We start from the raw sequence: 57,671 nt of genomic DNA, 5'->3' as shown, positions 1-57,671 counted from the left end.
GGCCCGGCGGGCGATTGATTCAGGGCGCTTTCGTGATGAGATTGTGCCGGTAACCACCGAGCTGAACGGGGCGCCGCGCACCGTTGACACCGATGAGCAGCCGCGGGTCGATGCCAGCGCCGAAGGGCTGGCCAGCCTGCTACCCACCTTCGATCGGCTGGGTTCAGTGACCGCGGGCAACGCTTCCAGCATCAATGACGGCGCGGCGGCGGTAATGATGATGAGCGAATCGAAAGCGCAGGAGCTCGGTCTGCCGATCCTGGCGCGGATCCGCGCTTTTGCCAGCGTCGGCGTCGATCCGGCCCTGATGGGGATCGCGCCGGTACACGCGACGCGCCGCTGTCTGGAAAGAGCGGGCTGGCGGCTGGATGAGGTCGATCTTATCGAGGCCAATGAGGCATTTGCCGCCCAGGCGATTTCTGTCGGCAGAGTGCTGGAATGGGATGAGCGGCGGGTCAATGTTAACGGCGGGGCGATTGCGCTGGGCCACCCCATTGGGGCATCAGGCTGTCGAATTCTGGTTTCTCTGGTGCACGAGATGATTAAACGCGATGCCCGTAAAGGGTTGGCAACGCTTTGTATCGGCGGCGGTCAGGGTGTTGCGCTGGCGGTAGAACGCGCATAGTCCCGCTTTACTTTACCTGCTTCTCAAGCCTCCTTACGGAGGCTTTTTTATTGGATTTTCTTCCCGCAGATCCCGGGAAAATTCAGCGAAAAGGGGGCGATAAAGCCCTTTTTTGTTGAGCTTTGTCACGTCCTGCTGTGCCATGTTTTTTGAAACAAATAATTACGATCTTGATCACTAAAACATACGTCCTTAAAAAATAAAATGCAGTTTCATAAAATAGAAACATAATTTTAATTTTGAGGGGTACCCTATGTTTGCAAGATCTCTGGCCCTTGCTACTCTCTGCGCCGCAGCGTTTTCCGCTTCCGCTGTCACGGTTGATTTGCGTCATGAATTCATTGATGGAGGTAAGACAGATAAAACCAATGCCGACCGTGTCTCGGTCTCCCATCGCTTTGCCAACGGATTCGGCTTCTCCGTAGAGGCAAAGTGGAAGTCAGGCGGCGATAATACCTCCCAACCGTATTCAGATTTTGTCGGCAACGGCCACGAAGAGACCATTAGCTGGCAGTGGAAGGCGAATCAGAATTTCTCCGTGACGCCGGGGTTTAATATTGAGAGCAACGATAGCCGCTCAATTTACAAACCCAATCTGCGCGTGCAATACAGCTTCGATAATGGTTTCTACGTGGCCGCCCGCTATCGCTACGACTATACCCGCTACCCGGCGAGCGCCGGCAAAGAAGACGATAAAGTGAACCGCGGCGATGCGTGGGCCGGTTTTGTGATGGGCAACTGGCGTACCGAGCTGAACTATGTTTATGCCCGCAGCTCCGAGGGAGTAAACCGCAACGACAACAAGCCTTACTCCCAGGAGTACAACGTGAAGCTGGCCTATAAGCTCGACAAAAACTGGGCGCCGTATGGTGAAGTGGGCAACGTGGGCGTGAATGACCGCAGCGATCGCCAGACCCGTTTCCGCGTCGGGGTTGCTTACAGCTTCTGATAAAACCCTCTTCCGTCATGACCCCGGAGCCGTCAGCCGGGGTTTTCTGTTTCTGTCGTCCGGATGCGGTTCCCGTTAGCGCTGATTGTGGCGCAAGCAGACTTGGCCGCTCGCGCAGTCGAAAGGGGCTGCGGAAGGTTTCACCAGCACGGGTTCAACAGAAGGTGAGGAGAAACGGCCTGTGCCTGCCTCAACGACTCCGCCGGGCGGTAATGAAACAAAAAAGCCCTCCGCGAAGGAGGGCAAGGCCAGTTACAGAAACACACTCAAAAACAATACGGATATTACGCCTGCAGCATCTCCGGATGCGCCGGCAGTTTCGCGATGTAGATAGCCGGTTTCCCGTCTTTGTCCGAGCTGAACAAAATCGCCCGATCGTCGGGGGTAAACGAAGGATGCGGATGGGTGACCTGACGGCTATTGGCGACCGTCGCCCAGGAGGTATCATGCCGGGCAACGCGGAAGTAAGCCTGTTTCGCGACATCAAAGACGTAGAGATAAGGATCGTTATCAATGGTGTAACCGCTGGTATCTTTCACATCTACCGGCGTACCAGAGCCATCCCCAACCAACAGCGTGCCGTCGAAGTTGCTCATCAGATGCGAGCAGGCGGGCATCTGCATCAGCGCGGTATTGATGCCGGTATCCGGATCGAAGCGATAAATCGTCCGTCCCTGCTGACCTTTCAGATAAGAGACATAAATCAGCGCGGAACCGTTCGGGACCCAGAATTCGTGCGTACAGCTTTCGCCCTCGGCATGCTCTTTGACTTTCCGCACGTGACTGCCGTCTTCGTTGACCATCCACATCCGGGCATCGACCAGATCGTGCGGCCCTTCATGGCAGAAGGCGACGGTGTTGTCGTCGAACGGACGGTAGATGGGATGACCCAGCCATTTTTTCTCTTCATGAATAACGCGGCTCTCCCCGCTTTGCAGGTCGACGCGCAGCAGACGGCAGTGCGGACCTTTATGGAAGAAGTCGTGGAAAATCTGCCAGTCGTTGAGCGGTGTCCAGTCGCTTTTCGCAATCTCAATGCCGACCAGTTTGCTGCAGTCGCTGTTGGCGACCCAGGTACCGTATCCGACCCACTCATCCGGGACGCGGTAGACCTGACGCTCCTGGAGGGTTGAAAGATTGACTTCCAGCAGCGTGCGGTCATTTTTAACGTAATAGAGCGCGGAATCATCCGGTGAGAGAAAGCCGCCGAAGGTATTATCGCCGGCGCCTTCGGTCAGCTGAACGGCCTCGGCTGTCGCGATATTTAGCAGATAGTAGTTCCAGTGGCCGTCAAATTCACCGGCGAACAGCAGGTGGCTGCCATCATTAAAAAAACACTTCTGATAGAAATAGTTACGATGACAGGTTACTTCCGGAGGGGTTAAGCGGGTGATCTCCGCGCCGGTATCCGGATCGCGACTGACTTCATAATTCAATTTTACCCGCATGCCTTTAGCCATGATGTACTCCTTTTCCTTCCCGCGATGTCGCCTGTCTGCAGGGGACGTGTAGCCAGGTGAGGTTGATTTAAAAGATGGGTGTTAATTTATCAAAACATTGTTTCATTATTTGTGATGGTGAGCGCAATTCACTATAAAATGTTGCGCTGGATCGCGGTTTTTCTGCTCTTTCAGCTGGCGTCTCGGGGCGATCTTTGTTTTCATGCCCGCTTTTTACGTTTTACTGTCATTTTTCAAAGTTGAATTAACTCATTGTATTTTATTGTTTTTATATCTTTTTTTTGCATCGCTTCGTGATCGGTTCTGCATTTCTGATAAATAGAACGCGAAAATATGAAACATCGTTTTAATAAAAATTGAAAACAGATTTCCTCAGGGGTAAGATGTCGACACTAGTAAAACGAAACTGTGTTTTATTTTTAAGGTGGGTAATACCCAGAGCGTTTTCCCTGGCGTAAGCAACCGTGAGGGATGCGGATCGGACAAATAGAACCTTGCCTGTGTTGTACGGGCTCTGAAAGACTAAGGAACAAAGTATGATACTCGATGCATTCTCTTTACAGGGTAAAGTGGCTGTTGTCACCGGCTGTGATACCGGGCTGGGTCAGGGTATGGCGCTCGGTCTGGCCGAAGCGGGCTGCGATATTGTCGGCATTAATATTGTTGAGCCGGTGGAAACGATTGAGCGTGTTACCGCGCTGGGACGTCGTTTCCTGAGCCTGACCGCCGATTTGCGCCAGATTGACGGTATTCCTCAACTGCTTGAGCGTGCGGTTGCCGAATTCGGTCATATCGATATTCTGGTCAACAACGCCGGTTTGATTCGTCGTCAGGATGCCCTTGAATTCAGCGAGAAAGACTGGGATGACGTGATGGATCTGAACATCAAGACCGTGTTCTTTATGTCCCAGGCGGCGGCGAAGCATTTTATTGCCCAGGGTAACGGCGGCAAGATTATCAACATCGCGTCGATGCTCTCTTTCCAGGGCGGTATTCGCGTACCGTCCTACACCGCATCAAAAAGTGGTGTGATGGGGGTGACCCGTCTGCTGGCGAACGAGTGGGCGAAGTACAACATCAACGTCAACGCGATTGCGCCGGGCTATATGGCGACCAACAACACCCAGCAGCTGCGTTCCGATGAACAGCGCAGCGCGGAAATTCTTGACCGCATTCCTGCCGGACGCTGGGGCTTACCGGACGATCTGAAAGGGCCGGTGGTCTTCCTCTCCTCCAGCGCATCGGATTACATTAACGGCTACACCGTGGCGGTCGATGGCGGCTGGCTGGCGCGCTAAGCTCGCGCGGCGACAGGCGATAAACCCTGCTTTGATGGCAGGGTTTTTTTTTGCCTGGCGGTAGACCATGTCACTTCACCATCCGGCAATCGGCGCAACAGTGATGAAAGATGAACATTAATTATCCATATTGATATGGCGCTGAATTTGAAGATCGTCCATATCATTTCGTCGCGATTTCCCGCTGTTAGCCAATGGATAAAAGGAATGAATAAAAGGAGATTGATGAAACGGCAATAATAGAAAGTTGAATGTCCATCACAAAACAAGTCCTGCCAGCAATTTAATCCATATCTTTGACGTCTCCTCCCTGACACTTTATCGCGCCGATCGCGTACTTTCACTGCACGTTTTACTTTGCTCAGGCAGGAAAAAAATGACCTCAATCAGTGACGGCACGACGGTCCTGGCGCGTAGCCAGCGTGATACCCGACGCATGAACCAGTTTGTCTCTATTGCCGCTGCGGTGGCTGGATTGCTTTTTGGCCTCGATATTGGGGTGATTGCCGGGGCGCTGCCCTTTATTACCGACCACTTTGTCTTATCCAGCCGGCTGCAGGAGTGGGTGGTCAGCAGCATGATGCTAGGGGCGGCGGTTGGCGCGCTGTTCAACGGCTGGCTCTCCTTCCGACTGGGACGTAAATACAGTCTGATGGTGGGGGCGGTATTGTTTGTGGCCGGGTCGGTCGGATCGGCGTTTGCCGCGAGCGTCGAAATGCTGCTGGCGGCAAGGATTATTCTCGGTATCGCCGTGGGGATCGCCTCGTATACCGCGCCGCTGTATCTTTCTGAAATGGCGAGTGAAAACGTGCGCGGCAAGATGATCAGTATGTATCAGCTGATGGTGACGCTGGGGATCGTCATGGCGTTCCTGTCCGATACCGCGTTCAGCTACAGCGGCAACTGGCGGGCGATGCTGGGCGTGCTGGCGCTGCCGGCGCTTCTGCTGATCGTTCTGGTGATTTTCCTGCCAAACAGCCCGCGCTGGCTGGCTGAAAAGGGGCGCCACGTTGAAGCGGAAGAGGTGCTGCGTATGCTGCGCGATACCTCGGAAAAAGCCCGTGATGAGCTCAATGAAATCCGCGAAAGCCTGAAGCTTAAGCAAGGCGGCTGGGCGCTGTTTAAGATCAATCGTAACGTCCGCCGCGCGGTATTCCTTGGCATGCTGTTGCAGGCGATGCAGCAATTTACCGGGATGAATATCATCATGTACTACGCGCCGCGTATTTTTAAAATGGCCGGCTTCACCACCACCGAGCAGCAGATGATTGCCACGCTGGTGGTCGGCCTGACCTTTATGTTTGCGACCTTTATCGCGGTCTTTACCGTCGATAAAGCGGGGCGTAAACCGGCGCTGAAAATCGGCTTTAGCGTGATGGCTATCGGAACGCTGGTGCTGGGCTACTGCCTGATGCAGTTTGATAACGGCACCGCCTCCAGCGGCCTGTCCTGGCTTTCCGTCGGCATGACCATGATGTGCATTGCAGGCTATGCGATGAGCGCCGCGCCGGTGGTGTGGATCCTGTGTTCGGAAATTCAGCCGCTGAAATGCCGCGACTTTGGCATCACCTGTTCAACCACCACCAACTGGGTGTCAAACATGATTATCGGCGCCACCTTCCTGACGCTGCTGGATACGATTGGCGCGGCGGGGACTTTCTGGCTCTATACCGCGCTGAACGTGGCGTTTATCGGCGTGACGTTCTGGCTGATTCCGGAAACCAAAAACGTCACGCTCGAACACATCGAGCGCCGACTGATGTCCGGCGAAAAGCTGCGCAATATCGGTAATTAATCATAGGGATGCCCTTGGCAGCCACGGACTGGCTACGCGTACCGTTTCCCGATGGCTATCGCCGTGAATAATATGCAGGGCGCTCAGGCGCCCGATATCATAGTGCGGCAGCTGCACCGTCGACAGCGGCGGTAAAAACAGATCGCCAATGCCGACCATATTATCGTAGCCCACCACCGCAACGTCCTGCGGAATCCGCAATCCCTGCGCCAGCAGCGTCTGATAGACCATAAAGGCGATACGATCGTTGCCGCAGATAACCGAATCGAACGACGGTTTTCCCTGACGGAGATGGGCCTGCACCACGGCGGGAATATCATGGTAGTGCTTATCGCCGTAGGCCATATAGCTGTGCACCAACGTATCCGGGTCGATATCGGCTTCGCGGCAGGCGCGCTCCAGCCCCTGGCGGCGGCGCACGGTGGCGAGATGGTTGGCCGGGAGATGCAAACAGAGCGGGTTACGATAGCCTGCGGCGAGCAGCGCTTTGACCGCAGCGTACTGACCCTGCTCATCATCAGGAATATAGCTGGCGACCGGGTCGTTAAGACTTTCGCAGTTGGCAAGGACGCAGGGTAGCGTCAGCAGCTTGGCGGGAACGGGTACCTGGCGCAGCCCCATGGTGGTGTAGATGATACCGTCAGGACGGTGGGAAAGCAGCAGGTCGACGATGGTTTCCGGGCTATCATCGGAAAACATATTCACCACGAAGCTGTTCCAGCCGTGCGCGCGGGCGGTCTCTTCAATAGACAACGCGATCTCAACCGAAAACGGCGTGGTGACGGTATCCAGCGCCAGTACGCCAATGGTATTCGGCGTGGCGCGCGCGCCGCGTATTTTCTTGGCAGACAGGTCAGGGACGTAGTTGGTCTGCTCAATCGCAGACTGAACGCGAGCCAGCGTTTCGGGTTTCAGACGTTCCGGGTTGTTCAGCGCCCGTGAAACCGTCATCAGAGATACGTTTGCCAGTTTTGCCACATCTTTCAAAGATGCCATATTTCACACTCCACCGTTGCCGCCATGCAACAGGCTATACAACTAAGTTGCTGATGTAAAAGGATCATACGATATTCTATCGTATGCCGTGTTGTCTCAGTGGGTCGGATTATTTGATCGCGATCTCACCCTCGTTATGTTAACGTTAACTTTTGTGATTAACATCATGTATCTCGGCAAAACGGCATGATTTATGTTTTTTGTTAACGTTACCATTGCGTGCATTACCCCTACACGAGAATGTCATGATGAAAGCCCATCACTCTCACAGCTATCCGTTACTCAGCGCCTTACTGTTTTTCTTTTTTGTCACCTGGTCCTCTTCCGGCTCATTGCTCTCTATCTGGTTGCACCAGGAAGTCGGGCTCAAGGCGGGGGATACCGGGATCATCTACGCCGTGCTTTCCGTATCAGCGCTGTTTGCCCAGGTGTGCTACGGCTTTATTCAGGACAAGCTTGGGCTGCGTAAAAACCTGCTCTGGTATATCACCGTGCTACTGATTCTCTCCGGGCCGGCCTACCTGCTGTTTGGCTATTTGCTGAAAATAAACGTACTGCTCGGCAGTATCTTTGGCGGGATCTATATCGGCTTAACCTTTAACGGCGGCATCGGAGTACTCGAATCCTATACCGAACGCGTCGCGCGCCAGAGCCAGTTTGAGTTTGGTCGGGCGCGTATGTGGGGATCGCTGGGTTGGGCGGTGGCGACCTTTTTTGCCGGACTGCTGTTTAACATCAATCCGAAACTTAACTTTGCGGTCGCCAGCTGTTCCGGCCTGGTGTTCTTTGTTCTGCTGGCGCGACTGCGGGTCTCCTCCGCACCGCAGGCTATGCAGGAGGCCATCTCCGGCGGCAAAGTGACGCTGGAGGATGCGCTGCGTCTGCTGACCCTGCCGCGCTTCTGGGCGCTGGTCTTTTTTGTCGTCGGGACCTGCATTTACGGCGTCTACGACCAACAGTTCCCGGTCTACTTTTCCTCGCAGTTCGCCACCCTGCAGGAAGGGAACGCGATGTACGGCTACCTGAATTCTTTCCAGGTGTTCCTCGAAGCGGCCGGGATGTTCTGCGCGCCGTGGCTGGTTAACCGTATTGGCGCGAAAAACGGCCTGATTTTCGCCGGGATGGTCATGGCATTACGTATGGTGGCCTCCGGGCTGGTGGAAGGGCCGCTGCTGATTTCCATCACCAAACTGCTCCATGCGGTGGAGCTGCCGGTACTGCTGGTCGCCATCTTTAAATACAACAGCCTGAACTTTGATAAACGTCTCTCTTCCACGCTGTACCTGGTGGGCTTTGCCTGCACCAGCTCGGTGATTGCCACGGTGCTGTCGCCGCTGGCGGGCTACAGCTACGAGAAATACGGCTTCGCCCAGTCCTATCTGATTATGGGACTGCTGGTGTTCTGCACCACCTTTATCTCCATTTTCTTGTTGCGATCCAGTCGCTCATCTTCGGATCCGATGATGTCGCAACCCTCCGCTATCTGAATGAAAAGAGTGAAGAATATGATGTACACCGTTGCTAACGCTGAACAGGAACTGCAGGCGAAACGCGAGACGTTAAACCTGCGCTGGTACCCACGCTACCATCTCGCCGCTCGTGCGGGCTGGATCAACGATCCCAATGGTCTGGTCTGGTTTGACGGCTGGTATCACGCCTTTTATCAGCACCATCCTTACTCCACGCAGTGGGGGCCGATGCACTGGGGTCATGCGCGCAGCAAGGATTTAGTCCATTGGGAACACCTGCCGGTGGCGCTGGCGCCGGAAGGGCCGGAGGATAAAGATGGCTGCTTCTCCGGCTCGGCCGTGGTGGACGGCGATACGCTGGCACTGATCTATACCGGGCATAAATTCCACGGCGATCCCAGCGACGAAGAGAACCTCTATCAGGTGCAGTGTCTGGCCACCAGTCGCGACGGCATTCATTTTGAACGCCAGGGCATGGTGCTGGATACCCCGCCGGGCCTGCACCACTTCCGCGACCCGAAAGTGTGGCGCGAAGGGGATAGCTGGTACATGATCGTCGGTGCCCGCGTCGGTGATACCGGCCAGGTGCGGTTGTATCGATCCGCCGATCTGCGCCAGTGGCATGACGAAGGGATCCTTGATGAAGCCGAAGATAAGATGGGCTACATGTGGGAATGCCCCGACTTCTTCACGCTCGGCGGCAAGCGAGTACTGATGTTTTCACCGCAGGGGATGGCGGCACAGGGCTATCAGAACCGCAATTTATTCCAGAGCGGCTATCTGCTCGGCGACTGGCAGCCCGGGCAGCCGTTTGTCCGGGAAGGTGAATTTGTTGAGATGGACCATGGCCATGATTTTTATGCCCCGCAGAGTTTCCTGACGCCCGACGGTCGCCGCATCGTTATCGGCTGGCTGGACATGTGGGAGTCACCGCTGCCGGAACAGCAGGACGGCTGGGCTGGCATGCTCTCTCTGCCGCGTGAGCTGACGCTGAGCGCCGATAATCGTCTGCAGATGCGTCCGGCGAAAGAGGTGGAGTGCCTGCGCAGAGCCTGGTTCCCGTGGCCGGTCAGCACGCTGAAAAACCAACGGTCGCTGATGGCGGAAAACGGTGAGGCGATGGAGGTGATCCTGCACTGGGACTGCGCAGGCAGTACGGCAGAACAGTATGGACTGAGCTTCGGCGAGGGGCTGCGGGTCTACGTTGATGCGCAGATGCAACGCCTGGTGCTGGAGCGGAACTACCCGCAGTACGGTCTGTGCGGCACGCGCAGCGTACCGTTGCACGAGGGGGCCGATCTGAAACTGCGGGTATTCTTCGATAGCTCTTCCGTTGAAGTGTTTGTTAATGACGGAGAGGCCTGTCTTAGTAGCCGTATATATCCGGATGCCGCTCGCCGTGAATTATCTTTATTTGCCTGGAACGGTTTGGCGTCTTTAACTGAAGCAGGAGCCTGGCAGCTGGAATAAATTTTATTGCATGGTCGTTAATAACCCGTCTTCGACGATGGGCGGGTTATTATTGTCATTATCGTCGTGCTTTGCCCATAAATAAAAATACCCGTCATACTTCAAGTTACATGTGCGTTGGCTTTCCTCGCGCCCCCGTCACTTACGCGAGTAAGCGCCAGGGGACTCACTGCGTCGCCGCCTGCCTGTCACTTGAATTATTGAGGGTAAAAAACTTCATTTTAATAAAGGGTTTTCCGATGAATAAAATCTGGGTCGGGTGTGTTCTGACGTCTTTATTTACCCCTCTGGCTAATGCACAGGCGCCGTTATCCCTTGAGGAGCGGCTGGCGCAAATGGAGCAACGACTAAAGGCGACCGAACAGCGGGCGGCCAGCGCGGAGGCGGAAATCCGGGCGCTGAAAGGCCAGGAAACGCCAGCGACGGTGGTCAGCGCCGCACCGGCTAAACCGACTTTACAGCTTAATGATTATGGCGAATTAAAATTCTATGGCGACGTTGAGTTTAATATGGACGGTGCCAGCCGTACCGGTAGCCTGACGTCGGTGAAAACCAGCGCGAATAAAAACTGGGCGCCGGGAGATAAAGAACGCTGGGATATTAACGGGCGCATTCTTCTGGGCTTTGATGGATTACGCAAGGGGGCTAACGGAAAATATGCCGGGTTCAGCGTGCAGCCGCTGGCGGATATGAATGGAAAAATGAATCTCGATGATGCGGCCTTTTTCTTTGGACAGGAGCATGACTGGAAAATTAAAATCGGCCGCTTTGAGGCCTACGATATGTTCCCGCTGAATCAGGATACCTTTATTGAATATTCCGGTAATACGGCCAACGATCTGTATAGCGACGGCTACGGCTATATCTATATGATGAAAGAGGGACGCGGGCGCAGCAGCAGCGGCGGCAGCTTCCTGCTCAGTAAAAATATCGATAACTGGTATTTTGAGGTGAATACGCTGGTGGAGGACGGCAGCTCGCTGTTTGTCGATCGGAACTATCACGGCAACGCGCTGGATAACCGTAAAAACGTGGTGTACGTGCGTCCGGTCGCGGCCTGGCAGTCCGGCGCCTGGTCGGTGGCGGCGGCAATGGAGAGCAACCTCGTTAATAACGCTTACGGCTATGAAAAAACGGGGGGAGGCTGGGTCGACCAGTCAAATCGTACCGGTTACGGGATGACCATGAGCTGGAACACGCTGAAAACCGATGCCGAAAATGGGGCCGCGGTGAATCTGAGTACCGCCTATCTTGATGCGGCGGATGAGAAAGATTTCAGCGCCGGTATCAACGCATTATGGCATCGTGTAGAGCTGGGCTATATCTATGCGCATAACAAAATCGACAAGTTCAATATGTCCGGCGTGAGCGCGGAGTGCGATGGCGACTGCGCGATTCTGACGCCGGGTCGCTATGATATCCACACCATTCATACGTCATGGCAACTGCCGAATATTATGGATATGCCGAACTTTAATATTTATCTCGGCGCGTATGCGTCATGGCTGGATTCATCGGCGGCGAAAAGCGGCAATACCGATGAACGCTACGGCGCGCGGGTACGGTTTAAATATTTCTTCTGACAGGTTTCCCCGGGGGGGCTCAAACGCCTTCCCCGGGGCTACCGGACCGCAGACGGCTGTGAACCTGGCGCCCGGCCAGGCACCGCGCGAGCCGGGGGAGGTTGCCGAATGACTACACCTCCGCCAGATACAGCGCCGGCATCCCTTCTTTATCGGAGGTAAACAGCACCCAGCGATCATCCGGCGAAAATGACGGATGCGGGTGGGTGACCTGACGATCGCCGTCGAGCACTTTCCAGCTGGAGTCGTGGCGACAAATGGCCCGCTGCGTACCGGACTGCACGTCAAATACCCAGATAAACGGATCGTTCAGCTGAATATCGCCGGTATGATGCGGTGCGCCATCGCCGACGACCAGCGAACCATCGTAGTTACTCATCAGGTGCGAGCAGGGAGGAATGGTCAGCAGCTGACGATTATCCAGGGTGGTGGGGTCGGCACGGTAGAGATAGCGATGCGGATCGTTTTCCCGGTGGGCGACGTAATAGAGCGCAGAGCCATCCGGCACCCAGAACTCATGGGTGAAACTCTCTCCCGGCTGGTGCTGGCGAACGTTGCGCATATTGCTGCCGTCAGCGTTGATAAGCCACATCCTGGCGTCGATAGCATCACGCGGTCCTTCGTGGCAGAACGCGATGGTCTGGTCATCAAACGGCCGGTAAATCGGATGGCCCAGCCAGCGTTTCTCCTGCAGGACAACGCGGCGCTCGCCGCTATGCAGGTCGATATTGATCAGGCGGCATTCGGGTTGGGTAAAATAAAAGGCGCGGAATTTACTCCAGTCGGTCAGTGGCCGCCAGTCGCTTTTTTTTATCTCGATGCCGACCAGTTTGCTGCAATCGCTGTTTGCCACCCAGGTACCATAGGCGACCCAGTCGTCATCCACTGTGTAAACCACCTGCTCTTCCCGCGTCGCCAGATCCACGCGGCGCAGCTGCCGATTGTTTTTCACATACCACAGCGTGCGGTCGTCGTCGGATAGAAAACCGCCGAAGGTATTATCGCCCGGCCCGTCGGTCAGCTGTATGGCCTGCTGCGCGGCCAGATCGAGTAAATAGTAGTTCCAGTGGCCCTCGAATCCGCCGCCGAAAATAAGTTTGCTGCCATCCCGGGTAAAGCACTTTTGATAGAAGTAGTTACGGTGGCAGATAACGTGCGGGGGCGTCATCCGGATCACCTGGCGGCCGGTTACGCTGTCTTCCGTGGTACGGAAATTCAGCGGGATGATTTTGCCTTTCATGACTCGCTCCTGACGAAAAAATGCCCCGCAGCCGAGGCTGCAGGGCAGAGAGAATGATCGACCGTTAGCGCATGGCGCGTTTCAGAATACGATCGGACTGGCGCTGGAAGTCGGCGGCCGTCTCTTCTACGCTTTTCTGTCCGTAGTCGATGTACTGCAGCGACGTGCCAAACTGGGCAACAATCTGCGGGTCATCAAAGTAAGGCGATACCGAGAGTTTTGTCGGCAGCGACTGCGCCAGCTTCAGCCCGGATACGGCCGGATCGTCGGTTTTGATCGTGCCGTCTTCGGTCAGGTATTTCACCGCCACTTTGCTTAACGGCACGCCGCGCTCAAGGCCCAGCGTATCCACGCCCTCTTTGCTGTTCAGCAGGAAGTTAATCACTTTCGCCGCCGCTTCCGGATTTTTCGTCGATTTGCCGATGGAGAGCATCTGCGCCGGTTTAAAGAACAGGCCGGCATCGGTGGCGCCCGGTAGCATCGGGTAGTCGCCCAGCGCCAGCTTCGCCGGCGGCTTCAGGTTGTCGGAGTATTTGTTGATGGTGGAGTTCCACATATATGTCCCCGCCCATTCGCCCTGAATCCACGGCTTCATCTCATACATGTTGCTCTTGCCGAACGAGGCATAGTATTTGGTGTCCGGCATCACGTGGCTGTCGATGAGCTTTTTGTACATCTGGAAGAATTCGACCCACTGTTCTTTGCTGTAGGAGAATTTCTTCGTTTTCTCGTCGATAGCCGGCTGGTTGTACTTCTGAATCATGTAAGAGTTCAGCAGCGCCAGGGTGTCCTGATGCTCCAGCACCACCGGGTAATACTGCTTACCCAGCTTGCTCTCAAAGGTTTTGCCCGCCGCCATCAGCTCATCCCAGGTTTTCGGGAAGGTGACGCCGGCTTTTTTCCAGGTTTCGTCGTTAAAGTAGAACACCCTGGCGGTAACGGAAATCGGGATACCGTTGAGTTTGCCATTGACCGTGGTGGACTGCAGCTCTTTGGCATCGAACTGGCTGAGGTCGATGACATCCTTCATTTTGTTCAGATCGTAGAAACCCTCACCGTTCTTCGAGAAGATCGGCAGCCAGTTCCAGTTTGTCTGCATCACGTCCGGCTCGGTTCCCCCGGCGATTTGGGTGGTCAGGCGCGAAAGATGGCCGTCCCAGCCGGTATATTCGGCTTTAACGTTGATGTCCGGATTCTGTTTATGAAACTCCTCCAGCGCTTTCAGGGTGACCTGATGGCGGCCGTTGCCGCCCCACCATGACATACGCAGATCGACATCCTTTGCCAGAGACGGTAACGCGGTAAGGCCCAGAGTGGCGGAGATTGCGGCGCTTAAAAGCACTTTTTTCATTTTAATACTCCAGTGATTACAGAGAGATATTCTGTTCGGTGGCGGCATCAAAGAGATGGCACTTATTCATGTCGAATTTGAACCACACCTTGCGATGCAACCCTTTTTCAATCATCGGCTTCGCTTCGTCAGAAGGGACGCGGGCGGTCAGTTCATAGTCGGCGACTTTCAGGTAGACGAAAAACTCGTGCCCCATGTTCTCGACCCGCACCATTTCGCCCGAGCAGCCGCCTTCGGCGAACGGTTCATCGGCGATGGCGACAAACTCCGGGCGGACGCCGTAGAACAGCGGCTGGTTTTTATGGCTGGCGACTTTATCCTGCAGGGCTGCGCTTAACGGCAGCAGCTCATCGCCGATAGTCAGGTGCAGGCGCCCGGCCTGTTCAACCAGTTTGCTGGGGCGAATATTCATCTCCGGGGCGCCGATAAAGCCGGCCACGAACATGTTTTTCGGTTTGTGATACAGGTTGTCCGGAGTATCGACCTGCATGATATGCCCGAGCTTCATGACGCAGATCCGATCGCCCATGGTCATCGCTTCGGTCTGGTCGTGGGTGACGTACACGGTGGTCGCCGGCTTGCCGGATTTCTTCAGCTGCTTGTGCAGATCGGAAATGCGGATACGCATCGAGGCGCGCAGCTTGGCATCAAGGTTAGAGAGCGGTTCATCAAACAGGAACACATCCGGTTTTTTGACAATCGCGCGGCCAACCGCCACGCGCTGGGCCTGACCGCCGGAAAGCTGGCGCGGCAGACGGTCGAGCAGCTCTTCCAGCTCGAGGATTTTGGCCGCTTCGTTAACCTGGGCATCAATCTGATCTTTCGGCAGCTTGCTCAGCTTGAGACCAAAAGCCAGATTCTCACGCACCGTCATGTGTGGGTAGAGCGCATAGTTCTGGAACACCATCGCAATACCGCGTGATTTTGGCGCGAGGTTGTTGACGATCTTCTCGCCGATACGCACTTCGCCGCCGCTGATGGTTTCCAGTCCCGCCAGCATACGCAGGGTGGTGGATTTCGCACAGCCGGATGGCCCGACGATCACCATAAACTCCCCGTCCGCGATTTTCAGGTCGATAGCATGTACCGCTTTGAAGCCGTTGGAGTAAACTTTTTCCAGTTTGTTGAAAATAACTTCAGCCATGATATTTCCCTCTTAACCTTTGATTCCGCTGCTGGTAACGCCCTGTACGAAGTAGCGTTGTGCCAGGAAGAACACGATGATGGATGGCAGAATGGAGATACTCGCCATTGCCAGAATTTCGTTCCACGGAGCGCCTTCCGTGACGTCGATGGACATTTTCAGCGCCAGTGCGATCGGATATTTATCCACGCTGTAGACGTAAATCAGCGGGCCGATAAAGTCGTTCATTGACCACATAAACTGGAACAGCGCCACCGAGATAATCGCCGGTTTCAGGATCGGCACCACCACGTACCACAGCACCTGAATAGAGTTACAGCCGTCGATCTGCGCCGCCTCTTCCATATCGCGCGGTACGCCGCGCAGGAACTGGATCAGCATGAAGACGAAGAATCCCTGGGTGGCGAAAGCCAGCGGCAGATACAGCGGCAGATAGCTGTTCAGCATGCCCATTTCACGGAACATCAGGTACTGCGGGATAAGCAGGACGGTGCTCGGCAGCAGCATGGTGGTGATGAGCGTGGCGAACCAGAATTTCTTCCACGGGATTTCGAAGCGGGCAAAGCCGTAGGCCACGATAGTGGAGGAGATAATGGTCAGCAGGACTTTCGGGATCACATACTTAAAGGTGTTCAGCATGTAGTGCCCGAAGTTGTACTCGGTGCCGGTTTTCCAGCCGTTAATAAAGCCGTCCCAGGTCGCGTGGGCCGGCCACAGGCTCAGGGTGGTGAAAATCTCATGGTTCGGTTTGAACGACGCCGAGAACATCCACACCAGCGGGTAAAGCATCAGCAGGCCGACGAACAGCAGGATGACATAACGGATTGTCCGGCTGACTTTTTCGCGGCGCAGGGTGCGGGCAACTTCGCGCTCCGCAATTTCCATTGCCGGGGTGATTTGTTGAATATCAGCCATTTTTGCCTCCTTTATCGGCGGAGTAGAACACCCAATATTTCGATGACTTAAAGGCGATGGCGGCAAAGACCGCAACCACCAGGAACAGCACCCACGCCAGCGCCGCGCCGTACCCCATATCGAAGTACTTAAAGGCGGTGTCGTAGATATAGAGCGAGAACAGATAGGTGGAGTAGGTTGGGCCGCCGCCGGTGATGACGTACGGACCGGTAAACTCCTGGAACGCCTGGGTGGTCTGCATAATAAAGTTGAAGAAGATGACCGGCGTAATCAGCGGCACGGTGACCTTCATAAACATCTGCCACTTCGAGGCGCCGTCGATCATCGCCGCTTCATACTGTGACTGCGGGACGTTTTGCAACGCGGCGAGGAAGATGACCATCGCCGAACCAAACTGCCAGACGCGCAGCAGAGTGACGGACATCAGCGCCAGCGACGGCTCGCCGAGCCAGTTCACCGGGTCGAATCCCAGCACGCCGATAAAGCTGTTCAGCAGGCCGTCGATAGCAAACAGCGCGCGCCACAGGACGGCAATCGCGACCGAGCTACCGAGAATCGACGGAATGTAATAAGCGGTGCGGAAAAAGCCGATACCGCGCAGCTTAAAGTTGAGGACAAATGCAATACCCAGTGCGAAAGCCAGTTTTAACGGAATCGTTAAAAAGACGTAGGCAAAGGTCACGCCCATGGATTTCCAGAAGAGGCCATCTTCGGTCAACATGTAGCGATAGTTTTCAATGCCGTTAAACACCGGCGGGCTCATCAAATCGTACTCAGTGAAACTGAGAAAGAAAGATGAAACAAAGGGAAAAGCGGTAAAGACTATCAGCCCGATGATATAGGGCGATATCCATGCCAATCCCAACATCTTGTTTTCATTCATACATACCTACCTGGCTTACGAGTTTGTAAAACGGATTCGGTGTCGTGGTTTTCTGCGCCCGGTCGCGGCCAGAAAGTGAATCGGTATCGGGTGTATCAGCTGGCGTTGGCTTCCTTTTTTAACTTTGTGTTTGTTATGGGCTTTTGCTCGCAGCGTCCCTGCTGAGCCTGAATGTTTCGGTTTTTACTTGCCCGGTGATTCAGTTTTATAAAACGCCGTTTTAATTTTATTTTATTGCGATTTATTACAGAGTCATTCGATTCATAGCGGAAGTGTGATCGAAGTCGAAACGATGTTTCAAAAAATGAGATGGCGAGCGTTCTCCAGAGCTGACAGGTGTCTGGAGATAGTGCCGAAGAAGGGATCTTGTGCAGGGATGAGCAAGATAAGTGGCAGGCTAATCATTTTGCTGTTACATATTTTTTAACAAATTATTCTGGCGGAAAGGAAGGGTGGGGAAAGGGGGCATCACGAATATGCCCCTGGGAAGCGTGGTTTACAGGAAATCCTCACGAACGGGAGTAAAGGTATCCAGCAGGGTGCCAGGCTTCAGACAGATGCAGCCGTGCATAATATGCGGTTTTTTGTAGAGCGTATCTCCGGCGCGCACCACGCGTTTCTCTTCTCCGATGGTGAACTCAAATTCGCCGGATAGCACATAGGTCAACTGTTCGTGAGGGTGATTATGCATTGGACCGATGGCTCCGGCGTCGAAATTGACCTCTACGGCCATCATGTTGCCACCGTGCGCAAGAATACGACGGGTCACGCCATTGCCCAGATCTTCAAGGGTGGTCTCGTTATGAAAAATAAACATCCGGCAGTCCTGTAGTTAAGTGAAACAATGTTTCATTTAATTTATCGCAGAATCGTCGGGAAAGAAACGATCGACAAGAGAAGTGGAAAGTTGATCACAAGTTTGTTTCACTGGAGCAAAGCATAACCAGGAGCGGATGATGAAAACGATTGGCCTGTTGGGCGGCATGAGCTGGGAATCCACCATTCCCTATTACCGTTTGATCAACGAAGGTATCAAAGCACATTTAGGCGGCCTGCATTCGGCGAGTCTGCTGCTGCACAGCGTCGATTTCCATGAGATCGAAGCCTGCCAGTCCGCAGGAGACTGGGATCGCGCCGGCGAGATGCTGGCGCAGGCGGCAGTTGGCCTGCAGCAGGCGGGGGCGGAAGGGATTGTTCTGTGTACCAACACGATGCATAAAGTGGCGCAGGCCATCGAAACGCGCTGTGAGGTGCCGTTCCTGCATATCGCCGATGCCACCGGGCGGGCGATTACCGCCAAAGGCCAAAAGCGGGTTGCCCTGCTTGGAACGCGCTATACCATGGAGCAGGATTTTTATCGTGGGCGCCTGCAGGCGCAGTTTGCTATTGAGACGCTGATTCCGGAAGCTGACGATCGCGAACGCATTAACCGGATTATTTTTGATGAGCTGTGCCTGGGCGCGTTTAATGACGACTCCCGCGATTATTACCTGCAGGTGATTGACGCGCTGGCGGAGCAGGGCGCAGAAGGGGTCATTTTCGGCTGTACCGAGATTGGCCTGCTGGTGCCGGTGGAGAGCAGCCCGCTGCCGGTGTTCGATACCGCCGCGATTCACGCCGCGGACGCGGTGACGTTTATGCTCTCTTAAGCATCGCGTCCAGCGGACCCTGAATCCGCGGCAGGCTCCCCTGCAGGTGCTGAATAAATGTCTCGACCAGCGCCGAGCCCGGGCGGTGCAGCGGGCGGATCAGGCTGACGGTGAACGGTACGTCGACGCTAAAGCGGCGCACCGCCACGCCGCTTTCGCCATAGTCGAGGGCGGTCAGCGGGTTGACGACTGAGATCCCGACGCCTGCCCGCACCATCGCACAAACAGAGGCCGCGCTGTGGGTCTCCACCACCATCCGGCGCTTCACCTGATGCTCGGCAAACAGGGCATCAAGCAGCTGACGATAGCTGTCGGTGCGCGACAGGCTGATATAGTTTTCACCGTGGAAATCGGCCGGAGTCAGCTCCTGCTTGCTGGCAAGCGGGTGGCTCTGCGGCAGCACGCAGACCTCGTTGAGCGTTAACAGCGGCGTGCGTTCGGTCCCGGCGGGCGTGTGCAGGGTTTCCGTCAGGCCGAGATCGTGACGTTGGGCGGAGAGCCACTCCTCCAGCAGGGGGGACTCTTGCGGCACAATCTGCAGGCTGACCTCGGGATAGCGCGCCAGAAAGGGCTGCAGCAGCAGCGGCAAAAACGACTGAGAAAACACCGGCAGGCAGGCGACAGACAGTTCGCCCTGACGGAACTCTCGCAGGCTCTCGGCGGCGCTGACGATACGGTCCAGTCCGTACCAGGAGCGCTGAACCTCTTCAAACAGCCGCAACCCCTGCACCGTCGGCTGCAAACGCCCGCGGGTGCGTTCAAACAGCTTCAGCCCGATCACCTTTTCAAAGCGCGCCAGCTCGCGACTGACGGTCGGCTGAGAGGTATTCAGCAGACGCGCCGCCTCGGTGAGGTTGCCGGTGGTCATCACCGCATGGAAGATTTCAATATGGCGTAAATTGACGGCAGGCATGGCGGCTCTCGGCGGATGGACGGTATCCATATCATTTTTGCATAGAGTTACGATAAAACGATATTTTTTATTCTCTTCAGGCTATGGCGTAATCATAAAAAAACGCGCACAACACAATAACGCCGGAGTTCACTATGCCACGCTCGCTTTACGCTACCGATACCGACCTGACTGCCGAGAACCTGCTCCGTCTGCCTGCCGAGTTTGGCTGCCCGGTGTGGGTCTATGACGCGCAGATTATCCGCCGCCAGATAGCCCAGCTCAGCCAGTTCGACGTGGTGCGTTTTGCCCAGAAGGCCTGCTCCAATATCCATATTTTGCGTCTGATGCGTGAGCAGGGCGTTAAGGTGGACTCCGTCTCCCTCGGGGAGATTGAACGTGCGCTGGCGGCGGGGTATGACCCGCAGCAGCACCCGGAAGATATCGTTTTTACCGCCGACCTGATTGACGAGGCGACGCCGGAGCGCGTCAAGGCCCTGCAGATTCCGGTTAATGCCGGTTCAGTCGATATGCTGAGCCAGCTGGGGGAAGTCTCTCCAGGCCATCGCGTCTGGCTGCGCGTCAACCCGGGATTTGGTCACGGCCACAGCCAAAAAACCAACACCGGCGGCGAAAACAGCAAACACGGGATCTGGTACAGCCATCTGCCGGCGGCGCTGGAAGTGATGCGTCGCTATCAGCTCCAGCTGGTGGGGATCCACATGCATATTGGCTCCGGGGTTGATTATGGCCACCTGGAACAGGTTTGCGGCGCGATGGTGCGTCAGGTGGTTGAGTTTGGGCAGGATCTGCAGGCGATCTCCGCCGGCGGCGGACTGTCGATCCCTTATCACGAAGGTGAAGAGGCGATCGATACCGATCACTACTACGGCTTGTGGAACGCCGCGCGCGAGCAGATCGCCCGACATCTCGGCCATCCGGTGAAGCTGGAAATCGAACCGGGTCGCTTCCTGATGGCCGAATCCGGGGTGCTGGTCTCTCAGGTACGTAGCGTCAAAGAGATGGGAAGCCGCCACTTTGTCCTGATTGATGCCGGTTTTAACGATCTGATGCGTCCGTCAATGTACGGCAGCTATCACCATATTACCGCTCTGGCGGCGGATGGCCGCAACCTGAGCGCCGCACCGCTTATCGACACCGTCGTGGCCGGGCCGCTGTGCGAATCGGGCGACGTCTTTACTCAGCAGGAAGGGGGCAAGGTGGAGACGCGTTTGCTGCCTGAAGTCGCGCCGGGAGATTATCTGGTGCTGCATGATACGGGGGCTTATGGCGCGTCAATGTCCTCAAACTACAATAGCCGTCCGCTGCTGCCGGAAGTGCTGTTCGACAACGGCAGCGCACGGCTGATCCGTCGTCGGCAGACGATTCAGGAGCTGCTGGCCTTAGAGCTGTTCTAAAAATATGGCCCCGTCGTTACCGACTCACGCAATACCAGCGTACCGGTGAACGGCGGGATCGTTTCGATCGGCTGGTCGTTGGCGAGCTTGATCGCCTGATCGATCGCGGTGGTGATCATATTATCGATCGGCAGATAGACCGTCGACAGGCCGGGTTCCAGCCATTTTGCGCTCGGGGCATCGTCGAAGCCGAACAGCGAAACGTCCTGCGGGATCCGCAGCCCCGCCTGATGCAGCGCTTTTGAGGCGCCCAGCGCCATATCATCGTTACATGAAAACAGCGCGCTGAACGTTGTTTTCTCATCAAGCAGCTCGCGGCACAGCTCATAGCCGCGGGTCATCGTCGAATCACCGTATTTAACTTTCGCCGGATCCCACGCGATACCATGCTTTTTCAGGGCCTTGCGGTATCCCTGCAGACGGGCTTTGCCCGTGGGGGTATGCATCGGCACGGTCATGCAGGCGATATCCCGGTGCCCTTGCGTAATCAGATAATTGACCGCCTGAAAGGCCGCATCTTCCTGCTCGAAGAACACGCAGCGTTCCCGCGCCAGGCTGACGTCGCGGTTAATCACCACCAGCGGCATATCGATGGATTCGATCAGCGACATGATCTTCTTTTCGCTCATGTGGCGGGTATAGAGAATGATTGCGTCGCACTGGCGGTCGGCGAGCATCTGCACCGCTTCTTCTTCGCGTTCCGGAGCATCGTGGCCGTCGGTGACGATTAGCTGTTTTCCCCAGGCTTCCGTCTGGCGTGAAGCCTGTTGTAGCAGGCGGCCAAAATAGAAACCATCGAAGGTAGAAACCACCAGTCCGATACTGTTGCTGGTGCGGTTCGCCAACGAACGGGCGAGAAAGTTTGGCCGGTATCCCAGCTCTTCCATCGCTTTGAATACCTGTTGGCGGGTGCTCTCTTTTACCTGACCTGTGCCGTTCAACACGCGGGAAACCGTCGCTTTAGAGACGCCTGCGCGAATTGAGACATCCAGCATTGTAGCCATTCATCGATTCCTGATTTCACGTGATAAGCCGCAGTTTATCACAGACATTCAGAGGGATATGCGCTCAACCGGGCGCAAAGAACTATCGCGATCACGCTTTTTGCAGGAAGTGTCCGCAAAATGGCGCTTCCACGCGTTGAGGTCCTCGCCACCGGTCGCTGCGGGCGCGGTATACTGGCAGCCAGAGGATTTTTCAGCAGGGGATCGGTTATGCATATTCAGCCCTTATACGCCGCGCCGCAGCACGCCGAACAGGTGGCGATGTGGCTCTGGCAGGCCTTTGGCGGCGAAACGCTGCCGCTGCCTTTTTTTGCGACTCTCGTTGCCCACAGCCAGACGCCGGAGGCGCTGCCGCTCACCTTTATCGCCGTCGAGGGGGAGACGCTTGTAGGGACGGTGGGGCTGTGGCGCTGCGACTTAATCAGCCGTCAGGATCTGTTCCCGTGGATGGCGGCGCTGTACGTCGCCCCGGATGCGCGCGGACGGGGAATCGCGGGACAGCTGCAACAGCATGTGATCGACTATGCCCGCCGGCTTGGGCACCCGCAGCTGTATCTCTACTCCGCCTGCCGCGATTTTTATGAGCGTTTTGGCTGGCAGTATATTGGTGAAGGGCTGGATTACCCGGCCACCGCCGTCAGCCTGTATCGTTACGACTTATCGCTTTCCGATGGCGCCATTACCGAGTGACGGCGAACCAGCGTCGGGCTGAATAAATGGGTGATTTCAGGCGCCGGGCGCTGATCCGCCAGCGCCAGCGCCAGTTCGGCGGCCTGGGTTGCCATGGTGACGATGGGATAACGCACCGTCGTCAGGCGCGGGCGAACGTAGCGAGAGATCAGCACATCATCGAAGCCAATCAGCGAAATCTCGCGCGGGACGTCGATACCATTATCATTCAGCACCCCCATCGCACCGGCGGCCATCGAGTCGTTATAGCAGGCGACAGCGGTAAAATTCCTGCCGCGTCCCAGGAGTTCGGTGATGGCCTGTTCGCCGCCGCTTTCATCAGGTTCGGCAAAGGTCACCAGCCGATCGTTACAGGGCAGACCGCTCTCCGTTAACGCTGCGTAATAGCCTTGCAGGCGATCTTCAGCATCAGAAATCGCGTGGTTGGAACAGAGGTAGCCGATACGGGTATGCCCCTGTTGGATCAGATGACGGGTCGCCAGCCAGGCGCCGTAGCGGTCGTCCAGGGCGACACAACGCTGTTCAAAACCCGCCAGAATACGGTTGATCAGCACCATGCCGGGGATCTGTTTCATCAACCCGGCGAGCTCGTCGTCAGGGATCATTTTCGCGTGCACCACCAGCGCAGCGCAGCGATGGCGGATAAGCTGCTCAATTGCCTGGCGCTCTTTTTTAATGCTGTGATACCCGTTGCCGATCAGCAAAAAGTTACCGGTGTTGTAGGCCACCTGCTCGACGGCTTTGACCATAGCGCCGAAGAAAGGATCGGACACGTCGCCCACCACCAGACCGACGGTTTCCGTCGACTGCTGCGCCAGCGCGCGCGCATTTGCATTGGGATGATAATTGAGCGTTTCCATCGCCGCAGTCACCGACTGGCGCGAGGTTTCACTGGCTTTGGGGGAGTTGTTGATCACGCGGGATACGGTAGCGACGGACACTCCAGCGAGTCGGGCTACATCCTTAATTGTCGCCATACCAGACCTTTTATAGGGTAAGCGTTTACATACCGGTTATGTTACGGGAAAGTGCGGCAGATTCAAGGCTGGAGGCGCCTGGCTTCGCGCAAATGTGATGCAGATTTGCCTTCATGGTGAAAAAGTTACACCGCGACAAGCGCAGGGACGCAGACGAATGAAACGGCGGCGGGAACATTCACACCTTTGCTTACACTTTGCGATTAGCTGTTGCGAATGTTCGCTGGTTTATCCGTTCATTGCATTGATATTCTGGCTATCCCAGAGGTATTGATAGGTGGAGCTAACGTTACGTTGGCCACTCTAATTACACCAGCCTGCGCAGATGCGCAGGTTTTTTTTTGCCCGCAGGCGGAAGATGTCGCGTTCCGCTCCCGTGAAACGCTCTCGCCCCCGCAGCAGATCCCCCTCTTCCTGTCCACCGCTCGCCGCTGTTACAGATAGCGAAAATGGCAATAACTGGTTGCACTTAGGTTTATTCCCTTGCGTTTTATCGCTGGTGCGGCAGGGGCAAAAAACCTGACAATCAGGGTCCCAGAGGTATTGATAGGTGAGTTTTTAAGTACGCGTTTCGTACTGATTATCTTGCACCGGCCTGCGCAGATGCGCAGGTTTTTTTTCTGCCAAACATTCTTCCTCGCACTGCTTTCAACCGCCTTCTCGTGTAACCTGCAATGACTTAATAACCGGTCACATGGAGTTGTTATGCTGTTGGCATTTTTCAGGCTATTGTTCAAAGGGTTGTATCGGGTCAGAGTGACCGGCGACACGCAGTCCTTGCAACAACAAAAGGTGTTGATCACCCCGAATCACGTCTCTTTCCTCGATGGGATCTTGCTAGCCTTATTCCTGCCCGTCCGACCGGTCTTTGCGGTGTACAGTTCTATCAGCCAGCGCTGGTTTATGCGCGTGCTGACGCCGCTGATCGATTTTGTCCCGCTCGACCCGACGAAACCGATGTCGATAAAACACCTGGTGCGGTTGATTGAACAGGGGCGTCCGGTGGTTATTTTCCCGGAAGGGCGTATCTCGGTCAGCGGTTCGCTGATGAAAATCTATGACGGGGCGGCGTTTGTGGCTGCAAAGTCGCAGGCCACCATTATCCCACTACGTATCGAAGGCGCGGAGCTGACCCCGTTTAGTCGTCTCAAGGGGCTGGTCAAACGTCGTCTGTTCCCTCGGATCCAGCTGCATTTGCTGCCGCCAACTCGCATTGAAATGCCTCAGGCTCCCCGCGCCCGCGATCGCCGCAAAATTGCCGGGGAAATGCTGCACCAGATCATGATGGAAGCGCGCATGGCGGTGCGTCCACGGGAAACGCTGTATGAATCGCTGCTGGCGGCGCAGGATCGGTTCGGCGCACGAAAACCCTGTGTGGAAGACATTAACTTTCAACCCGATACCTATCGCAAACTGCTGACCAAAACCCTCTTTGTGGCGCGCATCCTCGAAAAATACAGTGCTCAGGGTGAAAAAATCGGCCTGATGTTACCCAACGCCGGCATCAGCGCGGCGGTCATTTTTGGCGCTATTGCCCGCGGGCGTATTCCGGCGATGATGAACTACACCGCCGGGGTTAAAGGGCTGAGTAGCGCGATTAGCGCCGCGGAAATCAAGACGATTTTTACCTCCCGTACCTTCCTTGATAAAGGCAAACTCTGGCATCTGCCGGAGCAGCTTACTCAGGTGCGTTGGGTCTTTCTTGAAGACCTGAAAGGCGACGTTACGACCGGCGATAAGCTGTGGATCTTCGGCCATCTGCTGGCGCCGAAACTGGCGCAGGTCAAACAGCAGCCGGAAGATGCGGCGATTATCCTCTTCACCTCCGGTTCCGAAGGCAACCCGAAAGGGGTCGTGCATAGTCATAAAAGTCTTCTGGCCAACGTCGAGCAGATTAAAACCATTGCCGACTTTACAGCCAACGACCGTTTTATGTCGGCGCTGCCGCTGTTCCACTCCTTTGGGCTGACGGTCGGCCTGCTGACCCCGCTGTTTACCGGTGCAGAAGTGTTCCTCTATCCCAGCCCGCTGCATTACCGCGTGGTGCCGGAACTGGTTTACGACCGCAACTGTACAGTGCTGTTTGGGACCTCGACCTTCCTCGCGAACTACGCGCGCTTTGCCAACCCGTACGATTTCTATCGGCTTCGCTACGTGGTCGCCGGGGCGGAAAAGCTTCAGGAGAGCACAAAGCAACTGTGGCAGGATAAGTTTGGCCTGCGCATTCTCGAAGGCTATGGCGTCACCGAATGTGCGCCGGTGGTATCGATTAACGTTCCGATGGCGGCGAAGGTGGGCACCGTCGGGCGTATTCTGCCGGGGATGGATGCGCGCCTGCTGGCGATGCCGGGTATTGAAGAGGGCGGCCGCCTGCAGTTAAAAGGGCCGAACATCATGAACGGCTATCTGCGGGTGGAGAACCCGGGCGTGCTGGAAGCGCCGACGGCGGAAAATCAGCATGGCGAAATGGAAAGCGGCTGGTACGACACCGGGGATATCGTCACCTTTGACGAGCAGGGCTACGTGCGCATTCAGGGACGTGCTAAGCGCTTCGCGAAAATCGCCGGTGAAATGGTGTCACTGGAAATGGTTGAGCAGGTTGCTCTGGGCGTCTCACCTGACAAGATGCATGCCACGGCGATTAAACAAGATGCTGGTAAAGGCGAGGCGCTGGTGCTGTTTACCACCGATAATGAACTGAACCGTGAAAAACTGCTGCGCTACGCCCGTGAACATGGTGTACCGGAGCTGGCGGTACCGCGCGACATTCGCTGGCTGAAGCAGCTGCCGGTTCTCGGCAGCGGCAAGCCGGACTTTGTCACCCTTAAAAGTATGGTTGAGCAGATGGAAGATTCTGATGAGTGAGTCAGTACACACTAACACCTCGCTGTACTCAAAAGGAATGATGGCGGTCATCTGCGCCCAGTTCCTCTCGGCATTTGGCGATAATGCCCTGCTGTTTGCCACGCTGGCGCTGATGAAGCAGCAGTTCTATCCGGACTGGAGCCAGCCGGTGATGCAGATGTTGTTTGTAGGTGCTTACATACTATTTGCGCCGTTTGTCGGCCAGTTTGCCGACAGCTTTGCCAAAGGGCGAGTGATGATGGTCGCCAACGGCATGAAGCTGGTTGGCGCAGGCTGCATCTGTTTTGGTTTGAACCCGTTTATCGGCTATACCCTGGTGGGGATGGGGGCGGCGGCCTATTCGCCGGCCAAATACGGCATTCTTGGCGAGCTGACCACCGGAGATAAGTTAGTGAAAGCTAACGGCTTGATGGAGTCGTCGACCATTGCGGCGATTTTGCTGGGATCGATGGCCGGCGGCATTCTGGCCGACTGGCATGTGCTGGCCGCGCTGGCCATCTGCGCGCTGGTGTACGGCGGGGCGGTGATCGCCAACCTGTGGATCCCGAAGCTGCCGGCGGCGCGTCCCGGTCAGTCATGGCGTTTTACGCCGATGACCCACAGCTTTTTTAGCGCTTGTAAGACACTCTGGCGGAATGGCGAAACACGTTTCTCCCTGATGGGAACCAGCCTGTTCTGGGGCGCCGGCGTGACGCTGCGTTTCCTGCTGGTGCTGTGGGTTCCGGCGGCGCTTGGCATCACCAGTAACGCCATGCCGACCTATCTCAATGCGATGGTCGCCGTCGGGATCGTGTTGGGCGCCGGCGCGGCGGCCAGGCTGGTCACCCTACAAACCGTCTCTCGCTGTATGCCTGCCGGGATTTTAATCGGCGTCGCGGTGATCCTCTTCGCCGTACAGCACGCTCTGTTACCGGCATTTGCTCTGCTGCTGCTGCTCGGTATCTTTGGCGGCTTCTTTATTGTGCCGCTCAATGCGCTGCTGCAGGAGCGCGGGAAGCATACCGTTGGCGCAGGTAATGCGATTGCAGTGCAGAATCTCGGCGAAAACGTGGCCATGCTGCTGATGCTGGGGCTCTATTCGCTGGCGGTGAGAATCGGTATTCCGGTAGTTGGCGTCGGGATTGGCTTTGGCGCGGTGTTTGCACTGGCGATCGCCGCGCTGTGGCTGTGGGGCCGACGTCAGTCGTAGCTCGCGTCGGCCGTTTACGGCGTCACCTGCGGATCCCCGGCTCGCATCAGGCCAGCCGGGCGATGGCTTCGTCTCTGTGGTAACCCGGATAAGGCGTCAGCCGCTATCCGGGCGAGTTCGACGCTTACGGTGCCGGGTAGGTATAGACCTGATGCACCGCTTCAATTTCCGCTAATACCGCTTCACTCAGCTCAAGATGCAGGCTCTCCACGTTGGTTTTAAGCTGCTCCAGCGTGGTGGCGCCCAGCAGGGTGCTGGCGACGAACGGCTGACGACGGACAAAGGCCAGCGCCATCTGCGCCGGGTCGAGGTTATGACGTCTGGCGATATCGACATAGGCCGCTACCGCTTTCTGCGACTGCTCGCTGCTATAGCGCGTGAAGCGGCTAAAGAGCGTATTACGCGCGCCGGCCGGTTTTGCGCCGTTAAGGTACTTGCCGGTCAGGGTGCCAAATGCCAGACAGGAGTAGGCCAGCAGCTCAACGCCTTCATACTGGCTGACTTCCGCCAGACCCACTTCGTAGCTGCGGTTCAGCAGGCTGTAGGGATTCTGGATGGTGACGATGCGCGGCAGGTCGTGTTTATCCGCCAGGTGAAGATAACGCATAACGCCAAAGGCCGTTTCGTTGGAGACGCCGATATAGCGGATTTTACCGGCCCGCTGGAATTCGGTGAGCGCTTCAAGCGTATCCAGCAGGGTGACAACCGGCGTGGAGTCGGTCCAGCTATAGCCTAGTTTGCCAAAGCAGTTGGTCGGGCGCTGCGGCCAGTGAACCTGGTAGAGATCGAGATAATCGGTTTGCAGGCGCTTCAGGCTGTCGTGCAGCGCGTCACGGATGTTTTTACGATCCAGCGCATGGTTCGGACGAATGCTGCTGTCGTTGTTACGCGCAGGGCCGCTGACTTTAGAGGCGATAATCAGCTTTTCGCGATTGCCGCGTTTCGCCAGCCAGTTGCCGACGTAGGTTTCCGTCAGCCCCTGGGTCTCCGGGCGCGGTGGTACGGGATACATTTCAGCGACATCAATCAGGTTAATGCCCTGGCTGACAGCGTAGTCGAGCTGTTCGTGCGCGTCGGCCTCGCTATTCTGCTCACCAAAAGTCATAGTGCCCAGCCCGAGCGTGCTGATTTCAAGAGAACTGTGTGGGATACGGTGATACTGCATAGCCGGCTTCCTTTTTTATTAACAAGGTCAGGAGTTCCCCCGACAAAGGAGTATCAAAATGGCAGAGGGGGAGAAAAAGAGGAAGTAAAAAATCAAAAAAGCCGGGGTTTCATAATCCGAAGACGCGATGCCGCGGAGGTTTCAGAGGATCCCGACTCTTTAATAAGAGGGTTCGCTGTCGGAGAAGGCGGCCTCGCCAGGCAAGTGCTGGCAGGCGGCTGGCCGACGAAAAGTCTTAACGTTTAATAATCTGCGAGACATCGTCGCGGTTGATCTGCATTTTATTGCCCTGCTGATCTTCGTAACTGATGAGGCCGGTATCATCATCAACGGCTGGCTTACCATCGGTCAGGATCATGCGTCCGTCTTTTGTCGCCATCACGTAATCGCTGCTGCAACCGGAAACCGAGAACGCCAGTCCTACGGCGGAAATCAATACTGCCCATTTTTTCATCGTCATTACCTCTTGAATGGTCGCACCTCACACCAGTGTATTAATAGCCTGATTTGTGAGACATAAAAAGCAGTAAAGTCTTAAAAAAGTTTGCAGCCCAGGTTTGGGCTGCATTTTTGTGGGTTACAGCGGATTTTTTTTATTACGCAGCAGGTTAAGACTTTCGACGGCAATCGAAAAGAACATCGCGAAGTAGATGTAGCCTTTCGGAATATGTATCTCAAAGCTTTCCAGCATCAGGGTAAAGCCGACCAGAATCAGAAACGACAGGGCCAGCATTTTTACCGATGGATGACGGTCAACAAAGTCGCCAATCGGTCGGGCGGCGAACATCATTACGCCGACGGCAATGACCACCGCAGCCATCATGATGAACAGATGATCCGACAGCCCAACGGCGGTAATGACCGAGTCGAGGCTGAAAATGATATCCAGCACCATGATCTGTACGATGGCGCCCATAAATGAATGGACGTTGGTTTTCAGCCCTTCCTCTTCGCCCTCGATCGACTCGTGGATCTCTTTACTCGCCTTCCAGATCAGGAACAGACCGCCGAGCAGTAAGATCAAATCGCGAAACGAGATCGCATGGTCGAAAACGGTAAACAGCGGATTGGTCAGCTTCACGACCCAGGCGATAGAGGCCAGCAGCCCCAGACGCATCAGCATCGCGCCCATCAACCCGATACGTCTTGCGTGAGCACGCTGGGCGGTGGGCAGTTTGGCAACAACCAGAGAGAGAAAAATAATATTATCGATCCCCAGCACGATCTCCAGCAGCGTCAGCGTACCGAGCGCCAGCCAGGCGTTGGGATCGGTTATCCATGCAAATAACATTGTTCAAAGTCCTGCAAAAAAGAAAGTCGCAATTATATGCAACCTGGCAGGCAGAACAAAAAATTAATCGTGGCTGAGGAGAAAATGACGGGCCAGCAGGGCGGCGGTGAAATTCTTCTTCAGGTAGAAGCCGCGCGGCAGCGTGAGAATCGGCTCACCGCGGGCGCCAATCGCCTCGGTTAACGCTTTGCTGTTGGCGGCTTTCGGGCGCAGCTGCAGCACCTCGCCATGACGGGCGGTGATGCGTTCCACCTGGCCGAGCACGATCAGATCCATCAGCTCCTCCCAGTCCATTCGCAGCTGGCGATCCTCTTCTTCATTGGGGCTCCACAGCAGCGGGGCGCCGACGCGGCGTTCCGCCAGCGGAATGGCGCGATCCCCTTCCACCGGCACCCACAGGACGCGTTTGAGCTTATGGCGCACGTGACTGCTCTCCCAGGTCACGCCGCTGTTACCCGTGAGTGGGGCGACGCAAACAAAGGTGGTTTCCAGCGGACGGCCCTGGCTATCGACAGGAATGGTCTTCAGCTCGACGCCCAGCGCGGCGAAATCCTGCTCGGGTTTACTTCCGGCGCTGGCGCCCAGCCAAATCTCCAGCAGAATACCGATCCATCCTTTATCGCGTTTTAAATCGCGAGGAATGGGAATCCCCGCCAGCGCCGCCAGCTCGCCCAGCGAGTAGCCTGCCAGCCCCTGCGCCTGGGCCAGGAGCTGCTGCTGGGTTTGCGGTGGGGACGTTAACGGCGCGATGGCGGGCATACGGTAAAACCTCTGGTTAAAAAATGAACTGTAATTCAGTGCGTTGTGGATAGAGTTTACCTTTTCCTGGGTAACTATGACAATTTGATGATTCGTATGGGTTTTTTTTCATTTTTTTGTCGTTATGAAAAGAGTGATACCGGGTTTTCCAGAACTGGTCACTGTCAATGAACAGGATCTTACACCATGTTATCCACAGAAAAATGGGATAACTGGGGAAAAGCGGCACTACTGTTTCCATTTACAGCCTTGACGTGCGACGAAAATCGAATTTTTAGACAAAATGTGCCCAGTGAACTCGGATAATCTGTGGATAAAATCGACATTGTTCGATCTTTCATCAGTTCCAGGATCGCATATGTGATGATCATCACGTTTAACTGTAATTATTGAAAGATATATGTGCTAACATCATGAATATAATGCCATTATCAAATTATGTTATTCGTAAGCACTTCGGACTACTCTGGGTTTTCCCGGGGTAATTCCATACTTCTTCACAACTCTATCCACAGAAAAAGTGAATAAAATGGGGTCTCGATCGCTTTCGTTGTTTATAACTCTGCTGATTACTGTGAGTTATTCAAATGTTATTCGATCGCACAGTGACAACAGAGTGGTTTACCGTTTACAGCGAGTGTGAAACAATCATTCACATTGAAGATTATTTTGAGGTAGTCCGGTGATTGATGACGATGGCTACCGCCCAAATGTCGGTATTGTAATCTGTAATCGCCAGGGCCAGGTTATGTGGGCCAGGCGCTATGGTCAGCACTCGTGGCAGTTCCCGCAAGGGGGCATTAATCCAGGGGAATCAGCCGAGCAGGCAATGTATCGGGAATTGTTCGAAGAGGTTGGGTTAAGTCGTAAAGATGTGCGAATCCTGGCCTCAACCCGTAACTGGCTGCGTTACAAGTTGCCTAAACGTTTGGTGCGTTGGGACACAAAGCCGGTTTGTATCGGCCAGAAACAGAAGTGGTTTCTCCTGCAGTTGATCGGCAGCGATGCGGAAATCAATATGCAAACCAGTAGTACACCTGAGTTTGATGGTTGGCGCTGGGTAAGTTACTGGTACCCGGTTCGTCAGGTGGTGTCGTTTAAGCGCGACGTGTACCGCCGGGTGATGAAAGAGTTTGCCAGCGTGACCATGTCGCTGGCGGAAAGTGCACCTAAACCGCAAAGCGCGCCTGCTTATCGACGTAAAAGAGGTTAAGCCACGCATATTATGCTCACTCGGTTACGAGAAATCGTCGAGAAGGTCGCGAGTGCGCCGCGTTTAAACGAGGCGCTGGATATCCTGGTCACCGATATCTGCAAAGCGATGGAAACGGAAGTTTGTTCGGTTTACCTGGCCGATCACGACCGACGATGTTATTACCTTATGGCCACTCGCGGGCTGAAAAAACCTCGCGGGCGTACCGTCGCGCTCGCGTTTGACGAAGGCCTCGTTGGCCTGGTCGGGCGCCTTGCGGAGCCTATCAACCTTGCCGATGCGCAAAAACACCCCAGCTTTAAATATATTCCTGCCGTCAAAGAGGATCGCTTCCGCGCCTTTCTTGGCGTCCCGATTATCCAGCGGCGTCAGCTGCTTGGTGTGCTGGTGGTGCAGCAGCGTGAGCTGCGTCAGTTTGATGAAAGCGAAGAGTCGTTTCTCGTCACCCTGGCGACGCAAATGGCCGCTATTCTTTCCCAGTCTCAGCTGACCGCGCTGTTTGGCCAGTATCGACAGACGCGTATTCGCGCGCTGCCCGCCTCCTCCGGGGTGGCTATTGCCGAAGGCTGGATGGACATCAGTCTGCCGCTCATGGAGCAGGTGTATGAGGCATCAACGCTTGATACCGCTTCCGAACGCGAACGATTGACCGGTGCGCTGGAAGAGGCGGCGAACGAGTTTCGACGCTACAGCAAGCGCTATGCCGCCGGGGCGCAAAAAGAGACCTCGGCGATCTTCGATCTCTATTCACACCTCTTGTCCGACGCGCGTCTGCGTCGCGAGCTGTTTGCCGAAGTCGACAAAGGCGCGGTGGCAGAATGGGCGGTGAAAAAGATCATCGAGAAGTTCGCCGAACAGTTTGCCGCGTTAAGCGACGGGTACCTGAAAGAACGGGCCGGCGATTTGCGTACGCTGGGTCAGCGTCTGCTTTTCCATCTCGATGATACGATTCAGGGGCCTAACACCTGGCCGGCGCGTATTGTGCTGGTGGCCGACGAGCTGTCAGCGACGACGCTGGCAGAAGTTCCGCAGGACAGGCTGGCGGGGGTTGTCGTCCGCGATGGCGCAGCGAACTCCCATGCCGCCATTATGGTGCGGGCGCTGGGGATCCCGACGGTTATGGGGGCCGATATTCAGCCTTCGCTGCTCCACGGCCACATGCTGGTGGTGGATGGCTACCGCGGCGAACTGCTGGTCGACCCGGAACCGGCGCTGCTGCAAGAATATCAGCGTCTGGTCAGCGAAGAGAACGAACTCAGCCGGCTGGCGGAAGACGATCTGGAACACACTTCCGAGCTGAAAAGCGGCGAGCGGGTGAAGGTCATGCTGAACGCTGGCCTGAGCCTGGAACATGAAGAAAAACTCGGCAACTTTATCGACGGCATCGGCCTGTACCGCACGGAAATCCCGTTTATGCTGCAAAGCGGTTTCCCGTCGGAAGAGGAGCAGGTCGCCCAGTATCAGGGCATGCTGCAGATGTTTAATGAAAAGCCCGTGACCCTGCGTACGCTGGATATCGGCGCCGATAAACAGCTGCCGTATATGCCGATCAGCGAAGAGAACCCGTGCCTCGGCTGGCGCGGTATCCGCATTACTCTCGATCAGCCGGAAATATTTCTCATCCAGGTGCGCGCCATGCTGCGTGCCAATGCCGCCACCGGCAATCTGAGTATTTTACTGCCGATGGTGACCAGTCTTGATGAGGTCGATGAGGCGCGTCGCCTGATCGATCGCGCCAGCCGTGAAGTCGAAGAGATGATTGGCTACGCTATTCCTCGCCCGCGTCTTGGCGTGATGCTGGAAGTGCCTTCGATGGTCTTTATGCTGCCGAATCTCGCCAGTCGCGTCGATTTTATCTCGGTAGGGACCAATGACCTGACTCAGTATATCCTCGCCGTCGATCGCAACAACACCCGGGTTGCCAGCATGTATGACAGCCTGCATCCCGCGGTGCTGCGGGCGCTGGCGATGATTGCGCATGATGCCGAACGTTTCGGTATTGATCTGCGGCTGTGCGGTGAAATGGCGGGCGATCCGATGTGCGTGACGATCCTGATTGGTCTTGGCTATCGCCATCTGTCCATGAACGGTCGTTCGGTGGCGAGGGTCAAATACCTGCTGCGACGGATCGATATTGCCGAAGCTCAGGAACTGTCGCGTCGCAGCCTTGAAGCGCAGATGGCCACCGAGGTTCGTCATCAGGTGGCGGCCTTCATGGAGCGACGCGGTCTGGGCGGCTTGATCCGCGGCGGCCGCTAGTGCATCTGCCCGGGTAAGGCTTTGAGGCCGTACCCCGGGCGTCGCGATTAACCTGCCGCGCGACGGCCGTTAGCATCCGTATACATATCTTTTACAACAACGGCACGGCCAGCGAATTAACCTTATGCTATTATTCGCCCCCTTGGAGCACCCGTATAGGTCGGGCGTGTATGATCACCGCTGTCCACTTTCGGCGGAATAACAAGTCTTTATGGTGACAGATGAATAGTGGCTACCTGCATTTTCCGGATTTTGATCCGGTCATATTTTCCGTTGGGCCGGTCTCCCTCCACTGGTACGGGATGATGTATCTGGTCGGGTTTGTTTTTGCGATGTGGCTAGCCACCCGTCGGGCCAACCGTCCGGGCAGCGGCTGGACCAAAAACGAAGTCGAAAACCTGCTGTATGCCGGGTTCCTTGGCGTTTTCCTCGGTGGCCGCATCGGCTACGTCCTGTTCTATAATCTGCCGGTTTTCCTGCAGGACCCGCTGTATCTGTTCCGCGTCTGGGACGGCGGCATGTCGTTCCACGGCGGCCTGATTGGCGTCATCCTCGTGATGATCATTTTTGCCAGACGCACCAAACGCACTTTTTTCCAGGTCTCCGATTTTATCGCCCCGCTGATCCCCTTTGGCCTCGGGGCTGGGCGTCTGGGCAACTTTATCAACGGTGAACTGTGGGGACGCGTCGACCCGAGCTTCCATTATTCGATGATTTTCCCCGGCTCGCGCGCGGAAGATCTGGCGCTGCTGCCGTCTCATCCGGAATGGCAATCGCTGTTTGATACCTACGGCGCACTGCCGCGTCACGCTTCGCAGCTATACGAACTGGCGCTGGAAGGGGTCGTCCTGTTCCTGATTCTGAACCTGTTTATCCGCAAACCGCGCCCGACCGGGTCGGTATCCGGTCTGTTCCTGATTGGCTACGGCCTGTTCCGTATTATCGTGGAATTCTTCCGCCAGCCAGACCAGCAGTTCACCGGCGAATGGGTACAGTACATCAGCATGGGGCAGATTCTTTCGATCCCAATGGTGCTTGCGGGTATCATTATGATGGTCTGGGCGTACCGTCGTCGTCCGCAGCAACAAACTTCTTGAGGAACCATGAAACAGTATCTTGATTTGATGCAGAAAGTGCTCGCCGAGGGCACGCAAAAAAATGACCGCACCGGTACCGGCACTCTCTCCATCTTCGGCCATCAGATGCGTTTTAACCTGCAGGAAGGCTTCCCGCTGGTGACGACCAAGCGCTGTCATTTACGCTCCATCATCCATGAACTGCTGTGGTTCCTCCAGGGTGACACCAACATCGCGTATCTGCATGAAAACAATGTCACTATCTGGGACGAGTGGGCAGATGAAAATGGCGATCTGGGGCCGGTTTACGGCAAACAGTGGCGTTCCTGGCCTGCGCCGGACGGCCGCCATATCGACCAGATCAGCACCGTGATGGAACAGCTGAAAAACGACCCGGATTCACGTCGCATCATCGTTTCGGCGTGGAACGTGGGCGAGCTGGATAAAATGGCGCTGGCGCCGTGTCACGCGTTTTTCCAGTTCTACGTCGCAGATGGCAAACTCTCCTGCCAGCTGTATCAGCGTTCCTGCGATGTGTTCCTCGGCCTGCCGTTTAACATCGCCAGCTATGCGCTGCTGGTGCACATGGTCGCCCAGCAGTGCGATCTGGAAGTCGGTGATTTTGTCTGGACCGGTGGGGATACTCACCTCTACAGCAACCACCTTGAACAGACGAATCTGCAGCTGAGCCGTGAACCGCGTCCATTGCCGAAGCTGGTCATCAAACGCAAACCGGCGTCGATTTTCGACTACCGTTTTGAAGATTTCGACATCGAAGGGTATGACCCGCATCCGGGCATTAAAGCGCCGGTGGCGATTTAATTCGCCCGGTACAGGATGTCGTAGAGAGATAAAAACCGGTGCCTGAGGCGCTAATGCTGGTCACTTAAAGGTGACCAGCATTTTTTTTGCTTTATCGCAGGCAGGGCGATGCCGGTAAACGGTGGTTGGCGCGATGACCCCTTGCGTGCAAACCAGCGTAAAAACGACATCCCCGGCTTAACAACAATCTCCAGGACAGGCTCGCCTGCAGAAGTGTTGAAAACCTGACAGCGCCGGATAAAAATCGGCAATCTCTTTGAGATGACGGATTCTTACACCTTTGCCGGATCGGTCAGCCGCCCCTCAAACGATCGGCATTCGTACCTGAGGCGCCGGTTTTTTTGCCTGCGCAAACACGCTCCCTGATTTTCTGCAATCGTCTGCAAACCTGATGTCTGGCTTCGACACGCCTCGTGAAAGGCTATTTTGCCCGTCGTCTCCGCGCCGTTTTTTCCCCATACTCGCGGGATGAACAGACAACGTGGCTACACCCTGATTGAAACCCTGATAACGCTGACGCTGGTACTTATCCTCAGCGCAGGGGGGCTGTATGGCTGGCAGAGCTGGCAGCAGCAACAGCGCTTATGGCAAACCGCCAGCCAGGTACGCGACTATCTGGTGCTGCTACGCGACGACGCCAACTGGCATAACCGCAACCGGCTGGTGAGCGTGGGGCAAAGCGGCGGCGGCTGGTGTCTGAGCGCCGAGGATGCGCTGGCTGAGTGTGCGACAGCAACGCCGTTTATGCTGCGGCCGCGCTGGCCGGAAGTGGCGCTCAGCCACATCACGCCGGGGTTAGGTTTTTACGGGTTGCGTAACAGCGCCTGGGCCGGGCATATCCGGCTGCAAAGCGCGGAGGGGAGCTGGAATATTATCGTATCTGGCTGGGGGCGAATTCGCCTGTGCCGCAACGAGGAGAACGCATCGTGCCTCTGATCCCCCGGGGTTTTTCGCTGGCCGAGACGCTTATCTCAATGGCCATCGGCGCGATTTTACTGATGGGCGCAGCGCGTTTTCTGCCTGCCCTGCAACGGCAGGCGCTGCGGCAGACACAGCAGCAGTCGCTGGATAACGAACTCTGGCAGCGCGTGTATACGGTAGCAAAACATCTCCAGCGGGCGGGCTATTGCGCCGGGCAGTGCGAAGGACAACCGTTGCTGATTGCCAGCGGGGGGCGCTGTGCGATCGTCCGTTGGGATAGTAATAGCAACGGCGCGTGGGATGCCATGCCGGAAGCGATATCTGATGCGACAGGATTTCGTTTGAACAACGGGGCGCTGGAAACGCGGCGCGGTGCGACCAGCTGCAGCGACGGGGGATGGGAAAAAATGACGAATCCCGGCGCACTCAACGTGACCCATTTTCAGGTTACCCGCCAGGATATCGCCGGATTTGCTCCGGAGCTCAGCGTCACGCTGGCGGCGCACGCGGTTGCGGATCGCCATATTTCGGCCCAGGCGGAATATCGCGTGACCGGGTATAACTTATGAACCGCCAACGGGGAGCCTCCTCCTTGCTGATGGTGCTTTTGCTGCTGGCGCTTGGCAGTATGTTATTGCAAGGGCTGAACCAGCAGCAGCGCTCTCTACTGGCGCAAACCGCGGGTGAAACTCAGGCGATCCGCGAAACGGCCGGAGCGCACTCCGCGCTACAGTGGGGAAAAACTCTGGCGTGGACGGTACACGATGCCAACGCCTGCCGTGATTCTGCTGCCGAGGGTTGGCGCGTCTGCCTGCGCATTTTTGACGATGCCTCCGTCCTGTTAATCGCCAGCGGCGGTCGCATTTTGCTGTGGCAATCTGGTCGTATTGAAGAGGGCGTGGTGCGCTTTTCTCCCCACGGCTGGAGCGACTTTTGTCCACTAACGGAGGCGAATCTGTGTCGGATGCCGTGAACCATGAAAAAGGTTTTAGCCTGCCGGAAACGCTGCTGGCGATGACGTTACTGGTTATGGTGGTGACCGCCCTTGGCGGCTACCAGCGTGGGCTGGCCAATGGTTTTATCCAGTTAAATCAATATCGCCAGCTGTGGCGCGACGCGTGGCGCTATGGCCAGATGAACCCTCCGGAGATTCCACCCGGCGGGGCCGTTACCCGCTTGCAGACATCGGCGGCCAGATGTGTCAGCATCACGGTAACGATCACCATGCCCGTTGATAAACGGGTGCAGATGACCCGGCTGCATTGCCCGGTCAGTCAGTAGTCAGGAGCGAATATGTTAAGGGTGTACCACTCAAACCGTCTGGATGTTCTTGAAGCGTTGATGGAATTTATCGTCGAGCGCCAGCGGCTGGATGACCCTTTCAAACCGGAAATGGTGCTGGTGCAAAGTACCGGGATGGCGCAGTGGCTACAGATGACGCTGGCAAAACGGTTTGGCATTGCCGCCAATATCGACTTCCCGCTCCCGGCGAGCTTTATCTGGGATATGTTTGTCCGCGTATTGTCGGATATCCCCGGGGAAAGCGCCTTCAGTAAGCAGAGCATGAGCTGGAAACTGATGACCCTCCTGCCGCAGCGTCTTGACGATGAGGCTTTTACGCTGCTACGCCACTATCTCAGCGACGATAGCGACAAGCGCAAACTGTTTCAGCTGGCAGCCCGGGTCGCCGACCTCTATGACCAGTATCTGGTCTATCGCCCGGAGTGGCTGATGCGCTGGGAGGCAGATGAACGCGTCGATGGCCTCGGCGACGCCCAGCAGTGGCAGGCGCCGTTATGGAAGGCGCTGGTCGAACATACCGCTGCGCTGGGGCAGCCGCTCTGGCACCGCGCCAATCTGTACCAGCGCTTTATCAGCACGCTGGAAGCGGCGGATGAACCTCCGGCCGGGTTGCCTTCGCGAGTTTTTATTTGCGGGATTTCGGCGCTGCCGCCGGTTTATCTGCAGGCGCTGCAGGCGCTGGGCAAGCACGTCGATGTGTATGTGCTGTTCACCAACCCCTGTCGTTACTACTGGGGCGATATAAAAGACCCGGCCTTTCTGGCGAAACTGATGTCACGCCAGCGCCGTCATCATCGTGAACCGCGCGAACTCCCGCTGTTTCGCGATAGCGGGCAGGCGCCGGGATTGTTTAACGATGCAGGGGAACAGGACGTCGGTAATCCGCTGCTCGCCTCCTGGGGGAAGCTGGGGCGTGACTATATCTATCTGCTGGCCGGGCTGGAACATTATGAAGAGCTGGACGCTTTTGTCGATATAACGCCGGATAATCTGCTGCATAATTTACAGGCGGATATCCTCGAACTGCGCAATGCCGCAGTGGCCGGGCGAAGCGCCGAAGAGTTTGCCCACAGCCACAGCAAACGCCCGCTTGCTCTGGACGATCGTAGCCTGACCCTCCACGTCTGCCATAGTCCGCAGCGTGAGGTCGAGGTGCTGCATGACCGGCTGCTGGCGATGCTGGAGGAGAATCCTGAACTGACGCCGCGCGATATTATCGTGATGGTGGCGGATATCGACAGCTACAGCCCTTACATTCAGGCGGTATTCGGCAGCGCCAGCGGCGAACGCTGGCTACCGTGGGCGATTTCCGACCGGCGCGCCACCGAATCGCATCCGGCTCTGCAGGCGTTTATTACGCTGCTTTCTCTGCCCGACAGCCGCTTTGCCAGCGAAGATGTCCTGGCTCTGCTTGATGTTCCGGTGCTCGCCGCGCGCTTTAACATTGACGAAGAAGGGCTGCGCTATCTGCGTCAGTGGGTTAATGAATCCGGCGTGCGCTGGGGAATGGATGACGATAATGTGCGCGAACTGGATCTCCCCGCCACCGGGCAACACACCTGGCGCTTTGGCCTCACGCGCATGCTGCTGGGCTATGCGATGGACAGCAGCCAGGGTGAGTGGCAGTCGGTCCTGCCCTATGATGAATCCAGCGGGCTGATCGCTGAGCTGGTTGGTAATCTGGCTTCGCTGCTGATGCAGCTTAACCTCTGGCGCCGGAAGCTGGTGCAGGAGCGTCCGCTGGCGGAATGGCTGCCGCTTTGTCGCGAACTGCTAAATGACTTTTTCCTGCCCGACGGCGACACCGAAGCGGCGCTGGCGCTGATTGAACAGCAATGGCAGGCGGTGATTGGCGAAGGAGCCCAGGCACAATATGAGCACTCCGTTCCTCTGTCTTTATTGCGCGATGAGCTGGCGCAGCGGCTGGACCAGCAGCGCATCAGCCAGCGCTTCCTCGCCGGACCGATCAACATCTGTACCCTGATGCCAATGCGCTCTATACCGTTCAAGGTGGTGTGCCTGCTGGGGATGAACGACGGCGTTTATCCGCGGACGCTGGCGCCGCTGGGCTTCGATTTAATGAGTCAGAAACCGCAGCGCGGCGACCGCAGCCGTCGCGATGATGACCGCTATCTGTTCCTGGAAGCGCTGATGTCCGCCGAACAGACATTGTATATCAGCTACATCGGGCGCTCGATTCAGGATAATAGCGAACGTTACCCTTCGGTGCTGGTGCAAGAACTGGCGGACTATATTGGCCAGAGCCACTGCCTGGCCGGGGATGAGGCGCTGGATTGTGACGCCAGTGAGCGACGGGTCAAAACACATATCACGCATCTGCATACGCGAATGCCCTTTGATGCGGCCAACTTCCGTGATGACGAATATCAGAGCTACGCCCGGGAGTGGCTGGCGGCTGCCAGCCAGCAGGGAGAGGCGCATAGCGACTTTATCCAGCCGCTGCCGGCGCCGGCTATCGAAACGCTGCCGTTTGAACAGCTGCTGCGATTCTGGCAACACCCGGTACGCGCCTTTTTTCAGCAGCGCCTGCGGGTCAACTTCCGTTCTGAAGAGAGTGACATTCCCGATGATGAGCCGTTCACCCTCGAAGGACTTAGCCGTTATCAACTGAACCAGCAGCTGCTGAATACGCTGATTGAACAACAGGATGCGTCGACGATGTACCGTCGCTTTCGCGCCGCGGGAGAGCTGCCCTTTGGTGCTTTTGGCGAGCTGGCCTGGGAGACGCAGCGTCAGGAGATGCAGAACCTTGCGGAGCGGGTCATTGCCAGCCGCCAGCCGGGGCAGAGTATGGAAATCGATCTGCAATGTAACGGAGTCAACATTACGGGGTGGCTACAGCAGGTACAATCTGACGGCCTGCTGCGCTGGCGACCGTCGCTGCTGAGCGTCGCACAGGGGATGCAACTTTGGCTGGAACACCTTGTCTACTGTGCTAGCGGCGGAACCGGTGAAAGCCGGCTGCTGGTGCGCAAAGAGGGCGAATGGCGTTTCCCGCCGCTGGCGCAGGAACAGGCCAAAGCGTACCTTGATCAGCTGGTAGAGGGTTACCTGCTAGGCATGTCCAGACCGCTGCTGTTACTGCCAGAAAGCGGCGGTGCATGGCTAAAAGTCTGTTATGACGCTGAAAAGGATGTCATGTTAACGGACGAAGAGACGCAACAAAAAGCGCGTAGCAAATTTCTTCAGGTCTATGAAGGTAATATGGTGGTCAGTGGCGAAGGGACGGATGTGTGGTATCAACGCCTCTGGCGCACGCTTGAACCGGCTTACTATGAAGAAATTATTACGCAAACACAGCGCTACCTGTTGCCGATATTTCGTTTCCATCAGCCCGAATAAATTTGTAATAGTATAAAAATTGCGCAGAATAAGGTGTTCAATTATCATGCGCAACCAATCACGGACTGATGTGCATAACGCTGACGCAGTCAGCGCAAAGTTTGTTAATGATGAGGTTCGTGAATGCCCCGCAGTGTATGGTTCAAGGTTATTTTAGTGCTGGCTGCCCTTTGGGCGCCGTTAAGTCAGGCAGATATCGGATGGCAACCGATTCAGGAAACCATTCGTAAAAGCGAAAAAGATCCCCGACAGTATCAGGCCATTCGCCTGGATAATGACATGGTGGTTCTGCTGGTTTCCGATCCGCAGGCGGTGAAATCACTGTCTGCGCTGGTGGTGCCCGTGGGGTCGCTGCAGGATCCCGCCGATCATCAGGGGTTGGCGCATTTTCTGGAGCACATGACGCTGATGGGCTCGCAAAATTATCCGCAGCCGGACAGCCTCGCCGAATTTCTGAAAATGCACGGCGGCAGCCATAATGCCAGTACCGCGCCTTATCGCACCGCCTTCTATCTTGAAGTCGAAAACGATGCCCTTGACGGCGCGGTCGATCGTCTGGCGGATGCCATTGCTGCTCCGCTGCTGGATAAAAAATATGCCGATCGCGAGCGTAATGCGGTCAACGCCGAGCTGACCATGGCGCGCACCCGTGACGGGATGCGCATGGCGCAGGTGAGTGCAGAAACCATTAACCCGGCGCACCCGGCATCGCATTTTTCCGGCGGTAACCTCGAGACGCTTAGCGACAAGCCCGGTAAACCGGTGCTCGACGCTCTGCATACTTTCCGCGACAGCTGGTACTCGGCGAACCTGATGAAGGCGGTCATTTACAGCAACAAACCGCTGCCGGAACTGGCGAGCATCGCGGCGAAAACCTATGGTCGGGTGCCAAACCACAATATCAATAAACCGGAAATCACCGTTCCGGTCGTGACCGATGCGCAAAAGGGCATCATCATTCACTATGTCCCGGCAATGCCGCGCAAAGTGCTGCGCGTTGAATTCCGTATTGATAACAACAGCGAGCAATTCCGCAGCAAAACCGACGAGCTGGTGACCTACATGATCGGTAACCGCAGCCCGGGAACCTTATCTGACTGGCTGCAGCAGCAAGGTCTGGTCGAGGGTATTCGAGCGGATTCCGATCCGGCGGTCAACGGCAACAGCGGCGTGCTGGCGATTTCGGCGACCCTGACCGACAAAGGTCTGGCGCACCGTGATGAAGTGGCGGCGGCGATCTTCAGCTACCTTAACCTATTGCGTAGCCAGGGCATCGACAAACGCTATTTCGATGAGCTGTCCCACGTTCTGGCGCTTGATTTCCGCTATCCATCGATCAACCGCGATATGGATTATGTGGAATGGCTGGCGGATACCATGATTCGCGTACCGGTGGAACATGCGCTGGACGTGGTCAACATAGCCGATCGCTACGACCCGCAGGCGATTAAAGAGCGGCTGGCGATGATGACGCCGCAAAATGCCCGCGTCTGGTATATCAGCCCGCAGGAACCGCATAACAAGAGCGCTTACTTTGTGAATGCGCCGTATCAGGTCGACAAGATCAGCGCGCAGACCTTTAGCGACTGGCAGCAGAAGGCGAGCGCTATCGACCTGAAGCTGCCGGTGTTGAACCCGTATATTCCTGACGATTTTACGCTGATTAAAAGCGATAAAGCCTACCCGCATCCGCAGCTGATCGTTGATGAGCCGACGCTGCGGGTGGTCTATGCGCCCAGTCAGTTCTTCGCCAGCGAGCCAAAGGCTGACGTTTCGCTGGTGCTGCGTAATCCGCAGGCCATGGACAGCGCCCGTAGCCAGGTCATGTTCGCGCTGAATGACTATCTGGCAGGCATCGCTCTCGATCAGCTCAGCAACCAGGCGGCGGTGGGCGGCATCTCCTTCTCAACCGGCGCCAATAACGGGTTAATGGTCAATGCCAATGGCTACACCCAGCGGCTGCCTCAGCTGTTTACCGCGTTACTGGACGGCTATTTCAGCTATACGCCGACCGAAGAGCAGCTGGAGCAGGCTAAATCCTGGTATGCGCAGATGATGGATTCGGCGGACAAAGGCAAAGCCTACGACCAGGCGATCATGCCGGTTCAGATGTTGTCCCAGGTGCCCTATTTCCAGCGCGAGGAGCGGCGGGCGCTGCTGCCGTCAATTAGCCTGAAAGAGGTGCTGGCCTATCGTGACAACCTGAAAGCGAAAGGGCGCCCGGAGCTGCTGGTGATTGGCAACCTCACCGCCGAACAGTCCGCCGCCATGGCGCGTCAGATCCAGCAGCAGCTGGGATCTGATGGCAATGAGTGGTGTCGCAACAAAGACGTCCTGATCAACAGTCAGCAGCTGGCGATTTTTGAAAAACCGGGTAACAGCACCGATTCGGCGCTGGCCGCCGTCTTCGCCCCGCCGAACGTGGATGAATACAGCAGCTCCGCCGCCAGCTCCCTGCTCGGGCAGATTATTCAGCCGTGGTTCTATAACCAGCTGCGCACCGAAGAGCAGCTTGGCTACGCGGTGTTTGCTTTCCCGATGAACGTCGGGCGCCAGTGGGGGATGGGCTTCCTGCTGCAAAGCAGCGATAAACAGCCTGCTTTCCTCTGGCAGCGCTTCCAGGCCTTCTTCCCGACCGCGGAAGCTAAACTGCGGGCGATGAGCCCGGCAGAGTTTGCGCAGATCCAGCAGGCGGTGATAAGTCAGATGACCCAGGCGCCGCAAACGCTGGGCGGCGAAGCCTCGCAGCTGAGCAAAGATTTCGATCGCGGTAATATGCGCTTCGATTCACGTGATAAAGTAGTGGCTCAGATTAAACTGCTGACGCCGCAAAAACTTGCCGATTTCTTCCATCAGACGGTGGTGGTTCCGCAAGGCATGGCGATATTGTCCCAGATTTCCGGCAGCCAGAATGGCAAGACCGATTACGTCCACCCTGAAGGTGGCAAAGTCTGGGAAAGCGTCAGCGCGTTGCAGAAATCCTTACCCCTGATGCGAGAGAACGAATGACCGAAACCGCCGAGTCTCTGGATCCCCTGCGCTTGCCCTTGACGGGCGAGCGCCTGATAGAAGCCTCTGCGGGCACCGGAAAAACCTTTACCATCGCCGCACTGTACCTGCGGCTACTGCTGGGACTTGGCGGGGAATCCGCCTTTCCTCGTGCGGTCAGCGTGGAAGAGCTGCTGGTGGTGACCTTCACCGAAGCGGCCACCGAAGAACTGCGCGGCCGTATTCGCAGCAATATCCACGAGCTGCGTATTGCCTGCCTGCGCGACAGCGCGACCGATCCCCTCTATAGCGCTCTGCTGGCTGAAATTCCGGATAAGAACCAGGCGGCGAATACCCTGCTGCTGGCGGAACGACAGATGGACGAAGCGGCGGTATTTACCATTCACGGCTTTTGTCAGCGAATGCTGAGCCTCAATGCCTTTGAGTCAGGGATGCTCTTTGAGCAGCAGCTGATCGAAGATGAATCCCGGCTGCGTTACCAGGCCTGCGCCGACTTCTGGCGTCGACATTGCTATCCGTTGCCGCGGGAGATCGCCGCCGTCATTCATGAAGCGTGGAAAGGTCCGCGCGATCTGTTGAAATCCCTCGATCGCTGGTTGCAGGGCGAAGCCCCGCAGCTCAAATCCCCGCCGGCGGCAGAAGAGACGCTGGCCGAACGCCATCAGCAAATCATTGCGCGAATTAACGCCATGAAAACACAGTGGCGGGAACAGGTTGCAGAGATTGAGGCGGTGCTGGAGAACTCCGGTCTCGACCGCCGCAAATTCAATCGCGGCAACCAGGGAAAGTGGATAGAGAAAATCAACGCCTGGGCGCAGGAAGAGACGCTCGGCTACCAGCTTCCTGACGCGCTGGAGAAATTCTCGCAGCCCTTCTTACATGAACGAACCAAAGCAGGCGGTGAGCCGCCGGTGCATCCACTGTTCAGTGCGGTTGAAGAGCTGCTGGCTTCTCCGCTGACGCTGACGGATCTGGTTATCGCCAGGGCGATGGTGGAGATCCGCGAAGCGGTCGCCCGGGAAAAGCGTCGGCGCGGCGAACTCGGTTTTGATGACATGCTCAGCCGGCTGGATGATGCGCTGCGCGGCGAGAGCGGAGAAGCGCTGGCCAGCGCCATTCGTCAGCGTTTCCCGGTGGCGATGATTGATGAATTTCAGGACACCGACCCGCAGCAGTACCGAATTTTCCGCCGTATCTGGCGGCAGCAGCCGGAGACGGCGCTGCTGTTAATCGGCGACCCCAAGCAGGCCATCTATGCCTTCCGCGGCGCGGATATTTTCACCTATATGAAAGCGCGTGGCGATGTGGCGGCTCACTATACGCTGGATACCAACTGGCGTTCTGCTCCCGGGATGGTTGAAAGCGTTAACCGCCTGTTCAGCCTGAGCGATAACCCCTTTATGTTCCGGGAGATCCCTTTCTTGCCGGTCAGGCCGGCCGGGAAAAACCACGGGCTGCGCTTTACCGTAGATAACGACGCGGTTCCGGCCATGAACATCTGGCTGATGCCGGGCGAGGCGGTGGGATCCGGTGATTATCAGACGTTTATGGCGCAGCTATGCGCGGCGCAAATTCGCGACTGGCTAAGCGCCGGTCAACAGGGGCGCGCGTTGCTCTGGCGTAACGACAACGCCGCCCGGCCGGTTCAGGCCTCCGATATCACGGTTCTGGTACGTAACCGTCAGGAAGCCTCGCTGATCCGGGAGGCCTTACGGGCGCTGGCGATCCCGTCGGTGTATCTCTCTAACCGCGATAGCGTTTTTGACACGCCGGAAGCGCAGGAGATTTTATGGCTTCTGCAGGCGGTGCTGGCTCCCGAACGAGAAAATACGCTACGCAGTGCGCTGGCAACATCGATATTCGGCTTGAATGCGCTGGATATTGAACGCCTCAACCAGGATGAACGAGCGTGGGACGCGCTGGTTGAAGAGTTCAGCGGCTACCGGCAAATCTGGCGCCAGCGCGGGGTGATGCCGATGCTGCGGTCGCTAATGAGCGCGCGGCAGATTGCGGAAAACCTGCTGGTGACGGTCGGCGGTGAACGCCGTTTAACCGACATCCTGCATATCAGCGAACTGCTGCAGGAGGCGGCCAGCCAGCTGGAAAGCGAACATGCGCTGGTGCGCTGGCTGACGCAGCATATCGCCGAACCGGACAGCAATGCGTCCAGTCAGCAGATGCGCCTGGAAAGCGATAAGCATCTGGTGCAAATCGTCACCGTCCACAAATCAAAGGGGCTGGAATACCCGCTGGTCTGGCTGCCGTTTATTGCTCGTTTCCGCAAACAGGATCAGGCGTTTTATCACGATCGCGACTCGTTTGCCGCGGTGCTCGATCTTGGTCAGGATGAGGGCAGTCTGGAGCTGGCGGAGGCGGAGCGCCTGGCGGAAGATTTACGTCTGCTGTACGTCGCGCTGACCCGCGCGGTCTGGCACTGCAGTCTCGGCGTGGCTCCGTTGAGCACCCGACGCAGCGACAAACCCGGCGCCAGCGATTTTCATCAGAGCGCGCTCGGGCGCCTGCTACAAGGCGGCGAAGCCATGGATGCCGCCGGGCTGGCTGCGTGTTTGCAAGCCTTCTGCGGCGAAGATATCGCGCTGCAAATGGCCACTGTCCCGGATGCTACGCCCTGGCAGGCGCCGCAGGAGACGCTGCCGCCGCTGTCCGCCAGGAGCCTTGAGCGTCAGGTTAGCGATGACTGGCGGGTGACCAGCTATTCCGGATTACAGCAGCATGGTCAGAGCGCGGCTCAGGATCTGTTGCCGCGTCTTGACGTTGATGCCGCCGGCGTCGGTGACGTCGCCGCAGAACCGCAGCTTACGCCGCATCAGTTTCCGCGCGGCGCATCGCCGGGGACATTCCTGCACAGCCTGTTTGAAGATCTCGATTTTACCCAACCAGTGCCTGCTGACTGGATGGCGGAAAAGCTGCAGTCCGGCGGCTTCGGTGAGCAGTGGACGCCGGTGCTGACGCAGTGGCTGGATGACGTGCTCCGGACTCCGTTACCGGGGGCCGGGATTGCGCTGAACCAACTTTCCGCGATGGATAAGCAGGTCGAAATGGCCTTCTATTTGCCGATCGAACGCCCGCTGGAACCGCTGCGTCTGGACGCGCTGATTCGCCGCTACGATCCGCTCTCCGTAGATTGCCCGCCGCTCGACTTCCGCCAGGTCCGCGGGATGTTAAAAGGCTTTATCGACCTCGTTTTCCGCCATAACGGCCGCTACTACCTGCTGGATTATAAATCGAACTGGCTGGGAGAGGACCGCGAGGCCTACACCCGTCAGGCGATGGAACAGGCGATGCGGGCGCATCGCTACGATCTGCAGTACCAGCTTTATAGTCTGGCGCTGCACCGCTACCTGCGACACCGCATTGCGGACTACGACTACGAACGCCATTTTGGCGGCGTTATTTATCTCTTTTTACGCGGCATGGACGGGCAGGGGGGCGAGCAGGGCATTTTCACCACCCGTCCCGCGCAGCCGCTGATTGACGGTCTCGATGCGCTGTTTGCCGGAGACGTTCAGGAGGTTCTGTCATGACGATGGATGAACTGCTGCTGGAAGCGGCCAGTCAGCGCCTGCTGCGCCCGTTAGATGTGCAGTTTGCCCTGATGGTGGCGCAAGAGGCGCATCCGGCGGTGAAGCTGGCGGCGGCGGTGCTCAGCCGTGATGCCGGCGAAGGGCACGTTTGCCTGCCGATAGCGCGTCTGCGGACGGACGAGTTTCTGAGCGGTAAAACCAACGAACTGCGTGAACAGCTGCTGGCCCAGGCGGGCGTCCCCGATGACTGGTCCGCGCTGCTGCTTGCTTCGGAGGCGGTCAGCGGTGGCGAACGTCCAACGCCGATCGTCCTGTGCGGCGAGCGACTCTATCTCAACCGGATGTGGCGTAATGAGCTGACCGTCGCCCGCTTCTTCAACGAAGCTAACCAGGTTGTGGACGTTGACGAGGCCCTGTTGGCCCGAACGCTGGACGCGCTGTTCCCCGCCAGCGATGAGATCGACTGGCAAAAAGTTGCCGCCGCAGTGGCGTTGACCCGCCGTATTTCGGTGATTTCCGGCGGTCCCGGCACCGGAAAAACCACCACCGTCGCCAGACTGCTGGCGGCGTTGATTCAGACAACCCGGCAACCGCGCTGCCGTATCCGACTGGCGGCGCCGACCGGGAAAGCGGCGGCACGATTGACGGAATCGTTGGGGGAGGCGCTGCGTCGCCTGCCGCTAACCGATGAGCAGAAGGCGCTGTTACCTACCGAAGCCAGCACGTTGCATCGTCTGCTGGGCGCTCAGCCCGGTAGCCAACGGATGCGCTACCACGCCGGTAATCCGCTGCACCTCGATGTGCTGGTGGTGGATGAAGCTTCAATGATTGACCTGCCGATGATGGCGCGGCTGATTGATGCCCTGCCGGAGCACGGGCGGGTTATTTTCCTCGGCGACCGCGATCAGCTGGCGTCGGTGGAGGCCGGAGCGGTGCTCGGGGATATTTGTGCCTGGGTCAATGCCGGCTATACCGCCGGACGTGCGGCGCAGCTGGAGAGGCTGACCGGCCACCCGGTGCCGGCGGGAGAAAGTGATGTCGCCGGCGCGCTGCGCGACAGCCTGTGCCTGCTGCAAAAAAGCTATCGTTTTGGCAGCCATTCCGGCATCGGTAGCCTGGCTCGCGCCGTGAACAACGGCGATCGTCACGGCGTCAGAGCGACGTTACGCCAGGCCTTCGAGGATATTGTGCTGCATCCGCTGAGTACGACTGAAGAGTATGAAGTCATGCTAAAGCAGTCGCAGGAAGGATACGGTCGCTATTTGCAGCTGCTTCGCGAGCGGGCCGAGCCGGAGGCACTGATCGCCGCCTTTGGTGAATTTCAGCTACTGTGCGCCCTGCGCGACGGCCCTTACGGCGTCAGCGGGGTGAATGAACAGCTGGAGCAGATGCTTAACCGTCGGCGGGCGATAACGCTGCCGAGGCATTCACGCTGGTATGAAGGGCGTCCGGTGATGATTTCCCGCAACGACAGCGCGCTGGGGCTGTTTAATGGCGATATCGGTATTGCGCTGGAACGAGGGGAGGGGCTGCGGGTCTGGTTCCCGATGCCGGATGGCAGCATTAAATCGGTGCAGCCAAGTCGTTTGCCGGAGCACGACACCGCCTGGGCGATGACGGTGCATAAATCGCAGGGGTCGGAGTTTGACCATGCGGCGTTGATTCTGCCCGCCAAAATCGTACCGCTGGTCACCCGCGAGCTGGTCTATACCGCGATCACGCGGGCAAAACAGCGGCTCTCGATTTATGCCGATGAACAGGTGCTAACCCAGTCCATCGTCGCCCGTACCGAGCGGCGCAGCGGGCTGGCGGACATTTTTGCCAGCGGCGTGTAACTTTAACCTTCAGCCGCTAGCCGGGGATCGCCGGCTCAACCGCCAGCGGTTTCCCCGGCTGGCGCAGCGCTTAGCCGGGGAAAATGTGAGATGAGCTGGCTCCGGGGGGCGGAGGAGAGGTCGCCCGGATAAGGCGTTTACGCCGCGATCCGCGGCGGTGACATCAGCCGAGATCGGCCATCATGACTTTGGAGCGACGCTGATAGTTGTACATCTCTTTCTTACTTTCCGGCAGCAGATCGATATCGACCGGCGTAAAGCCGCGCTCCTGGAACCAGTGAATACTGCGGGTAGTAAGGACAAATAATTTGCTCAATCCCATCTGCTTCGCCTGGGTGGCAATGCGGTTCAGCAGCACTTCCCCGCGCGATGAGCTGCGATAGTCCGGATGCACCGCGACGCAGGCCATTTCGCCGATTTTCTCTTCCGGGAACGGATAGAGCGCAGCGCAGGCAATCGTGGTGTTATCGCGCTGAATAATCGTGAATTTATCGATTTCCATCTCCAGCTGTTCGCGGGAGCGGCGCACCAGAATGCCCTGTTGCTCCAGCGGGCTAATCAGCTCAAGAATACCGCCGATATCGTTAATGGTGGCGCGGCGAATCTGCTCGGCGCTTTCCATGACGATCTGGGTGCCGATACCGTCGCGTGAGAACAGCTCCTGCAGCAGCGCCCCGTCTTCCTGATAGCTGATCAGGTGACAACGCCGCACGCCGCTGCGGCAGGCCTTAACCGCACCGCGCAGAAAACGCACCGTGCCGGAGTTGTAATCCTCTTCCGCCTCCAGCTCTTCCACACGCGCCTGAGCTTCGTTGGGGAACAGTTCGGAAACAATCACTCCATCCTGGTTGTAAACCCCCTGCGACGAGCAGAAACCGATCATCTTTTCCGCCTTCAGCTTAACGGCCAGCTGGGTGGCAATTTCTTCCGAGGTCAGATTGAAGCTTTCGCCGGTGACGGAAACGGCAACCGGGCCCATCAGCACGATAGCGCCGTTATCCAGCTGGCGATGGATCGCCTCTTCATCAATACGGCGGATGCGCCCGCTATGGCAATAATCCACGCCGTCGTCGACGCCCAGCGGCTGAGCGATAATAAAGTTGCCGCTCACCACGTTGATATGGGCGCCCTGCAGCGGGGTGTTATTCAGGCTCATTGACAGACGCGCGGTAATTTCCAGCTGCAGCATGCCCGCAGCCTGCTTCACCAGTTCGAGGGTTTTGGCGTCGGTGACGCGGGTCTGTTTATGGTAGACCGGTTCGTGGTGATGCTCTGCCAGATTGGCATCAATCTGCGGGCGTGCGCCATAGACCACCACCAGGCGGATGCCCAGGCTATGCAAAAGGCCAATGTCATTGACAATACTGGAGAAATTCTCATGCTCGATTGCTTCGCCGCCGAGCATGATGACAAACGTTTTTCCCCGATGAGCGTTAATATAGGGGACAGAATGGCGGAATCCTTCTACCAGTTCAGTGCGACGCTCCTTCACCATGACCCAACCCTCAATGCATGATTATTCGTAATTAGTGTATTTTTATTCTGTTTTGGCGTTAAACGCAAGTCTAAATTTGCGACGAAACTGATAAAAATCTGTGATCAAATGCGTACTGCCTAAGATTGTTTACCCTTTTATTGATGACAGGTTATGCAGCTTTCGTTAAAGTTTCCGGTCAATCTGTCTGTTTTGAGTACGAATACGTTTTATTGCTTGGGAGTGGCATGCCGGGATACAAGTCAGGATTAAGCCGCCGTCGTTTTTTACAGGGGGCGGGCGCAATGTGGTTAATGAGCGTCAGCCCGCTGGGTTTAGCGGCCGCCGCGCAGGTCGTCGCCGTACGCGTCTGGCCGTCGTCAACCTATACGCGCGTTACGGTAGAATCCAGTCATGTGCTGAAATATCGGCAGTTTGCGTTGAGCAATCCGGAACGGCTGGTGGTGGATCTGGAAGGCGTCAATCTTAACTCCGTGCTAAAAGGCATGGGGGCGAGTATTCGCGATGATGACCCTTATATTAAGTCCGCGCGCGTCGGCCAGTTTGATCCGCAAACCGTGCGCATGGTCTTTGAACTCAAACAGAACATCAAGCCGCAGCTCTTTGCCCTGGCACCGGTGGCCGGCTTTAAAGAACGTCTGGTGATGGATCTCTATCCTGCGACCGCCACCGATGTTCAGGATCCGCTGCTGGCGTTACTGGAAGATTACAACAAAGGCGATCTCGACCGTCAGGTCCCGCCGGCAGAAAGCGGGCCGAAGCCGGGTAAAGCCGGGCGCGACCGACCTATTGTGATCATGCTTGACCCGGGCCACGGCGGCGAAGACACCGGCGCGATCGGCAAATACCATACCCGTGAGAAAGATGTGGTGCTGCAGATTGCTCGTCGGCTACGGGCGCTGATCGAAAAAGAGGGCAACATGCGCGCCTACATGACCCGCAATGAAGATGTCTTCATTCCGCTGAAGGTTCGCGTGGCCAAAGCACAAAAGCAGCGCGCCGATCTGTTCGTTTCGATTCACGCCGATGCCTTTACCAGCCGACAGCCGCGAGGCTCATCGGTATTTGCCCTGTCGACCAAAGGGGCCACCAGTACCGCCGCGAAATTCCTCGCGCAGACCCAGAACGCCTCTGACCTGATCGGGGGGGTCAGCAAGAGCGGCGATCGCTATGTCGACCATGCGATGTTCGATATGGTGCAGTCGCTGACCATCGCCGATAGCCTGAAGTTTGGTAAAGCGGTGCTGCAAAAAATGGGAAAAATCAATAATTTGCATAAAAACCAGGTCGAACAGGCGGGCTTCGCGGTGCTGAAAGCGCCGGATATTCCGTCGATCCTGGTGGAGACGGCGTTTATCAGTAACGTAGAAGAAGAGCGTAAGCTGAAAACGGCGACTTTCCAGCAGCAGGTGGCTGAGTCGATACTGGCGGGGATTAAAGCCTACTTCGCCGATGGCGCCACGCTGGCAAGGCGCGGATAACACGGGAGCGGGAGATGGCGCTACTGAAGAGCGTGCACGGCGGTAATACCCGAGAAGCCGCTGCGCTGCTGGGCATTGAGGCGCAGCAGCTGCGGGATTTCAGCGCCAATATTAATCCTCTTGGCATGCCCGAGAGCGTCAGACGGGCGCTTATCGATAATCTTGCCCTGGCGGAGCGCTACCCTGACGTTGAATACCAGCAGCTGCACCTTGCGCTGGCGGAGCACCACCGTATTCCCGCATCGTGGGTCCTGGCAGGCAATGGCGAAACCGAATCCATTTTTACGCTCGTTCACGGGCTGAAGCCGCGCACGGCGATGGTGGTGAAACCTGGTTTTGCAGAATATCGCCGCGCGCTGCAGACGGTCGATTGCACTCTCCTCGAGTTCGCGCTGCGTGAAGAGGATGGCTGGCAGTTGACCGACGCGATTCTCGATGTGCTGACGCCAGAGCTGGACTGTTTGTTCCTCTGTACGCCCAATAATCCGACCGGCCTGCTGCCGGCACGCCCGCTGCTTGACGCGATTGCCGCCCGCTGCCGGGACGCCGGCATCGCGCTTATTCTTGATGAAGCGTTTATTGATTTCATTCCTGACCAGCCGGGATTTATCCCCTTTCTACAGCATAATCCGCATATCTGGGTGCTCCGCTCACTCACCAAATTCTACGCCATTCCCGGCCTGCGTCTGGGCTATCTGGTTAACAGCGATGAACGGGCGGTGGCCCGCCTGCGCGAAAAACAAATGCCGTGGTCGATCAACGCGTTTGCCGCTCTGGCAGGGGAAATAGCGCTCAAGGATAGCGCCTATCAGCAGGCCACCTGGCGATGGCTGGCGCAGGAGGGAAGTCGATTTTATCAGGCTCTCCGTCAGCTTCCTGGCCTGACCGTGTATCCGGGGCGGGCGAACTATCTTTTTTTACGTTGCCATCTCCCGGAGCCCGAGCTGCAGCAGGCGTTGCTGCAGCAGCATATCTTGATTCGCAGCTGCGCTAACTATCCGGGACTGGGAAACGGTTATTACCGCGTGGCGATTCGCAGCCCTGAGGAGAATCAACGGCTGCTTACGGCGCTCAGCGCCATCCTTTCCGCCCCCCTCTGACTGCAAGCGACCGGCTCATCCGTATGGCATAATAGCCCGCCTGTTGCTTCAGACACCCGATCTGACGAGAGTCCGGATGCAGCAGGGTAACCAACAGGTGCAAGGGAAGGGGGTGAAACGCCTCCGCAGCCCCCGCTGCTGTGATGCTGACAACCCCGTAAATACCACCGGCCGCGAATCCGGGAAGGGCGGGCGAGGATGACGCTAAGCCAGAAAACCTGCCTGTCGGTCATTACCAACAACTTCGGTGGGAAGTGGGTTGCTCAGATGCGTGCCGTCGCAAGACGGCGTCAGGCGCACCTTTACACCCCGACCACTCTGAACAGGAACAGGGTATGGCGGTACGACTCCATTCATCCATTGCCGCCCGCTGGCGGGCGGCAACGAGGCCCGGGCGATGACGTTACTTGCCTGGTGCGTGGCCTGGATGCTCGATTTTATCATCGGCGACCCGCCGCGCTGGCCGCATCCGGTGCGCTGGATCGGCAATCTCATCACCTTGACTCAACGTATCGTGCGCCGCTATTGCCATCGCGACCGCGCGCTGCGCATCGGCGGCGCGCTGATGTGGCTGACGGTGGTCGGTCTGACCTGGCTCCTCTCCTGGAGCGTACTGAAACTGGCGGCAAGTCTCCATCCCTGGCTAGGCTGGGGCGTTGAAGTGTGGATGATCTTTACGGTCCTGGCCGGCCGCTGCCTTGCGGATTCCGCTCGTGAAGTCGAACGCCCGCTGCGTGCGGGCGATGTGACGCTAAGCCGGGAAAAGCTATCATGGATTGTCGGGCGCGAGACCTCACAGCTCCAGCCTGAACAGATAAATCGCGCGGTGGTGGAGACGGTTGCAGAAAACACCGTCGATGGCATTATTGCGCCGCTGTTTTTCCTGCTGCTGGGCGGCGCGCCGCTGGCGATGGCCTATAAAGCGGTCAACACCCTCGACTCCATGGTGGGGTATAAACATGAAAAATATCGCGCTATTGGTATGGTCAGCGCCCGCCTTGACGATGTCGCGAACTGTATTCCCGCGCGTTTGAGCTGGCTGCTGTTCAGCCTCGCGGCGTGGCTATGTCGCTATGATGGCGCGGGCGCCCTGCGTATTGGCTGGCGCGATCGCTATCAACACAGCAGCCCCAACTGCGCGTGGTCGGAAGCCAGCGTCGCCGGCGCGTTAGGCGTCCGACTCGGCGGCCCGAATGACTATTTTGGCCAGCGGGTGGACAAACCCTGGATTGGCGACGCCGTACGCGATATTTCGGTCGAGGATATTCCCCGTGCCCTGCGTCTGATGTGGGTCGCCTCGACGCTGGCGCTGGTGATGTTTATGGCCGCGCGGTATCTATGGACAGGGATGGCCTGAAAAGAGATCCGCATGGCCTTCTGGCAGCGGGGCAGTAGCAGCATAAAACAGAGCAGGATGGGAGAATAATGCGAGAAAACGCGAACGAGGAGGCCTCATGACGCAGGCAATCATGTTGCAGGGAACGGCATCCGATGTAGGTAAAAGCGTGCTGGTGGCCGGTTTATGCCGCATTTTTTATCAGGATGGCCGGCGTACGGCGCCGTTTAAATCGCAGAATATGGCGCTTAATTCGGGGATCACGGCAGACGGTAAAGAGATGGGCCGGGCGCAGATCTTTCAGGCCGAAGCCGCCGGTATCGAACCCGACGTGCGGATGAATCCTGTCTTGCTGAAACCCACCAGCGACCTGAAAGCTCAGGTGGTGCTGATGGGCAAAGTGGCGACCGATATGGATGCGGTGAGCTACCACGAGTATAAACCGCGCCTGCGCGAACAGATCCTCTCGGTCTACCGCAGCCTGGCGCAGGAGTATGATGTGCTGGTGCTGGAAGGGGCCGGTAGCCCGGCGGAGATCAACCTGCGCGATCGCGATATCGTCAATATGGGGATGGCGGAGATGGCGCAGTGCCCGGTGATCCTGGTTGCCGATATCGACAGAGGGGGCGTCTTTGCCGCGATCTACGGGACGCTGGCGCTGCTTGAGGAGCAGGAGCGCGCCAGGGTGAAAGGGGTGATCATCAATAAATTCCGCGGCGACATCGCGCTACTCTATTCCGGAATCGAACAGATCGAAGCATTAACCGGCGTCCCCGTACTGGGAGTGCTGCCGTGGCTGGAGGTCGATCTGGAGGATGAAGATAGCGTGGCGCTGCAGAAAGGGAAGTATCTGAGCACCGCGAAGCGCGAGATCGACATCGCGGTCGTGCAGCTTCCCCATACCTCAAACTTCACCGATTTCAACGCGCTGGCGGCGCAGCCGGATGTCCGCGTGCGCTACGTGAGACGCCCGCAGGAGCTGGCGCAGGCCGATTTGGTTATCCTGCCCGGCAGTAAAAATACGCTGGGCGATCTGCAGTGGCTGCACGACTGTGGGATGGCGGCGGGCGTCTTGCAGGCGCATCAGCAGGGGATTCCGCTGCTGGGGATCTGCGGCGGCTATCAAATGCTGGGCGAGACAATTGTCGATGAGGTGGAATCCGGCCTCGGGACGCAGCCCGGCCTCGGTCTGCTCAATACCGTGACGCAGTTTGCCCGACATAAAACCACCACTCAGGTCGAGGCGACAATGGCGAACGCGCTGCCGGACTGGCTGGCCGGAGCGTCTGCTCTGCGGGTGCGAGGTTACGAAATTCATATGGGGAAAACGACTCTTAACGGGAGCTGTCGTCCGTTGATGCAGCTGGAGAAACAGGGTGAGCTGGTGGCGGATGGCGCAATGACGGATGACGGACTCGTATTCGGCACTTATCTGCACGGCCTGTTCGACAGCGATGATTTCACCCGCGCGCTGGTCAACGGCCTGCGTCGGCGCAAAGGGCTGGAGGCGCTGAATGCCACTCTTCACTATGCGCAATACAAATCGCAACAGTTCGATATCCTGGCCGACGCCATGCGCCAGCATATTGATATCGAAAAGATTTACCACATCATGCAGCAGCATCAGGAGCCATCATGCTGATTCTGGTTACCGGCGGCGCCCGCAGCGGGAAAAGCCGCCACGCCGAGGCGCTCATCGCCGATTCACCGCAGGTTTTGTATCTCGCGACCTCGCAGATCGTGGATGACGAAATGGCGCAGCGGATCCAGCACCACCGCGATAGCCGCCCGGCGCACTGGCGCACCGTCGAACGCTGGCACCATCTCGATGAGGTCA

At 56.9% G+C, this 57,671-nt stretch carries 45 protein-coding genes, 1 pseudogene and 1 riboswitch (2 of these 47 only partly in view); of the genes and pseudogenes, 29 read left to right on the top strand and 17 right to left on the bottom strand.

The annotated features are described in order from the left end of the window. A protein-coding gene (locus ROR01S_RS05295; RefSeq protein WP_004867193.1) for an acetyl-CoA C-acetyltransferase crosses the window boundary here: on the top strand, positions 1-625 show its 3' portion. It extends 554 nt beyond the left edge of the window; the window shows 625 of its 1,179 coding nt (coding positions 555-1,179); its start codon lies beyond the left edge, outside the window; its stop codon occupies positions 623-625. A 253-nt stretch (positions 626-878) separates the two neighbouring features. Further along, positions 879-1,574, top strand: a complete 696-nt coding sequence (locus tag ROR01S_RS05290; protein ID WP_004867190.1) for an oligogalacturonate-specific porin KdgM family protein — start codon at positions 879-881, stop codon at positions 1,572-1,574. A 284-nt stretch (positions 1,575-1,858) separates the two neighbouring features. On the opposite strand, the gene ROR01S_RS05285 is transcribed toward ROR01S_RS05290, so the two are convergent. Beyond that, positions 1,859-3,034, bottom strand: coding sequence for an oligogalacturonate lyase family protein (locus ROR01S_RS05285; RefSeq protein ID WP_004867187.1), 1,176 nt, complete (start codon positions 3,032-3,034; stop codon positions 1,859-1,861). Between the two features lie 536 nt (positions 3,035-3,570). On the opposite strand from ROR01S_RS05285, the gene kduD reads away from it, so the two are divergent. Together kduD and araE are read left to right on the top strand one after the other, a co-directional pair. Next, positions 3,571-4,332, top strand: coding sequence for a 2-dehydro-3-deoxy-D-gluconate 5-dehydrogenase KduD (kduD, locus tag ROR01S_RS05280; RefSeq protein ID WP_004867185.1), 762 nt, complete (start codon positions 3,571-3,573; stop codon positions 4,330-4,332). 376 nt (positions 4,333-4,708) lie between these two features. Further along, a complete protein-coding gene (araE, locus tag ROR01S_RS05275; RefSeq protein ID WP_004867182.1) occupies positions 4,709-6,127 on the top strand; it encodes an arabinose-proton symporter AraE in 1,419 nt (472 codons plus the stop codon). Here araE and ROR01S_RS05270 read toward each other — a convergent pair whose 3' ends face one another. Further along, positions 6,128-7,123, bottom strand: a complete 996-nt coding sequence (locus ROR01S_RS05270; RefSeq protein ID WP_004867180.1) for a LacI family DNA-binding transcriptional regulator — start codon at positions 7,121-7,123, stop codon at positions 6,128-6,130. Positions 7,124-7,368: 245 nt separating this feature from the next. Here ROR01S_RS05270 and ROR01S_RS05265 point away from each other — a divergent pair, with 245 nt between their 5' ends. The 3 genes from ROR01S_RS05265 (at position 7,369) to ROR01S_RS05255 (ending at position 11,645) form a co-directional block, all read left to right on the top strand. Continuing rightward, positions 7,369-8,610 (top strand): MFS transporter, encoded by a 1,242-nt coding sequence (locus ROR01S_RS05265; protein WP_004867177.1) that lies wholly within the window; start codon positions 7,369-7,371, stop codon positions 8,608-8,610. 18 nt (positions 8,611-8,628) lie between these two features. Beyond that, positions 8,629-10,062: a glycoside hydrolase family 32 protein gene (locus tag ROR01S_RS05260; RefSeq protein WP_004867174.1), complete on the top strand. Its 1,434-nt coding sequence runs from the start codon at positions 8,629-8,631 to the stop codon at positions 10,060-10,062. A 239-nt stretch (positions 10,063-10,301) separates the two neighbouring features. Beyond that, positions 10,302-11,645 carry a carbohydrate porin gene (locus tag ROR01S_RS05255; RefSeq protein WP_054829046.1) on the top strand — a complete coding sequence of 448 codons (1,344 nt, stop codon included), beginning with the start codon at positions 10,302-10,304 and terminating at the stop codon, positions 11,643-11,645. Positions 11,646-11,757: 112 nt separating this feature from the next. Here ROR01S_RS05255 and ROR01S_RS05250 read toward each other — a convergent pair whose 3' ends face one another. The 6 genes from ROR01S_RS05250 to ROR01S_RS05225 form a co-directional block, all read right to left on the bottom strand. Then, entirely contained in the window at positions 11,758-12,885 is a 1,128-nt protein-coding gene (locus ROR01S_RS05250) for an oligogalacturonate lyase family protein (RefSeq protein ID WP_064359175.1), read from the bottom strand. Between the two features lie 64 nt (positions 12,886-12,949). Further along, positions 12,950-14,236, bottom strand: a complete 1,287-nt coding sequence (locus ROR01S_RS05245) for an ABC transporter substrate-binding protein (RefSeq protein WP_015585833.1) — start codon at positions 14,234-14,236, stop codon at positions 12,950-12,952. A gap of 16 nt (positions 14,237-14,252) precedes the next feature. Further along, positions 14,253-15,380 carry an ABC transporter ATP-binding protein gene (locus ROR01S_RS05240; protein ID WP_004867159.1) on the bottom strand — a complete coding sequence of 376 codons (1,128 nt, stop codon included), beginning with the start codon at positions 15,378-15,380 and terminating at the stop codon, positions 14,253-14,255. A 12-nt stretch (positions 15,381-15,392) separates the two neighbouring features. Continuing rightward, positions 15,393-16,295 (bottom strand): carbohydrate ABC transporter permease, encoded by a 903-nt coding sequence (locus tag ROR01S_RS05235; protein ID WP_004867156.1) that lies wholly within the window; start codon positions 16,293-16,295, stop codon positions 15,393-15,395. Beyond that, complete coding sequence (locus ROR01S_RS05230) at positions 16,288-17,178, bottom strand: carbohydrate ABC transporter permease (protein WP_004115132.1); 891 nt, start codon at positions 17,176-17,178, stop codon at positions 16,288-16,290. The genes ROR01S_RS05235 and ROR01S_RS05230 overlap by 8 nt, the downstream gene beginning before the upstream one ends. Before the next feature lie 496 nt (positions 17,179-17,674). After that, positions 17,675-17,995, bottom strand: a complete 321-nt coding sequence (locus tag ROR01S_RS05225; protein ID WP_004867153.1) for a cupin domain-containing protein — start codon at positions 17,993-17,995, stop codon at positions 17,675-17,677. A gap of 139 nt (positions 17,996-18,134) precedes the next feature. Here ROR01S_RS05225 and ROR01S_RS05220 point away from each other — a divergent pair, with 139 nt between their 5' ends. Then, positions 18,135-18,827: an aspartate/glutamate racemase gene (locus ROR01S_RS05220; protein WP_004867150.1), complete on the top strand. Its 693-nt coding sequence runs from the start codon at positions 18,135-18,137 to the stop codon at positions 18,825-18,827. Here the strand turns inward: ROR01S_RS05220 and ROR01S_RS05215 are convergent. After that, positions 18,814-19,740, bottom strand: coding sequence for a LysR family transcriptional regulator (locus ROR01S_RS05215; RefSeq protein WP_004867147.1), 927 nt, complete (start codon positions 19,738-19,740; stop codon positions 18,814-18,816). The genes ROR01S_RS05220 and ROR01S_RS05215 overlap by 14 nt on opposite strands. Positions 19,741-19,874: 134 nt before the next feature. Between ROR01S_RS05215 and lysA the strand changes: the two genes are divergently transcribed. Beyond that, positions 19,875-21,137, top strand: a complete 1,263-nt coding sequence (gene lysA / locus ROR01S_RS05210; protein ID WP_064359174.1) for a diaminopimelate decarboxylase — start codon at positions 19,875-19,877, stop codon at positions 21,135-21,137. Here lysA and ROR01S_RS05205 read toward each other — a convergent pair. After that, positions 21,134-22,132, bottom strand: coding sequence for a LacI family DNA-binding transcriptional regulator (locus tag ROR01S_RS05205; protein WP_160873358.1), 999 nt, complete (start codon positions 22,130-22,132; stop codon positions 21,134-21,136). The genes lysA and ROR01S_RS05205 overlap by 4 nt on opposite strands. A 219-nt stretch (positions 22,133-22,351) precedes the next feature. On the opposite strand from ROR01S_RS05205, the gene ROR01S_RS05200 reads away from it, so the two are divergent. Then, entirely contained in the window at positions 22,352-22,831 is a 480-nt protein-coding gene (locus ROR01S_RS05200) for a GNAT family N-acetyltransferase (protein ID WP_004867136.1), read from the top strand. Here ROR01S_RS05200 and galR read toward each other — a convergent pair. Beyond that, complete coding sequence (galR, locus tag ROR01S_RS05195; RefSeq protein WP_004867133.1) at positions 22,792-23,808, bottom strand: HTH-type transcriptional regulator GalR; 1,017 nt, start codon at positions 23,806-23,808, stop codon at positions 22,792-22,794. The two genes, ROR01S_RS05200 and galR, sit on opposite strands and share 40 nt — an antisense overlap. A 705-nt stretch (positions 23,809-24,513) precedes the next feature. Here galR and aas point away from each other — a divergent pair. Both aas and lplT read left to right on the top strand, forming a co-directional pair. Then, positions 24,514-26,673: a bifunctional acyl-ACP--phospholipid O-acyltransferase/long-chain-fatty-acid--ACP ligase gene (gene aas, locus ROR01S_RS05190; protein WP_064359173.1), complete on the top strand. Its 2,160-nt coding sequence runs from the start codon at positions 24,514-24,516 to the stop codon at positions 26,671-26,673. Further along, positions 26,666-27,862 (top strand): lysophospholipid transporter LplT, encoded by a 1,197-nt coding sequence (lplT, locus tag ROR01S_RS05185; protein ID WP_015585838.1) that lies wholly within the window; start codon positions 26,666-26,668, stop codon positions 27,860-27,862. Before aas ends, lplT begins: the two co-directional genes overlap by 8 nt. 124 nt (positions 27,863-27,986) lie before the next feature. On the opposite strand, the gene ROR01S_RS05180 is transcribed toward lplT, so the two are convergent. The 5 genes and pseudogenes from ROR01S_RS05180 to ROR01S_RS27455 form a co-directional block, all read right to left on the bottom strand. Continuing rightward, the gene (locus ROR01S_RS05180) at positions 27,987-29,027 is read right to left on the bottom strand and encodes an NADP(H)-dependent aldo-keto reductase (protein ID WP_004867120.1); all 1,041 of its coding nucleotides are present in this window, start codon (positions 29,025-29,027) and stop codon (positions 27,987-27,989) included. Between the two features lie 235 nt (positions 29,028-29,262). Next, positions 29,263-29,481 (bottom strand): YgdI/YgdR family lipoprotein, encoded by a 219-nt coding sequence (locus ROR01S_RS05175; RefSeq protein WP_004867116.1) that lies wholly within the window; start codon positions 29,479-29,481, stop codon positions 29,263-29,265. 123 nt (positions 29,482-29,604) lie between these two features. Then, entirely contained in the window at positions 29,605-30,318 is a 714-nt protein-coding gene (locus ROR01S_RS05170) for a TerC family protein (protein ID WP_004867113.1), read from the bottom strand. A gap of 63 nt (positions 30,319-30,381) precedes the next feature. After that, positions 30,382-31,077, bottom strand: a complete 696-nt coding sequence (gene mutH, locus ROR01S_RS05165; RefSeq protein ID WP_004867110.1) for a DNA mismatch repair endonuclease MutH — start codon at positions 31,075-31,077, stop codon at positions 30,382-30,384. An 88-nt stretch (positions 31,078-31,165) separates the two neighbouring features. Further along, positions 31,166-31,318, bottom strand: a pseudogene (locus ROR01S_RS27455) (hypothetical protein); the annotation flags it as partial. A 441-nt stretch (positions 31,319-31,759) separates the two neighbouring features. Between ROR01S_RS27455 and rppH the strand changes: the two are divergent. From rppH to recD, 12 genes are all read left to right on the top strand, one after another. Further along, the gene (rppH, locus tag ROR01S_RS05160; RefSeq protein ID WP_004867097.1) at positions 31,760-32,290 is read left to right on the top strand and encodes an RNA pyrophosphohydrolase; all 531 of its coding nucleotides are present in this window, start codon (positions 31,760-31,762) and stop codon (positions 32,288-32,290) included. Between the two features lie 12 nt (positions 32,291-32,302). Further along, complete coding sequence (gene ptsP, locus ROR01S_RS05155; RefSeq protein WP_004867094.1) at positions 32,303-34,549, top strand: phosphoenolpyruvate--protein phosphotransferase; 2,247 nt, start codon at positions 32,303-32,305, stop codon at positions 34,547-34,549. Between the two features lie 221 nt (positions 34,550-34,770). Next, complete coding sequence (lgt, locus tag ROR01S_RS05150) at positions 34,771-35,646, top strand: prolipoprotein diacylglyceryl transferase (protein ID WP_004867092.1); 876 nt, start codon at positions 34,771-34,773, stop codon at positions 35,644-35,646. Positions 35,647-35,652: 6 nt separating this feature from the next. Then, positions 35,653-36,447, top strand: coding sequence for a thymidylate synthase (gene thyA / locus ROR01S_RS05145; RefSeq protein WP_004867088.1), 795 nt, complete (start codon positions 35,653-35,655; stop codon positions 36,445-36,447). A 468-nt stretch (positions 36,448-36,915) separates the two neighbouring features. After that, positions 36,916-37,383 (top strand): prepilin peptidase-dependent protein, encoded by a 468-nt coding sequence (locus ROR01S_RS05140; protein WP_064359172.1) that lies wholly within the window; start codon positions 36,916-36,918, stop codon positions 37,381-37,383. Further along, positions 37,380-37,937 carry a prepilin peptidase-dependent protein gene (locus ROR01S_RS05135; RefSeq protein ID WP_377284539.1) on the top strand — a complete coding sequence of 186 codons (558 nt, stop codon included), beginning with the start codon at positions 37,380-37,382 and terminating at the stop codon, positions 37,935-37,937. The genes ROR01S_RS05140 and ROR01S_RS05135 overlap by 4 nt, the downstream gene beginning before the upstream one ends. Beyond that, positions 37,934-38,341: a DUF2509 family protein gene (locus ROR01S_RS05130; RefSeq protein ID WP_015585841.1), complete on the top strand. Its 408-nt coding sequence runs from the start codon at positions 37,934-37,936 to the stop codon at positions 38,339-38,341. The genes ROR01S_RS05135 and ROR01S_RS05130 overlap by 4 nt, the downstream gene beginning before the upstream one ends. Positions 38,342-38,382: 41 nt before the next feature. Next, positions 38,383-38,649: a prepilin-type N-terminal cleavage/methylation domain-containing protein gene (locus tag ROR01S_RS05125; protein ID WP_264965964.1), complete on the top strand. Its 267-nt coding sequence runs from the start codon at positions 38,383-38,385 to the stop codon at positions 38,647-38,649. A gap of 12 nt (positions 38,650-38,661) precedes the next feature. Beyond that, positions 38,662-42,033, top strand: coding sequence for an exodeoxyribonuclease V subunit gamma (gene recC / locus ROR01S_RS05120; RefSeq protein ID WP_064359170.1), 3,372 nt, complete (start codon positions 38,662-38,664; stop codon positions 42,031-42,033). A gap of 123 nt (positions 42,034-42,156) precedes the next feature. Next, on the top strand, positions 42,157-45,042 hold the full coding sequence (ptrA, locus tag ROR01S_RS05115) for a pitrilysin (RefSeq protein ID WP_064359169.1): 2,886 nt from the start codon (positions 42,157-42,159) through the stop codon (positions 45,040-45,042). Beyond that, positions 45,039-48,587, top strand: a complete 3,549-nt coding sequence (recB, locus tag ROR01S_RS05110) for an exodeoxyribonuclease V subunit beta (RefSeq protein ID WP_064359168.1) — start codon at positions 45,039-45,041, stop codon at positions 48,585-48,587. Before ptrA ends, recB begins: the two co-directional genes overlap by 4 nt. Continuing rightward, positions 48,584-50,422 (top strand): exodeoxyribonuclease V subunit alpha, encoded by a 1,839-nt coding sequence (gene recD, locus ROR01S_RS05105; protein WP_064359167.1) that lies wholly within the window; start codon positions 48,584-48,586, stop codon positions 50,420-50,422. Before recB ends, recD begins: the two co-directional genes overlap by 4 nt. Positions 50,423-50,585: 163 nt before the next feature. On the opposite strand, the gene argA is transcribed toward recD, so the two are convergent. After that, complete coding sequence (gene argA / locus ROR01S_RS05100) at positions 50,586-51,917, bottom strand: amino-acid N-acetyltransferase (protein WP_004867060.1); 1,332 nt, start codon at positions 51,915-51,917, stop codon at positions 50,586-50,588. A 227-nt stretch (positions 51,918-52,144) separates the two neighbouring features. Here argA and amiC point away from each other — a divergent pair, with 227 nt between their 5' ends. From amiC to cobU, 5 genes are all read left to right on the top strand, one after another. Further along, positions 52,145-53,398: an N-acetylmuramoyl-L-alanine amidase AmiC gene (gene amiC, locus ROR01S_RS05095; RefSeq protein ID WP_064359166.1), complete on the top strand. Its 1,254-nt coding sequence runs from the start codon at positions 52,145-52,147 to the stop codon at positions 53,396-53,398. Positions 53,399-53,412: 14 nt separating this feature from the next. Further along, complete coding sequence (gene cobD / locus ROR01S_RS05090; RefSeq protein ID WP_064359165.1) at positions 53,413-54,498, top strand: threonine-phosphate decarboxylase CobD; 1,086 nt, start codon at positions 53,413-53,415, stop codon at positions 54,496-54,498. Between the two features lie 78 nt (positions 54,499-54,576). Next, positions 54,577-54,738: riboswitch (cobalamin riboswitch) on the top strand. A 157-nt stretch (positions 54,739-54,895) separates the two neighbouring features. Further along, positions 54,896-55,855 (top strand): adenosylcobinamide-phosphate synthase CbiB, encoded by a 960-nt coding sequence (gene cbiB, locus ROR01S_RS05085; protein ID WP_048024937.1) that lies wholly within the window; start codon positions 54,896-54,898, stop codon positions 55,853-55,855. A gap of 97 nt (positions 55,856-55,952) precedes the next feature. Then, the gene (locus tag ROR01S_RS05080) at positions 55,953-57,476 is read left to right on the top strand and encodes a cobyric acid synthase (RefSeq protein ID WP_032718183.1); all 1,524 of its coding nucleotides are present in this window, start codon (positions 55,953-55,955) and stop codon (positions 57,474-57,476) included. Then, positions 57,470-57,671: the start of a bifunctional adenosylcobinamide kinase/adenosylcobinamide-phosphate guanylyltransferase gene (gene cobU, locus ROR01S_RS05075; protein ID WP_004867051.1), read on the top strand. It continues 344 nt past the right edge of the window; only the first 202 of its 546 coding nucleotides appear in the window; the start codon lies at positions 57,470-57,472; its stop codon lies off the right edge, out of view. Before ROR01S_RS05080 ends, cobU begins: the two co-directional genes overlap by 7 nt.

This window comes from Klebsiella ornithinolytica NBRC 105727 = ATCC 31898 (assembly GCF_001598295.1).
Taxonomy (GTDB): Bacteria; Pseudomonadota; Gammaproteobacteria; order Enterobacterales; family Enterobacteriaceae; genus Klebsiella; species Klebsiella ornithinolytica.
This window is presented reverse-complemented; position numbering and strand designations above follow the sequence as displayed.

Bases quoted from the DNA above. Each gene is read 5' to 3' on its own strand.
- ROR01S_RS05170 (WP_004867113.1), bottom strand. From the start codon at position 30,318: ATGTTATTTGCATGGATAACCGATCCCAACGCCTGGCTGGCGCTCGGT.
- ROR01S_RS05235 (WP_004867156.1), bottom strand. From the start codon at position 16,295: ATGGCTGATATTCAACAAATCACCCCGGCAATGGAAATTGCGGAGCGC.
- ptsP (WP_004867094.1), top strand. From the start codon at position 32,303: ATGCTCACTCGGTTACGAGAAATCGTCGAGAAGGTCGCGAGTGCGCCG.
- ptrA (WP_064359169.1), top strand. From the start codon at position 42,157: ATGCCCCGCAGTGTATGGTTCAAGGTTATTTTAGTGCTGGCTGCCCTT.
- ROR01S_RS05285 (WP_004867187.1), bottom strand. From the start codon at position 3,034: ATGGCTAAAGGCATGCGGGTAAAATTGAATTATGAAGTCAGTCGCGAT.
- ROR01S_RS05125 (WP_264965964.1), top strand. From the start codon at position 38,383: ATGACGTTACTGGTTATGGTGGTGACCGCCCTTGGCGGCTACCAGCGT.
- ROR01S_RS05245 (WP_015585833.1), bottom strand. From the start codon at position 14,236: ATGAAAAAAGTGCTTTTAAGCGCCGCAATCTCCGCCACTCTGGGCCTT.
- lgt (WP_004867092.1), top strand. From the start codon at position 34,771: ATGAATAGTGGCTACCTGCATTTTCCGGATTTTGATCCGGTCATATTT.
- ROR01S_RS05205 (WP_160873358.1), bottom strand. From the start codon at position 22,132: ATGCTGGATGTCTCAATTCGCGCAGGCGTCTCTAAAGCGACGGTTTCC.
- cobD (WP_064359165.1), top strand. From the start codon at position 53,413: ATGGCGCTACTGAAGAGCGTGCACGGCGGTAATACCCGAGAAGCCGCT.
- ROR01S_RS05200 (WP_004867136.1), top strand. From the start codon at position 22,352: ATGCATATTCAGCCCTTATACGCCGCGCCGCAGCACGCCGAACAGGTG.
- ROR01S_RS05215 (WP_004867147.1), bottom strand. From the start codon at position 19,740: ATGCCTGCCGTCAATTTACGCCATATTGAAATCTTCCATGCGGTGATG.
- argA (WP_004867060.1), bottom strand. From the start codon at position 51,917: ATGGTGAAGGAGCGTCGCACTGAACTGGTAGAAGGATTCCGCCATTCT.
- recB (WP_064359168.1), top strand. From the start codon at position 45,039: ATGACCGAAACCGCCGAGTCTCTGGATCCCCTGCGCTTGCCCTTGACG.
- lysA (WP_064359174.1), top strand. From the start codon at position 19,875: ATGCCACGCTCGCTTTACGCTACCGATACCGACCTGACTGCCGAGAAC.
- ROR01S_RS05220 (WP_004867150.1), top strand. From the start codon at position 18,135: ATGAAAACGATTGGCCTGTTGGGCGGCATGAGCTGGGAATCCACCATT.
- galR (WP_004867133.1), bottom strand. From the start codon at position 23,808: ATGGCGACAATTAAGGATGTAGCCCGACTCGCTGGAGTGTCCGTCGCT.
- kduD (WP_004867185.1), top strand. From the start codon at position 3,571: ATGATACTCGATGCATTCTCTTTACAGGGTAAAGTGGCTGTTGTCACC.
- ROR01S_RS05175 (WP_004867116.1), bottom strand. From the start codon at position 29,481: ATGAAAAAATGGGCAGTATTGATTTCCGCCGTAGGACTGGCGTTCTCG.
- araE (WP_004867182.1), top strand. From the start codon at position 4,709: ATGACCTCAATCAGTGACGGCACGACGGTCCTGGCGCGTAGCCAGCGT.
- recC (WP_064359170.1), top strand. From the start codon at position 38,662: ATGTTAAGGGTGTACCACTCAAACCGTCTGGATGTTCTTGAAGCGTTG.
- mutH (WP_004867110.1), bottom strand. From the start codon at position 31,077: ATGCCCGCCATCGCGCCGTTAACGTCCCCACCGCAAACCCAGCAGCAG.
- ROR01S_RS05180 (WP_004867120.1), bottom strand. From the start codon at position 29,027: ATGCAGTATCACCGTATCCCACACAGTTCTCTTGAAATCAGCACGCTC.
- ROR01S_RS05290 (WP_004867190.1), top strand. From the start codon at position 879: ATGTTTGCAAGATCTCTGGCCCTTGCTACTCTCTGCGCCGCAGCGTTT.
- amiC (WP_064359166.1), top strand. From the start codon at position 52,145: ATGCCGGGATACAAGTCAGGATTAAGCCGCCGTCGTTTTTTACAGGGG.
- ROR01S_RS05240 (WP_004867159.1), bottom strand. From the start codon at position 15,380: ATGGCTGAAGTTATTTTCAACAAACTGGAAAAAGTTTACTCCAACGGC.
- ROR01S_RS05140 (WP_064359172.1), top strand. From the start codon at position 36,916: ATGAACAGACAACGTGGCTACACCCTGATTGAAACCCTGATAACGCTG.
- recD (WP_064359167.1), top strand. From the start codon at position 48,584: ATGACGATGGATGAACTGCTGCTGGAAGCGGCCAGTCAGCGCCTGCTG.
- ROR01S_RS05255 (WP_054829046.1), top strand. From the start codon at position 10,302: ATGAATAAAATCTGGGTCGGGTGTGTTCTGACGTCTTTATTTACCCCT.
- thyA (WP_004867088.1), top strand. From the start codon at position 35,653: ATGAAACAGTATCTTGATTTGATGCAGAAAGTGCTCGCCGAGGGCACG.
- ROR01S_RS05250 (WP_064359175.1), bottom strand. From the start codon at position 12,885: ATGAAAGGCAAAATCATCCCGCTGAATTTCCGTACCACGGAAGACAGC.
- lplT (WP_015585838.1), top strand. From the start codon at position 26,666: ATGAGTGAGTCAGTACACACTAACACCTCGCTGTACTCAAAAGGAATG.
- ROR01S_RS05130 (WP_015585841.1), top strand. From the start codon at position 37,934: ATGAACCGCCAACGGGGAGCCTCCTCCTTGCTGATGGTGCTTTTGCTG.
- aas (WP_064359173.1), top strand. From the start codon at position 24,514: ATGCTGTTGGCATTTTTCAGGCTATTGTTCAAAGGGTTGTATCGGGTC.
- ROR01S_RS05080 (WP_032718183.1), top strand. From the start codon at position 55,953: ATGACGCAGGCAATCATGTTGCAGGGAACGGCATCCGATGTAGGTAAA.
- ROR01S_RS05230 (WP_004115132.1), bottom strand. From the start codon at position 17,178: ATGAATGAAAACAAGATGTTGGGATTGGCATGGATATCGCCCTATATC.
- cbiB (WP_048024937.1), top strand. From the start codon at position 54,896: ATGACGTTACTTGCCTGGTGCGTGGCCTGGATGCTCGATTTTATCATC.
- ROR01S_RS05265 (WP_004867177.1), top strand. From the start codon at position 7,369: ATGATGAAAGCCCATCACTCTCACAGCTATCCGTTACTCAGCGCCTTA.
- ROR01S_RS05270 (WP_004867180.1), bottom strand. From the start codon at position 7,123: ATGGCATCTTTGAAAGATGTGGCAAAACTGGCAAACGTATCTCTGATG.
- ROR01S_RS05260 (WP_004867174.1), top strand. From the start codon at position 8,629: ATGATGTACACCGTTGCTAACGCTGAACAGGAACTGCAGGCGAAACGC.
- ROR01S_RS05225 (WP_004867153.1), bottom strand. From the start codon at position 17,995: ATGTTTATTTTTCATAACGAGACCACCCTTGAAGATCTGGGCAATGGC.